Raw genomic sequence first — 57,671 nt, 5'->3', positions numbered from 1 at the left:
GAGACGTGTGTAAAGCCTCCTATGCCGCACGCCGCCGCGGCCCGCGGGCCCTCGGGGCCGCTGGGAGTTCAGCCGGTGCGCAGCTGCGCGGCCCGGGCGGCGTAGACCTCGAGGACCTTCCGACGGACGCCGTCCGGGTCCCGGAGCACGTCCGCGTAGGTGAAGCGCAGCACGACCCAACCCAGAGCAGCGAGCTCTCTGTCGCGCGCCAGGTCGCGCTGACGGTCCTCCGGTGACGTGTGATACCGAGCGCCGTCCAGTTCGACCGCGAGCTTCACCTCGGGCCACGCTCGGTCGAGCTTGACCGTGCCGTCGGCGTGGGCCAGCCGGTACTGCCCGACGCTCCTCGGCAGGGAGCGGTGCCGGAAGACGTTGAGCACGCCATGGGCTTCGAGCTCGCTCTGGCAGCCGTCCTCGATGAGGTCGATCGTCTGCGCCAGAGCGCGGTGGCCTCCCACGTTGGGTCGCTCCGCCAGGGCGTCACGCAGGTCCTTCGTGACGACGAGGCCGCGCCGCGCCGTGTCCAGCAGCAGGGGTCGCCGTTCGGGCAGATCGAGCAGTGGCCACGAATCGACGAGGCTGCGGGCGAGGACGGTGACTCGCAATCCCCTCCGGACGACGCACTGTGGCGCCTCGGGACTGAACCTCAGCCGGCGGTGGACGACGACGTCCAGGGAGCCGGCGCGGCGGACCGACTGGTCGACGGTCAGGTGCAGCGGGCGGCGGAGGGGAACGACCCCCCACACGGCCAGGGCGCTCGTGTGGCTCAGTGCAGCCATCGGCCCGGCGTGGCAGAGGGCAGCGTGGAGGAGGAGGTCGTCGGTCACGGGTGCCCCCGCACGGCAGTAGACGTGGGGCAGTATCCGCGAGAGCGTGCGGCGGCCGATGTACCCATCGAGGACGCTGGTCGGGACGCGGTCGAGCAGGTCCTGCCGAGTCGCGAGCCCGTCGTGTGCCGCCAGGACCTCCTGGATGACGCTGCGCCAGAGCATTCGGCGAGCCTGCACGCCACCACCAGGGCGCGGACGCCGGCGCGTGGCCCTGTGGAAAGCCGGTCACCGGCCGAATCGGTGCGGGACCCAGGAGGCAAAGGAAGCTAAACGCACGTTTCCGGCGTCTAAGCGTGGGTTTAGCTTCCTATGCCTGACCGCAGCCGCGGACCTACAGCCAGCCGTTGCGCTTGAAGCCGCGGTACAGCAGCACGCAGGACAGCGCGATCACCAGCAGCACGAGCGGGTAGCCGAAACGCCAGTGCAGCTCCGGCATGTGGTCGAAGTTCATCCCGTAGATCCCGGCGATCGCCGTGGGGACGGCGATGATGCCCGCCCACGCCGAGATCTTGCGCATGTCCTGGTTGTCGGCCATCTGCGTCCGCGCCAGCGACGCCTGCAGGATCGACGACAGCAGCTCGTCGAGCCCGGCCACCGCGTCGCGCACCCGGATCGCGTGGTCCAGCACGTCGCGGAAGTAGGAGCGCATCGCCTGCGGGACGACGTCGACGTGCCGCTCGGACAGCTTCTGCAGCGGCAGCTCCAGCGGCGCCACCGCCCGCCGCAGCGACATCAGCTCGCGCTTGAGCTGGTACAGCCGGCCGATGTCGTCGGTGCGCTGGGGACTGAAGACCGACGCCTCGAGCTCGTCGACGTCGTCCTGCACGGCCTCGGCGACCTCGACGAACGTGTCGACCACCAGGTCGGCGACCGCGTAGAGGACCGCGGCGGGGCCGAGGCACAGCAGCTCCCGCTCGTCCTCCAGCCGGCGGCGCAGGTCGGCCAGGTCGCCGTGCCGGCCGTGCCGGACGGTGATCACGTAGTGGGCGCCGAGGAAGACCATGACCTCGCCGGTGTCGACCACCTCGCTGGTCGCGGTCAGCCGGTCGTGCTCCACGTAGGTCGCCGTCTTCAGCACCATGAACAGGTCGTCGTCGTACTGCTCGAGCTTGGGCCGCTGGTGGGCGTAGACGGCGTCCTCGACGGCGAGCGGGTGCAGCCCGTAGCCCGCCGCGATCGAGTCGAGCTCCTGGGCGCTGGGCTCGTACAGCCCCAGCCAGACGAACCCGCCCTGCTCGACGGCGGCGGCCAGCGCCTCGCCCGGCTGCACCGGCGCCTGGCGCCGGCCGTCGACGTAGACGGCGCAGTCGACCACGGCGTCCTGCCCCGGCTGCCGGCTCGGGGCGGCCCCCGGGGCCCCGGCCGGCCGCGGGCGGGTGGTGGGCACCGACGGCGCCGGCCGGTCGGCGGCGGACGACGACGCCGGCGCCGACGGTGGGTCGTCGGGGCGGGCGTCGCCCAGCGGGTCGGTCGCGGTCACGGCACGTCTCCACGCTCGCGGTCAGGGGCGGTGGCCAGCGTAGGCATGCGGCCCGCGGGCACCCGTGCCACGCTGCCGGGCAGGACCGGCGAGCCCTCGCCGGCAGCCGGGGGAGGCGTCTCGTGGCCAGCTACACGGACCGACCGAACACCGCGCGCGTCAAGTCCGTCGAGGACTCCATCCGCGACACCGAGGAGCCCGAGCACCGGCTCCGGAGGAACCTCTCGGGACTGGACCTCACGGTCTTCGGGGTCGGCGTGATCATCGGCACCGGCATCTTCGTGCTCACCGGAGTGGTGGCGCGGGACAACGCCGGGCCCGCCGTGGCGATCTCGTTCGTCATCGCCGGCGTGGTCTGCGCCCTGGCCGCCATCTGCTACGCCGAGTTCGCCTCGACGGTCCCGGTGGCGGGCTCGGCCTACACCTTCAGCTACGCCACGCTCGGCGAGTTCGTCGCGTGGATCATCGGCTGGGACCTCGTGCTGGAGCTGGCGCTGGGTGCGGCGACGGTGGCCGTGGGCTGGTCGGGCTACCTCAACCAGCTGCTGGACGACATCGGGATCCCGCTGCCCGAGTCGATCGCCGGGGAGACCGCGACCTTCAACATCCCCGCGGTCGTCATCGTCGCGCTGATGACCGCCGTCCTCGTGCTCGGCATCAAGCTCTCCTCCCGCGTCACCTCCGTGATCGTGGTGATCAAGGTGGCGATCGTCCTGCTCGTCATCGCCGTCGGCCTCTTCTACATCGAGGCCGCGAACTACACGCCGTTCGTGCCGCCCGCCGAGCCCGCGGCGCCGGACGCGAGTGGCCTGGACGCCCCGCTCGTGCAGACCCTCTTCGGGTACAGCGAGGGCTCCTTCGGCTGGGGCGGCGTCATCGCCGGCGCCTCCATCGTGTTCTTCGCCTTCATCGGCTTCGACATCGTCGCCACCGCTGCCGAGGAGACGCGTGACCCCAAGCGGGACCTGCCCCGGGGGATCCTCGGCTCCCTGGCCATCTGCACGTTGCTCTACGTCGCCGTCTCGCTGGTCGTCGTCGGGATGCAGAACTACGCGGATCTGTCGGCCGAGGCTCCCCTCGCCGAGGCGTTCGACAGCGTCGGACTGTCCTTCTTCTCCAGCGTCATCTCGGTGGGCGCGCTGGCCGGTCTGACGTCCGTGGTCATGATCCTGATGCTCGGGCAGTCCCGGGTGCTGTTCGCGATGAGCCGGGACCACCTGCTCCCGCCCGCGCTGGCCCGGGTCCACCCGCGCTTCGGCACGCCGTACAAGATCACCATCGGCGTGGGCGTCTTCGTCGCGGTGCTCGCCGCCGTGGTGCCTCTCGAGGAGCTGGCCTCGCTGGTGAACATCGGCACCCTGTTCGCCTTCGCGCTGGTCTCGGTCGCCGTCATCGTGCTGCGCCGCACCCGGCCGGACCTGCCCCGCTCGTTCCGCGTGCCGCTGGTCCCGCTCCTGCCGATCGTCTCGGTGCTGGCCTCGGGCTGGTTGATGCTGAACCTGCCGGGAGAGACCTGGTTGCGGTTCGCCATCTGGATGGCCCTGGGCTTCGTCCTCTACTTCGCCTACGGACGACGGCACAGCCGGCTGGCCGGGCAGCAGGGCCTGGCCGCCGCCGACCGTGCCGCGGCCGACCGCGCGGCCCGGGACCGCTCCGACCGCCGCTGACCCCATGGGGTGAGCCCCCGCCCGCAGCCGTACAGCGCGGGCCCGCGGCGGACGACCTGACCGGAGACCGACCGTCCCCGGCCAGGGAGCACCCCCGTGGCGAGCACCACCCTCGACGCCCGCGCCGTCGCCGGACCCGGCGCGCGCTCCGGCGCCGTCCCGCGCCGCCGTCTGCCGGCCGCCGTGCTGGCGGCCGCGGTGATCGCGGTCGTCGAGGCCATCGCCGTCGTCGCCGCCGCGCTGACCTCCCTGGACGGCCTGCTGACCGCGCCGTCGCGCCCCTCCGGAGCGGTGGTGGCGCTGGTGCTGCTCGGCCTCGCGGCCTGGGCGGTGTTCGGCGCCGGCGGCGGGCTCGTGCTCGCCGACGGCTCCGGCGCCCGGCTGCTCGTCGTCGTCTCCGTCGCCGAGACCGGCGCGCTCGCCGTCGTCCTGCTGCTCGGCCTGACGACGTCGGCCGTTGACGGGCTGGCGCCTGGGCTGCCGGTGCCCGCCCTGGCGCTGAGCGCGGTCGCGGTGCCGGTCGGCAAGCTGCTGCTGGCCACGGCGCCGTCGACCGCGGCGTGGCTGAAGGCCGGCCCCCGGCCGCGGGTCCGCGCGCCCCAGCTGTCCGAGGGGCAGCGGGCACTGCGCGCCGCCACCGTCACCGTGATCGGCCTGGCGCTGCTGTCGGTGACCCTGCTGGACCCGGGCGACGGCGCCGCCGACGTCCCCTCGCCGGCCTCGACCGCCCAGCGCTGAGCGGCCCGCGCGCGCCGCTCACTACTCTCGTGCCGTGAGTGATCGGCACATCCTGACCGCGGTGGCCTGGCCGTACGCCAACGGCCCCCGGCACATCGGCCACGTCTCCGGCTTCGGCGTCCCCTCCGACGTCTTCAGCCGCTACCACCGGATGGTGGGGGACCGGGTGCTGATGGTCAGCGGCACCGACGAGCACGGGACGCCGATCACCGTCGCCGCCGACGCCGAGGGTGTGACGCCCCGCGAGATCGCCGACCGGAACAACCGCATCATCGTCGGCGACCTGCAGTCGCTCGGGCTGAGCTACGACCTGTTCACCCGGACGACGACGGCCAACCACGCCCGGGTCAGCCAGGAGATCTTCCTCGGGCTGCTGAAGAACGGGTACGTCTTCCCGCAGACGACGCTCGGCGCGATCAGCCCCTCGACCGGGCGCACGCTGCCCGACCGCTACATCGAGGGCACCTGCCCGATCTGCGGCTACGACGGCGCCCGCGGCGACCAGTGCGACAACTGCGGCAACCAGCTCGACCCGACCGACCTGATCAACCCGGTCAGCCGCATCAACGGCGAGACGCCGCGGTTCGTGGAGAGCGAGCACTACTTCCTCGACCTGCCGGCCTTCACCCGGGCGCTCGGCGACTGGCTGGCCAGCCGCAACAGCTGGCGGCCCAACGTCCTGAACTTCAGCCGGAACCTGCTCGACGACCTCAAGCCGCGCAGCTACACCCGCGACATCGACTGGGGCGTGCCCGTGCCCCTCGACGGCTGGCGCGACCGCACCGACAAGCGCATCTACGTGTGGTTCGACGCCGTCGTCGGCTACCTGTCGGCGTCGATCGAGTGGGCCCGCCGCTCCGGCGACCCCGACGCGTGGCGCCAGTGGTGGCAGACGCCGGACTCCGACGCCTACTACTTCATGGGCAAGGACAACATCGTCTTCCACGCCGAGATCTGGCCGGCCCAGCTGCTCGGCTACAACGGCGAGGGGGACAGGGGCGGCAGCCCCGGCTCGCTCGGCCGGCTGAACCTGCCGACCGAGGTGGTCTCCAGCGAGTTCCTCACCATGGAGGGGCGCAAGTTCTCCTCCTCGCGCCAGGTCGTCATCTACGTGCGCGACTTCCTGGCCCGCTACGACGCCGACGCGCTGCGCTACTTCATCGCCGCCGCCGGCCCGGAGACCCAGGACACCGACTTCACCTGGTCGGAGTTCCGCCGGCGCAACAACGACGAGCTCGTCGCCGGCTGGGGCAACCTGGTCAACCGGTCGGTGTCGATGGCGGCCAAGAACGTCGGCGCGGTGCCCACGCCCGGCGAGCTGACCGACGCCGACCGCGCGCTGCTGGCCACGACCGGCGGCGCCTTCGGGCCGATCGGCGACCTGCTGGCCCGCAACCGGCAGAAGGCCGCGGCGGCCGAGGCGATGCGGGTGGTCGGCGAGGCGAACAAGTACCTGTCGGACCAGGCGCCGTGGAAGCTCAAGGAGGACCCGGCCCGCCGGGACACCGTGCTGCACACCGCGCTGCAGGCCGTCAGCGACTGCAACGCGCTGCTCACGCCGTTCCTCCCGCACTCCGCGCAGCGGATCCACGAGCTGCTCGGCGGCACCGGCGTGTGGTCGCCGGCCCCGCGGATCGACGAGGTCACCGACCTCGACGACGACTCGCCCTACCCGGTGATCACCGGTGACTACGACGCCGCGCAGGCGGTGTGGGCCTCCCGGCCACTGCAGCCGGGCACGCCGCTCGCCCCGCCGACGCCGGTGTTCAAGAAGCTCGACGAGTCGATCGTCGAGGAGGAACTGGCCCGCCTGGAGGAGGGCGGCCGGTCGTGAGCCGGTCGGCCTCCTCCCGGGCCAACCGGCGCGGGGAGCTGCCGCCCGACCCCGAGCCGCTGCCCGCCCCGGTGGTGGACAGCCACACCCACCTCGACATCACCCTCGGCGACTTCGACCGGACGCCCGACGACGCGGAGGTCGACGCGCAGATCGCCGCCGCCGTGGCGGTCGGGGTGCCGCGGCTGGTGCAGGTCGGCGTCGACGTCCCCTCCTCGCGGTGGGCGGCGGAGCTGGCGGCGCGCGACCCGCACGTGCTGGCGGCCGTCGCGATCCACCCCAACGAGGCCGGCACGGCCGACGACGACGCCCTGGCCGAGATCGACCGGCTGGCGGCGCTGCCGCGGGTGCGGGCGGTGGGGGAGACCGGGCTCGACCGCTTCCGCACCGGCCCGGAGGGCTGGGCGGCGCAGGAGGCGTCGTTCCGGGCGCACATCCGCATCGCGAAGGAGCGCGGCAGGGCGCTGGTCATCCACGACCGCGAGGCGCACGACGAGATCCTGCGGGTGCTCGACGACGAGGGCGCGCCGGAGCACACGGTGTTCCACTGCTTCTCCGGCGACGCCGCCTTCGCCCGCGCCTGCGTGGAGCGCGGGCACGTGCTGTCCTTCGCCGGCACCGTGACCTTCTCCAGCTCGGCCGCCCTGCGCGAGGCCGCTGCACTGACGCCCCTGGACCAGCTCCTGGTGGAGACCGACGCCCCCTTCCTCACGCCGGTGCCGCACCGCGGCCGGCCCAACGCCTCCCGGCTGGTCCCGCTCACGGTGCGCGCCCTGGCCGAGGTCACCGGCACCGAGGTCGAGCAGCTGTGCGGGGCGCTGACCGCCACCGCCGAGCGCGTCTTCGGCCCCTGGGGCGACTGAGCGCGGTTCCCCGCTCCTCTCCGCCGGAGAACCGGGGCACACTGGCACCGTGGGTCGCCTCATCGCCGTCGTGCTCTTCATCGCCGTGCTGGTGCCGGGTGTCCTCCTCGCCCGGGGCTGGGCCCTGGCCGCCGGCCGGCGGGCCGTCGCCGTCGCCGCGGTCGGCTTCGCGTCGCCGACCGAGGAGGGCCGGCGGACGCTGCAGCGCCAGGCCGTCCACGGGCGCCGGGTGCGCCGGGTCGGGCTGCTGCTCGGGCTGCTGGCGGTGGTCGGCAGCGTCGTCGTCTTCGCCGAGGCCTCGGTCTTCCTGTGGGCGCCGGCCGTGGCCGTCGGGCTGCTGCTGGGCGTCGTGCTGGCCGAGGCGACCCGCCCGCGGCCACGCTGGCAGCTGAGCGAGCCCGCCCGCCGCCCGCGGCGGGGCGAGCAGATCTCGCTGTGGCTGCTGTGGACGATGCGCGCCGTCGTCGCCGCCGAGGTGCTCACCGCCGCGCTGATGTGGCAGCGCGACCAGTTCGACGACCGGGTCGCGTGGCTGGCCCTGGGCATCCCGCTCGCCACCTGGCTGCTCGCCGAGGTCGCGCTGCTGCGGTCGCTGCTGCGGCCGCTGCCCGCCGAGGGCGCCGACGTCCCGGTGGACGAGGCCCTGCGCACCTGGACGGCGCACCTGGTGAGCGCGGCCACCAGCGTGCTGGCGCTGCTGCCGCTGGGCTCCCTGCTCCTGGTCGCCGGGGTGCGGCTGGGCGACCGGGTCACCGACGGGGTCGACCTCTCCCCGGTGGCCCTCGTCGCCGGCGGGTTCTCCGCGCTCGCCGCCGGCCTCGCGGTCGCGGCGTTCCTGGTGACCTGGCTGCGGCCGGTGCGGCTGTCGGAGCGGGCGCTCGCCGGCTGAGCGGACCGCCCGGACGGCACGCGATCGGCAGTCCTGCCCGCCTCCGGGACGCGTCACACGGTGACGTCGGTCACCTCGCAGGACTCACCCTGCGCAGTCGTCACACCCGTCCCATGCGGCGCGTCCGTCACCGAACGTGTCGGCGCGGCGACGAGTCGACGTGTCGTCCCCCTGGAACACTCGCGCACGCACCGTTGCCACCCGTACCACGCCCGTTATCGTGTCGTGACCAGCCGGGGTGGGGACCGACCCCGGGCGGCGTCGCAGGCAGCCATGGACGGCGCCGCGGGCCGTCCGGTGCGGAGCCGCCCGGCGGGCCGCCAGCCGGCGGCACGCCGGCGAGGCAGCCCCCTGCCCGGTCCCGTGACCCCGTGGAAGTGTCGTGCCTCGACCCCTGAAGCTCTCCCTGTTCGTCCTGGTCCTGCTCGGGCTGGTGGGCGGCGCCGTGGCGTTCTACGCCGCGCAGAAGTCGCTCACCCTGACCGTCGACGGTCAGGCGCAGGAGGTGCGCACCTACGCGGACACCGTCGCCGAGGTCCTCGAGGAGGAGGGTCTGGAGCCGCAGGAGCACGACGTCGTCCTGCCCGAGCCCGACGCCTCGGTCGCCGACGGCGACACCGTCGTGCTCAACCGGGCCCGCCCGTTGCAGCTGACCGTCGACGGGCGCAGCAGCGAGGTCTACGTCACCGCCCTGTCCGTGGACGAGGCGCTCGACCAGCTCGGCTTCCGCGCCGACGGCCTGGTCCTGTCCGCCAGCCGCAGCGAGCGGCTGCCCCTGGACGGCATGGCCCTGTCCATCACCACCCCGAAGGACGTCACCCTGGTGGCCGACGGCCAGCAGCGCGTGGTGACGACGACGGCCGCCACCGTGGCCGACCTGCTCACGGAGCAGGGCGTCGCGCTCGGCCCGACCGACCGCACGAACATGTACCCGACCCAGCCGCTGCTCGGCCGGATGCGGGTGCAGGTCTACCGCGTGCAGATCTCCGACGTCGTCGAGACGACGCCGATCCCGTACCGGACCGTGGAGACCGAGGACCCCGAGGCCTTCGAGGGCGACGAGACCGTCACCCAGGCCGGCGTCGAAGGCCAGCAGGCGACCACCTGGCGGATCACCGTGATCGACGGCGTGGAGGCCGGCCGCGAGCAGGTCGGCACCGCCGTCGCCGTCCCGCCGGTCGACGAGCTGGTCACCGTGGGCACCAAGGAGCGCCCGGCGCCCTCCGGCGCGGTGCCGGCCACCGCGGACGGCCTCAACTGGGCGGCGCTGGCGGCGTGCGAGTCCGGCGGGCGGCCCAACGCGGTGAGCGCGAGCGGGACCTACCGCGGCATGTACCAGTTCTCCCGGTCCACCTGGGCCTCGGTCGGCGGCACCGGCGACCCGGCCGCCGCCTCGGCCGAGGAGCAGACGATGCGGGCCCAGATGCTCTACGCCCGCTCCGGCGCCGGGCAGTGGCCGCACTGCGGCTCCCGCCTGTTCAGCTGATGCAGGACCCCGCTGCCCCCCACCGTTCGCACGCTCACGGCGGGCCCCTGCAGCGGGGCCGTCGCTGAGCACCACCCCGGACCAGCCCGACGGGCTGCTGGGCCCGGCCGCCATCCGCGACCTGGCCCAGCAGCTCGAGCTGCGTCCGACGAAGACGCTGGGCCAGAACTTCCTGCACGACGCCAACACGATCCGGCGGATCGTGCGCACGGCGGAGCTGCGCCCCGACGACGTCGTCCTCGAGGTCGGCCCCGGCCTGGGGTCGCTGACCCTCGGCCTGCTGCCGGCCGCGGCCGCGGTGACGGCCGTCGAGATCGACCCGCGGCTGGCCGCCCGCCTGCCGCGCACCGTGGCCGAGCGGGCCCCGGCGCTGGCCGACCGGCTGACCGTGGTGGAGGCCGACGCGCTGCGGGTCCGGGAACTCCCGGGACCGCCTCCCACGGCGCTGGTGGCGAATCTGCCGTACAACGTGGCGGTGCCCGTGCTGCTGCACCTGCTGGAGCTGCTGCCGACGCTGCGCCGCGCCCTGGTCCTGGTGCAGGCCGAGGTGGCCGAGCGGCTGGCCGCCGCGCCGGGCTCGCCCGCCTACGGCGTGCCGTCGGTGAAGGCCGCCTGGTACGGGGAGGTGCGCCGGGCCGGCAACGTCGGCCGGCGGGTGTTCTGGCCCGAGCCCAACGTCGACTCCGGCCTGGTCGCGCTGGACCGCCGTCCGCCCCCGCCCGGCGACCGGCGGGCCACGTTCGCCGTCGTCGACGCCGCCTTCGCCACCCGCCGCAAGGGGCTGCGCGCCGCCCTGGCCGGCTGGGCCGGCAGCCCCGCCGCGGCCGAGGCCCGGTTGCGGGCGGCGGGCATCGACCCGGCCACCCGCGGCGAGCGGCTGTCGGTCGGCGACTTCGCCCGCCTGGCCGCCACCCCGGCGGAGCCGGCGTGACCCGAGCGACGCACGGCGGCCCCGGGCGGATCACCGGCGACGGGGCCGTCGTCGCGCGGGCGCCGGCCAAGGTGAACGTGCACCTGGCCGTCGCGCCGCTGGGCGCCGACGGCTACCACGAGCTGCAGACGGTGTTCCTCGCCGTCTCGCTGTTCGACACCCTGACGGTGCGCCCGGCCGGTGAGCTGTCGATCGAGCTCACCGGGGAGTTCGCCGGCGGCCGCACCGGGCCCGACCGCGTGCCCACCGACCGCCGCAACATCGTCTGGCAGGCCGCCGAGCTGCTCGCCGACCGGGCCGGGGTGCCCGCCGAGGCGGCCATCACGATCGACAAGTCCATCCCGGCCGCGGGCGGCCTGGCCGGCGGCAGCGCGGACGCCGCGGCGGCGCTCGTCGCGCTCGACGCCCTCTGGGGCACCCACGCCACCCGCGGCGACCTCGCCGAGCTGGCCGCGCAACTGGGCAGCGACGTGCCGTTCAGCCTGCTCGGCGGGGTGGCCCTCGGGTCCGGCCGGGGGGAGCGGCTGAGCCCGGTGCTCGCCCGCCGGCCGTGGCACTGGGTGCTGGGGATCGCGGGGGAGGGGCTGTCGACCCCCGCCGTCTACGCCGAGCTCGACCGGCTGCGCGAGGAGGGCGAGCTGCCGTCCGGCGAGGAGCTGGCCTCGCCCGACCCGGTGGTCGGCGCCCTGCGCAGCGGCCCGGTCGGCGCGCTGGCGTCGGCGCTGCACAACGACCTGCAGCCGGCCGCCATCCGGCTGCGCCCGGCGCTGCGGCTGGCGCTGGACGCCGCCACCGGCGCGGGCGCCGCGGGCGCGCTGATCAGCGGCTCCGGCCCGACGGTCGCGGCGCTGGCGCGCGACGAGGACGACGCGGCGTCGCTGGCCGCCGAGCTGGCCGACAGCGGCCTGTTCCGGACGGTGCGCGCGGTGCACGGCCCGGTGCCCGGCGCCCGCCTGGTGGGCTGAGCGCCCGTCGAGATCTGCACACTCGTCGCCGTCAGCCGCTGATGGCGACGAGTGTGCAGATCTCGTCGACCGGGGGAGGGGGTTCAGGCGTCGCCGCTGAGCCGCGGGTGCTGCTCGAGGTGGCCCATGCCGTTCCAGGCCAGGTTCACCAGGTGCGCGGCGACCTCCCGCTTGCCCGGCGTCCGGTCCTCCAGCCACCAGGCGCCGACCAGCGCGACCATGCCGACCAGCGCCTGGCCGTAGAGCCCGGCCAGCCGCGGGTCGTAGCCGTTCTGCCGGAACTGCGAGGCCAGCAGGTGCTCCACCTCGTGGGCGGCCTCGCCCAGCAGCGAGGAGTAGTGCCCCGCGGCGTCGCTGATCGGGGAGTCGCGGGAGAGCACCCGGAACCCGTCGGTGTCCTCCTCGATGTAGTCGAGCAGGACCAGGGCCGCGCGCTCGAGCAGCTCGCGGGGGTGCCCCCCGGCCGAGAGGGCCGCGGCGAACCGGTCGAGCAGGCGGCGCATCTCCTGCTCGACGACGGCGGCGTAGAGCCCCTCCTTGCCGCCGAAGTGGCCGTACACGACCGGCTTGCTGACCGAGGCGCGGGCCGCCAGCTCCTCGATCGAGGTGGCCTCGTACCCGCGCCGGCCGAACAGCTCCCGGCCGATGTCGATGAGCTGCTGCCGGCGCTGGGCGCCGGTCATCCGCACCCGGGGACGGGCGCCGACCGGCGCCCCCTCGGGACGGCGGCGCCCGGGCGCGCGCGGGGAGGCGGGCCGCCCGGGCGGCGGGACGTTCGCCGGCGGACTCAGCCGGCTGACCCGACGGCGACCCGGCGCTTGGCCGCCAGCCGCGCGGGGTCGGGCCACTTGACGCCGTGCGCCCAGCCCAGCTTCTCGAACGCCCAGATGATCCGGGCGCTCATGTCCAGCTGGCCGCGGAGCACGCCGTGCCGGGCGCTGGTCGGGTCGACGTGGTGCAGGTTGTGCCAGGATTCGCCGCCGCTGAGGATGGCCAGCGGCCAGACGTTGGTCGCGCGGTCGCGGGAGGCGAACGGCCGGGTGCCGATCACGTGGCAGATCGAGTTGACCGACCAGGTCACGTGGTGCAGCAGGGCCGTGCGCACCAGGCCCGCCCAGAAGAACGCCGACCAGGCACCGGCCCACGAGCCGGTGACCAGGCCGCCGATCGCGGCGGGCAGCGCGAGGCTGAGGAACGCCCAGACGACGAACAGGCGGCTGACCACGCGCAGCCCCCGGTCCTTGAGCAGGTCCGGGGCGTAGCGCTCGGGGTTGGTCTGCCGGCGGTCGAACAGCCACCCGAGGTGCGCGTGCCACATGCCCCTGACCAGCGAGCGGGTGTCGGTGCCGTAGCGCCACGGGGAGTGCGGGTCGCCCTCGCGGTCGGAGAACGCGTGGTGCCGCCGGTGGTCGGCGACCCACTGCACGACCGGGCCCTGGATGGCCATGCAGCCGACGATCGCCATCGCGTAGCGCAGCGGCTTGCCCGTCTTGAAGGACCCGTGGGTGAAGTACCGGTGGTAGCCGACGGTCACCCCGAGCAGCGGGACGAAGTAGAAGGCGACCAGCAGGCCGAGGTCCAGCCAGGACAGCCCCCAGCCCCAGACGAACGGGACGACCGCCGCCAGGGCGAGGAACGGGACGATCACGAACAGGTAGAGCGTGATCTGCTCGACCGCGCCCTTCTCCTTGCCGTAGGCGTTGGCCGGCAGTCCGGCGTCCGGGTCAGCCGGCCGCATCGGGACCGAGGGCCGGGTGAGGGCGGGAGCGGACAGGACGGCCTCCGTGGGGCGGTGTCGTGGGGTGGTGTCGTGGGGTGGTCGATCGCCGCAGCGTCCCCGACCGTGGTTACGGCTCCGTAACCTACGTCGCCGTAGCCGGCCCCGCCCGGCGGGGGCGGCGCCGCGGGAGACCGTGCAGGTCAGCGCCGCGGGGGGCCGCCGCGGCGCGACGGGCCGGTGCCCGGGCCGGGCGGGCACCCTAGGCTGCCCGTGGCGCCTCCGGCGTCCCGCGTGCCGGCAGCGGCGCCCGGATGGGGGATGGGGTAATCGGCAGCCCGCCGGCCTTTGGAGCCGGGAAGTCTCGGTTCGAGTCCGAGTCCCCCAGCAGCACCGCGCCCGTCAGCCGAGCGCGCACCGACCGCCCCGCCGTCCGAGGAGACCCGTGAGCGAGCACCAGCCGGGAACCGACCGCACCGAGGCCCGGACGGGGGCGGGCGACGTCGCCGGCGCCGTCGCCGGCGTCGTCGTCCTGGCCGCCGGGCAGGGCACGCGGATGCGCTCGGCGACACCCAAGGTGCTGCACCCCCTCGGCGGGCGCAGCATGCTCGGCCACGTGCTGGCGGCCACCGGGCCGCTGGGTGCGCCGGAGACCCTCGTCGTCGTGGGCGCGGGCCGGGAGGCCGTCGTCGAGCACCTGGCCGCCGTCGCCCCCGCGGCCCGGCCGGTGGTGCAGGAGGAGCAGCGCGGCTCCGGGCACGCCGCCGCGGTGGCCCTGGCCGCCGTCCCGGATCTCGAGGGGCGGGTGCTGATCGTCAACGGCGACGCCCCGCTGCTGCGCGCCGCCACCGTCGCCGCGCTCGTCGAGGCGCACCGGGCGTCGGGCGCCGTCCTCACCGTGCTCACCGCCGCCGTCGACGACCCGGCCGGGCTCGGCCGCATCGTCCGGGACGGCGAGGGCGCCGTGCGGGCGATCGTGGAGGAGCGCGACGCCGACGCCGCCCAGCGGGCCATCCGCGAGGTCAACGCCGGCGTGTACGTGGGCGACGCCGCGGCGCTGCGCCGCTCGCTGGAGCGGGTGGACGCCGACAACGACCAGGGCGAGGTCTACCTCACCGACGTCGTCGGCCTGCTGGTGGCCGAGGGCGCGGTGGTGGGCGGCGCCCGCGCCGAGGACCCGGTCGACGTGCTCGGCTGCAACGACCGCCGGGAGCTCGCCGCCCGCCGGCGGGTGCTCAACGACCGGGTGCTCGACGAGCTGATGGTCGCCGGGGTGACCGTCGTCGACCCGGCCACCACCTGGGTGGACGTGACCGCCGGCGTCGGCCCCGACGCCGTCCTGCAGCCGGGCACCCAGCTGCTCGGGACGACGCGGGTCGCCGGCGGGGCGGTCGTCGGCCCGGACACCACGCTCACCGACTGCGAGGTGGGGGAGGGCGCCTCCGTCGTCCGGTCGCACGCCAGCGGGGCGGTGATCGGGCCGGCGGCCACCGTCGGGCCGTTCAGCTACCTCCGGCCGGGCACCCGGCTGGCGCGGGGCGCGAAGGTGGGCGCGTTCGTGGAGACCAAGAACGTGACCGTCGGCGAGGACTCGAAGGTGCCGCACCTGTCCTACGTCGGCGACGCCACCATCGGCACGGGCTCCAACATCGGCGCGGCCACGGTGTTCGTGAACTACGACGGCATCGCCAAGCACCACACCACCGTCGGCGACCACGTGCGCATCGGGTCGGACACGATGCTCGTGGCGCCGGTGACGGTGGGCGACGGGGCCTACACCGCCGCGGGGTCGGTGATCACCACCGACGTCCCGCCGGGTGCGATGGGCGTCGCACGGGCGAAGCAGCGGAATGTGGGAGGCTGGGTGGGCCGTCGCCGGCCGGGCACCGCCGCCGCGCGCGCCGCAGCGGCCGCCGGGGATGCACCGGCCGCGGGCGCGGCCGACACTCGACCCGGGGGCGACGAGGGCCGGCCTCCGGCCACCGGCACGCAGACCGACCAGTAGGGGTACGCGAACTCATGAGCGCCATCCGGCAGACCACCAGCAAGAGCCTGATGCTCTTCTCCGGCCGGGCCTTCCCCGAGCTGGCCGAGGAGATCGCCGGTCATCTCGGGGTCACGCCGACGCCCACCGCCGCGTACGAGTTCGCCAACGGCGAGCTGTTCGTGCGGTTCGAGGAGTCGGTACGCGGCTGCGACGCGTTCGTCGTGCAGAGCCACACCGCGCCGCTGAACACCTGGCTCATGGAGCAGCTGATCATGGTCGACGCGCTCAAGCGCGCCTCGGCCAAGCGGATCACCGTGGTCGCGCCGTTCTTCCCCTACGCCCGGCAGGACAAGAAGCACCGCGGCCGCGAGCCGATCTCCGCCCGCCTGGTCGCCGACATGTTCAAGACCGCCGGCGCCGACCGGCTGATGACCGTCGACCTGCACACGGCGCAGATCCAGGGCTTCTTCGACGGCCCGGTGGACCACCTGTTCGCTCTCGACCTGCTCGTCGACCACGTGCGCGAGCGGTGGGGCGACCGCGACATCACCGTCGTCTCGCCCGACGCCGGCCGGGTCCGCGTCTCCGAGCGCTGGAGCGACAAGCTGGGCGGCGTCCCGCTGGCCTTCATCCACAAGACCCGCGACCCGATGCGGCCCAACGAGGTCGTCGCCAACCGCGTGGTCGGCGAGGTCGAGGGCCGGGTCTGCATCATCGTCGACGACATGATCGACACCGGCGGCACGATCGTGAAGGCCGCCGAGACGCTGTTCGAGGCCGGCGCGGCCGACGTGATCGTCACCGCCACCCACGGCGTCCTCTCCGGCCCGGCGGTCGACCGGCTGAAGAACAGCCGGATCAGCGAGGTCGTCGTCACCAACACGCTGCCGATCGAGGCCGAGCGCCAGTTCGACAAGCTGACCGTCCTGTCCATCGCCCCGCTGCTCGCGCGGGCGATCAAGGAGGTCTTCGAGGACGGCTCGGTGACGAGCCTGTTCGGCGGCGCCAGCTGAGCACTCCTGCGGTCCTCCTCGCGCTCTCGCGGTGCTGCAGCGCCGCAGGAGCACGAGGAACACCGCAGGAGCAGGCGTCGAGCCGCGTGGGGTAACCTCGTGCACTGCCCGGCGAGGGAGAGCCACCGTTCTCCGTGATCGACGTGCGTGTGCTCCTGAGGGTGCGCCCGTGCGCGTGCGCCGGCCCGCAGACCCCAGAGCTAGGAGCACACCACCGTGGCTGACCACCGCCTCGACGCCGAGCCCCGCACCGAGTTCGGCAAGGGCAGCGCCCGCCGGACCCGCCGGGCCGGCCGCATCCCCGCCGTCCTCTACGGGCACGGCCAGGACGTCGTCCACCTGTCGCTGCCGGCCCGCGAGTTCGCCGCCGTGCTGCGCAACGGCGGCTCGAACGCGCTGATCACCGTCGTCCTCGACGGCCAGGAGCACCTGGCGCTGACCAAGGCCGTGCAGCGCGACCCGCTGACCCGCGTGCACGAGCACGTCGACCTGCTCGCCGTCCGCCGCGGCGAGAAGGTGACCGTCGACGTCCCGGTCGTGACCGTCGGCGACACCGCCCCCGACACCCTGGTCAGCATCGAGCTGAACACCGTGTCGGTCGAGGCGTCGGCCACCGCGATCCCGGAGAGCATCGAGGTCGACCTCACCGGCCGCACGGCCGGCCAGGGCGTCACCGCCGGCGAGCTGTCGCTGCCCGGCGACGCGACCGTGCTCACCGACGCCGACGCGCTGGTGGTCAACGTCATGGCCGCCCCGAGCGCCGACGCCCTCGAGGCCGAGCTGGAGGCCGCCGAGGCCGAGGCCGGCATCGAGCGCGAGGAGTCCGCGCCGGCCGAGGAGGGCACCGGCGAGGGCGACGTCGTCCCCGAGCCGCTGGACCAGGGCAGCGGCGAGTCCATGGACGCCACCGAGAACAGCTGAGGCACGCGCTGACCGAGAGCACGAACCACAGGGGCGCCGGCACCGCCGGCGCCCCTGCGGCGTCCGTCCCCTCCGAGGGCCCCTTCCTGGTGGTCGGCCTCGGCAACCCCGGCCCGGCCTACGCCGGCAACCGGCACAACGTCGGCGCGATGGTGCTCGACGAGCTCGCCGCCCGCGCCGGGATCAAGCTCTCCCCGGGGAAGGGTGCCCGCTCGCGCGCCCTCGTCGGCGAGGGCCGGCTGGCCGGCCGGCGCGTGGTCCTCGCCCGCCCCACCTGCTACATGAACGAGTCCGGCGGGCCCGTGCGCGGGCTGCTGGACTGGTCGAAGATCCCCGTGACCGACCTCGTCGTCGTCCACGACGAGCTCGACATCCCCTTCGCCGCCGTGCGGCTCAAGCGCGGCGGGGGCGAGGGCGGACACAACGGGCTGCGCTCGATCAGCCGCTCCACCGGCACCCGGGACTACCTGCGGGTGCGCGTCGGCATCGGCCGCCCGCCGGGCCGCCAGGACCCGGCCGACTTCGTGCTCAAGGACTTCTCGGCGACCGAGCGCAAGGAGCTCGACCTGCTGCTCGCCGAGGCGGCCGACGCCACCGAGGAGCTCCTCACCCGTGGGCTGGAGCCGGCGCAGAACGTGGTCCACCCCCGCAGCTGACACCCGCTTGTCACGGAGCGTGGTCGCCGAGTGACCGCTTCGCACCCTCCAAAGGGTGAACGGTCACCGTGCGTGTTGACGCCTCGGTGACCGACTGTGAGTGTCCTCTGTGCCGCCGAGGCGCAACCGAGCGAGAACCCGCACGTCAGGCCCGCGTTCGACCGTGCCCCCGGCCACACAGTGTCACATCGGTGTCCGGGGGGAACCGTGCTGCTCGACCACGAACGAGTTCGGCTGGGATCGGCGTCCGTGCAGGCCGCGGTCCCGGGGGTGCGGATCGCCCCACGGAGCGCCGTCCGCCGCACGCCGCAGGCCTGGGCCCGCCGGTACACCCTCGCGCTGGTCGTCCTCGAGGCCCTGGCGGCCGCCGTCGCCGCCGGCGCCGTCCTCGCCGCGCACCGCGAGGCGCTCGCCGTCGAGTCGCCCCTGCTCTGGGCCGCCGCCGCGCTGGTCGTGGCCTGGCCGCTGCTGCTCGCCGCCACCGGCGCCCACTCCGCCCGGACGTTCGGCACCGGCAGCGACGAGTACCGCCGCGTGCTGCGGGCCGGCCTCCTGCTCCTCGCCGCGCTGGGCCTGGTCTCCTACGCCGCCGCGCTGGACCTGTCCCGCGGCCTGGTCGTCGTCGCCGTCCCGGCGCTGACGCTGGCCACCCTGCTGATCCGGCTCGCCGCCCGCTGCTGGCTGCGCCGGCTGCGCGCCCGCGGCTCCTGCACGACCCGGGTCATGGTGGTCGGCCGGGGCGGCGCGGTGCTGGAGCTGGTGGAGCGGGTCCGGCGGGAGCGCTTCGCCGGCATGGACGTCGTCGCTGCCTGCGTCACCCCCGGCGACCGGGACCGCGTCGCCGGCGCGCTCGGCCTGCCGGTCGGCGGGCTGGACGACGTCGTCGCGATGGCCGGCCGCCTCGGCGCCGAGACGATCGCGGTGACCTCGGCCAGCGAGACCGCCGCCCAGTACCTGCGGCAGCTGTCCTGGCAGCTGGAGGGCACCGGCATCGAGCTGCTCGTCGCCCCCGGCCTGATCGAGGTCGCCGGCCCCCGGCTGCACATCCGCCCGTTCGAGGGCCTGCCGCTGCTCGCGGTCGAGCAGCCGCGTTTCGAGGGCTGGCACCGGGTGCTCAAGGGCGGCCTGGACCGCACCGTCGCCGCCGTGGCGCTGCTGCTGCTCGCGCCGGTGATGCTCGCCATCGCGCTCGCCGTCCGGCTCGGCAGCCCCGGCCCGGTGCTGTACCGCCAGGAGCGGGTGGGCGTGAACGGCCGCACCTTCACGATGCTGAAGTTCCGCAGCATGGTCGTCGACGCCGACCGGCAGGTCGCGGCGCTGAGCGCGGAGAACATCTCCGACGGGCTGCTGTTCAAGATGCGGGTCGACCCGCGGGTCACCCCCGTCGGCCGCTGGCTGCGCAGGCTCTCCCTCGACGAGCTGCCCCAGCTGCTCAACGTGCTCGGCGGGTCCATGTCGCTGGTCGGCCCGCGGCCGCCGCTGCCGGGCGAGGTCGCCCGCTACGACACCCAGGTCAGCCGCCGGCTGCTGGTGAAGCCGGGCCTCACCGGCCTGTGGCAGATCTCCGGGCGCAGCAACCTGCCGTGGGAGGAGGCCGTGCGCCTGGACCTCCGCTACGTCGAGAACTGGTCGATGGCGATGGACCTCATGATCCTGGCCAAGACCTTCCGCGCCGTGCTGGGCCGGTCCGGAGCCTACTGACCGTGACGGTCGCGGCGGTCATCCTCACCCTCCGGGGGGACGACCGCCGCGACCTGCGTCTTCAGGATGGGAGAGCTCCCGCCGATCAAGGGCGGGACAGGTCGCCGACGAACGGACTCCGATGGACCGCATGAGCATCGCCATGGTGGGGACGCGCGGCGTCCCCGCGCGATACGGCGGCTTCGAGACCGCCGTGGAGGAGATCGGCCGCAGGTTGGTCGACCGGGGGCACCGGGTGGTCGTGTACTGCCGCACGGCGCCCGGGGCGACCGAGCCGCCGCCGGACGGGCACCTGGGCATGGAGCTGGTGCACCTGCCGGCCGCGCGCAAGCGGTCCCTGGAGACCCTGAGCCACACCGCGCTGTCCGTGCGCCACCTGGTCACGCACCGCACCGACGCCGCCTTCGTGTTCAACGCGGCGAACTCGCCGCTGCTGCCGGCGCTGCGCGCCGCCCGGATCCCGGTCGCCACGCACGTGGACGGCCTGGAGTGGAAGCGCGCCAAGTGGGGCGGCACCGGCCGGCGCTACTACCGGGTCGCCGAGAGCCTCGCCGTCCGCTGGTCCGACGCGCTCATCGCCGACGCCCAGGGGATCGCCGACTACTACACCGACGCCTTCGCCGCCCCGACCCGGCTGCTCACCTACGGCGCCCCGATCATCGAGCCGGGGACGGACAAGCTCGCCGAGCTCGGCCTCGAGCCGGGTGGCTACCACCTGGTGGTGGCCCGCTTCGAGCCGGAGAACCACGTCGACCTCATCGTCGAGGGCTACGTGCTCGGCGAGGCGACCAAGCCGCTGGTCGTCGTGGGCTCGGCGCCCTACGCCGACGAGTACACCCGGCGGGTGCACGCCCTGGCCGACGACCGGGTGCGCTTCCTCGGCGGCGTCTGGGACCAGGAGCTGCTCGACCAGCTCTACGCCCACAGCGCCACCTACCTGCACGGCCACTCCGTGGGCGGGACCAACCCCTCGCTGCTGCGCGCCATCGGCGCCGGCGCGGCGGTCACGGCGTTCGACTGCTCCTTCAACCGGGAGGTCGTCGCCGACGCGGGGCGCTTCTTCCGGACCCGGGAGGACGTCGCCCGCGAGATCGCCGGCGTGGAGGCCGACCCCGCCCGCGCCGCCCGCGACGGCCGGCGCTCCCGGGAGCTGGCCCGCGGCTACGACTGGGACCAGGTCGCCGCCGGCTACGAGGAGCTGGCGGCCGACCTGGTGGCCCGCCGGTTCCCGCGGCGGCGCCCGAGCGGCCGCCGCCGCCCCACCGACGCCGACCTGCCGCCGGCCCGGCCCCGCGGGCCGGTGCTGCGGGACAACGTCGTGCAGCTGCCCACGCCGGCCGAGCCGGCGCCGTGGGAGCACCTGCCGGCGGCCCAGCAGTGAGCGGCCGGCGCACCGAGGACGAGTCGCTCCCGCGGGGGCGGGGAGGGGGGAAGGCAGTGGACGTCGAGGAGCGCACGGCACCGGCCGGTGACGCGGAGGCGGCACCGCGCCGCCGACGGCTGGCCGCCGCCGGCGCGGCGGTGCTGGTCGCGCTGGCCGCGCTCGTGCTCGTGCTGGTCACCGGCGGCGGGGACGGCGACGGCTCCTCGGCCGCGGCCGCCACCACGGCGTCGCCGACGCCGGGGGCCCCGGTGGACGAGACCGTCGTGCCGATGCCGCCGACCCCGACACCGACCGGGCCGACCGAGGACGTCGACGAGCCGCCGCCCGCGCTGCCCGAGGTGCCGCTGGACGCCCCGGCGGCGGTCGGCAACGGCATCGTGGCCACCATCGCCTCGGTCGAGGCCATCGACGGCACGGCCGTCGGCCCCGGCAACATCGCCGGCCCCGCGCTGCGGCTGACCGTGCGCATCGAGAACGGCACCAGCGAGGCCGTCTCCCTGGACGGTGTGGCGGTCAACCTCTCCCACGGTCCCGACCGGACGCCGGCCTCCCCGCTCGACGACCCCTCCCGGGCGCCGTTCACCGGGATGGTCGAGCCGGGCGCCACCGGCGAGGGCGTGTACGTCTTCAGCGTGCCGACGGGGGTCCGCGACCTGGTCACGGTCGAGGTCGGCTACCAGGCCGGCGCCCCGCTCCTGCTGTTCACCGGACCGGTGGGCTGACGCACCTCCCCGCACCCCCGACGACCCGTTCCCGCACCGCGGGAGCGGGTCGTCGCGCGTTCCGGGGCCCCGCGCCCGAGCACCGCCCGGGCGCCCGCCGTCCCCCGCCCGGAGCACGCGCCCGAACACGGACAGTGACCGAGACTCCCTCCTCCGGGTGGAGAACCGCAGGTCGTCACCGTATCGGGTGGCCGATTCACCCTGCCGGGCCGGCGATCGTCACGCTTAGTATCCGGTCGTCGTCCTCACGGACGACCTGGTACCGGTACTCGAGCGGGGGCTCACATGGGGGCAGTGGGAACGGGCGTGCGCACGCGCGCCGCGGCGGCGATGGCCGCACTGGCGGTCGCGGTCGCCAGCTGGGCGACGGTGCTGCCGGGGACGGCACAGGCCGACTCGCACCCGGCGCCGCCGACGGCGGCCAACCCGACGACGGTCACCGCCGACCCCCTGCCCACGGTGCAGGTCAACGGCGTCGTCTGGGCCCAGGTCGTCCTGGGCAACACCGTCTACGCCGCCGGGTCGTTCACCCGCGCCCGCCCGGCCGGCTCGGCCCCGGGCGTGAACGAGGTCGTGCGCAACAACCTGCTCGCGTACGACATCCGCACCGGCCAGCTGATCACCAGCTTCGCGCCCAGCCTGAACGGGCAGGCGCTGGCGATCGCGGCCTCCCCGGACGGCTCCCGGCTCTACGTCGGCGGCGACTTCACCGCGGTCGACGGGCAGGTGCGCAACCGCGTCGCGGCCCTGACCCCGGCCGGGGCGCTGATCGGCAACTGGCGGCCCAGCGTCTCCGGGCAGGTCGGCGCGATCGCGGCGTCCAACGCGTTCGTCTACCTCGGCGGCTCCTTCAGCGCGGTCGGCGGCGTGAGCCGCACCCGGCTGGCGGCCGTCACCTCGGTCGACGGGGGGCTCACCGGCTGGGCCCCCGTGCCCGGGTACGGCTCGACGGCGGGCAACACCAACGGCAACCGGGCCCTGAGCAACGAGGTCCTGTCGATGGTCCTGACCACCAACGGGACCCAGCTCGTCGCCTCCGGCCGGTTCGACTCGATGAACGGCGTGCGCGCCACCGGCGTGGCCGCCATCGACGCCTTCTCCAGCCAGAACCGGCCCTTCGAGGTCAACCAGGTGCTGACCAACCAGGGCGTCAACTCGGCCATCTGGAGCGTCTCCACCGACGGGACCAACGTCTACGGCACGGGCTACAACTACTACGGCCCCGGCAACCTCGAGGGCACCTTCGCCGCCGACGTCAACGGCGGCAGGGTCCGCTGGACCAACGAGTGCCGTGGCGACAGCTACTCGACCTACGCCACCGGCGGCGTCGTCTACCAGGCCAACCACGCGCACGACTGCACGCACATCGGCGACTTCCCGCAGCAGGTGCCCGACGTGTGGAAGCGCGCCACCGCCGTCACCGTCGCCCCGGTCGGGACCGTCGGCAACGGCATGTGGAAGGCGTGGCCGGCCCCGAACATGCTCAACTGGTTCCCGACCATGGCCGCCGGCTCCTACACCGGTCAGTTCCAGGCCGGCTGGTCGGTCGCCGGCAACGGCCAGTACGTCGTCTACGGCGGCGAGTTCCCGTCCGTGAACGGCGCCGGCCAGCAGGGCCTGGTCCGCTTCGCGCTGCCGTCCATCGCGCCGAACAAGGTGGGCCCGGAGGCCGGCGACGTCTCCGTCACCGCCACGGTCCTCGGGGCCGGCACGGTGCGCCTGGCGTGGCGGGCGGCGTCCGACATGGACAACGAGAACCTGACCTACCGGGTCTACCGGGACGACGACACCGTCACGCCGATCGGTACGACGACCCGCGCCTCGCGCTGGTGGAACCGGCCGATGGTCGGCTGGACCGACACCGGGGTCTCCGCGGGCACGCACACCTACCGGGTCACCGTCACCGACCCGGCCGGCAACACCGTCGCGCTGCCCGCGGTGTCGGTGGGCGTCGGCACCGGCGGCGGCTCGCTGCGCCCGTACAGCGCCGCGGTGCGGGCCGACGGGGCGATCGACTACTGGCCGCTGGGTGAGGCCTCGGGCGGCACCGCCCACGACCGCACCGGCGGCGACGACGCCACGATGTACCCGCGGGTGACCACCGGCGTCCCCGGCGCGATCGCCGGCGACGGCGACTCGGCGGTGTCGCTGGACGGCTCGTCCAGCAGCTACCTGGCCAGCAGCACCAAGCTGGTCGCCCCGCAGGCGTTCAGCCTCGAGTTCTGGTTCTCCACGACCTCGCGGGCCGGCGGCCGGTTCATCGGCTTCGGCGACGCCCGCACCGGCTCCAGCGCCAACCACGACCGCCTCGTCTACATGGACACCGCGGGCCGGGTGAACTTCGGCGTCTGGCCGCTGGAGGTCCGGCTGGTCACCTCGCCGGCGAGCTACAACGACGGCCGCTGGCACCACGTCGTCGCCACGCTGGACGGCTCCGGCCAGCGGCTCTACGTGGACGGCCGCCAGGTCGCCGCGCTGACCGGGTCGACCCGCGGCCAGATCAACTACGGCTACTGGCGGATCGGCGGCGACACCACCTGGTCGGGCGCCCAGTACGTCAACGCCCGCATGGACGAGGTCGCGATCTACCCGGCCGCGCTGCCGGCCGACGCCGTGGCCGGGCACCACGCCCTGGGCACGACCGGCTCGCGCGCCAACACCGCGCCGACGGCCGCCTTCACCGCGACCAGCCGGGTGTCGGCCGTCTCGGTCGACGGCTCGACGTCGACGGACGCGACCGGCTCGATCCGCTCCTACAGCTGGAACTGGGGCGACGGGACGGCGCCCGGCACGGGCGTCACCGCGAGCCACGCGTACGCCGCGGCCGGCACCTACACGGTGACCCTGACCGTGACCGACGACGGCGGGCTCACCGGCACCACGACCCGCTCGGTGACGGTGGCGGCCAACCAGCCGCCGACGGCGTCCTTCACCGCGACCGCCAGCGGCGCGACCGTGGGCGTGAACGCGACCGGGTCCACCGACGCCGACGGCACGGTCACCGGGTACTCGTGGGCCTGGGGCGACGGGACGGCGGCCGGAAGCGGGGCGACCGCGTCGCACACCTACGCGGCGGCCGGCACCTACACCGTCACGCTCACCGTCACCGACGACCTCGGGGCGACCCGGACGGCGACCCGCAGCGTGACCGTCACCGCGCCGACCGGCACGCCGGTGCTCGCCGGCGACGCCTTCGAGCGGACGGTGAGCGGCGGCCTGGGCACCGCGGAGATCGGCGGCGCCTGGACCGCGGCGGTCGGCGCCTCCCGGCTGTCGGTCAGCGGCGGGGCGGCGGTGTTCAACCTGCCCGCCGCCGGCAACGAGACCGGCGCCTACCTGGGCTCGGTCCGCGCCGGCGCCACCGACCTGCGGACGGCGTTCACGCTGTCGGCCGCGCCGACCGGCACCAGCGGCACGATCGTCACCCTGACCGGGCGGCGCGTCTCCGGTGCCGAGGAGTACTCGGTGCGGGTGCGGGTCGCCCCGGACGGCGCGGTGTGGCTCGCGCTGTCCCGGGTCACCGGGGGCGTGGAGACCTTCCCGGGTGGTGAGGTGCGGGTCGCCGGGCTGACCTGGACCCCGGGCACCTCGCTCGAGGTGCGCGTGCGGGTCACCGGCAGCGGCACCAGCACGATCACCGGGACGGTGTGGGCGACCGGCCAGGCCGAGCCCGCCGCGCCGCAGCTGACGCGGACGGACACCACCGCGGCGCTGCAGGCCCCGGGCGGCGTGGCCCTGGCCGCCTACCGGCCGGGCAGCAACACGGCGGCCACCGCGGTGCGCTTCACCGAGCTGCAGGTCACCGCGGCGCAGTGACCGCCGGCCGGGCCGGCCCCGCACGGGGCCGGCCCGGCCACCAGCCGGTCGCCACCCGCTCACCGTCGGTGATCGGCCTCACCCCCGTGAGGGAGGAAACCGCAGGTCGTCACCGGATCAGGTGATCGTCACGGCCGTCACCGAGTGTCATCGTCACCCTCGGTACCCGACGACGGCCTCCAGGGGGAGGCAGCCGGCCTCGGGTCCTGTCCACTGGGGGAACACGCATGACCTCGCCGTCCTCGGCCGCGCCCTGGCGCGCGCCCATCCGCGGTGTCGCCGGGGGCCTGAGCCTCCTGCTGGCCGCCGGCACCCTCGCGCTGCTGCCCGGCACGGCGCGCGCCGACTCCGCGCCGCTGCTGCCGTCGGCGGCGACGCCGACGACGGTGACCGCCGACGCGCTGCCCACCGTGCAGATCGACGGCGTCGCGTGGGCACAGGCCGTGGTCGGCACCACGGTCTACGTCGGCGGCTCGTTCACCAGCGCCCGCCCCGCCGGCGCCCCGCTGGGCACGAACGAGACCCCGCGGGCCAACCTGCTCGCCTACGACATCCGCACCGGCGAGCTCATCACCTCCTTCGCCCACGACCTCAACGGCCAGGTGCTCGCCGTCGCGGCCTCCCCCGACGGCTCGCGGGTCTACGTGGCCGGCGACTTCACCGCCGTCGACGGCCAGACCCGCCGCCGCGTGGCCGCCTTCGACACCGCCACCGGCGCCCTGGTGCAGAACTGGGCCCCGGCCGTGCAGAGCCAGGTCGCCGCGCTCGCGGTCACCGACGACACCGTCTACCTGGGCGGCAGCATCACCGCGGTCGGCAGCGTCAGCCGCAGCCGGCTGGCCGCGGTCAGCGCCGCCGACGGCAGCCTGCTGCCCTGGGCCCCGGTCCCGGGCGTCGGCTCGACCGCCGGCAACACCAACGGCGCCAAGGGCACCAGCGACGCCGTCCTCGCGCTGACCGTCGCGAGCACCGGCCAGGTCATCGCCGGCGGGCGCTTCGACAGCATGAACGGCGTCAAGGCCACCGGCGTCGCCGCGCTCGACCCGGTCTCCGGCGCCACCAAGCCGTTCGCCGTCAACCAGCGGCTGACCAACCAGGGCGTCAACTCGGCTGTCTACAGCCTGTCGACCTCCGGTGACCTGGTCATCGGCACCGCCTACGACTTCTACGGCCCCGGCAACCTCGAGGGCTCCTTCGTGGTGAACGCCGACGGCGGCTCGATCGTCGAGATCAACGACTGCCGCGGCGACTCCTACTCCAACTACGTGACCGGCGGCGTCGTCTACGTGGCCAGCCACACCCACGACTGCGGCAACATCGGCGGCTTCCCCGAGCAGCCCGAGCGGGTGCACAAGTTCGGCGTCGCCTTCACCCTCGCCCCCACGGGCACCGTCGGCAGCCGCACGATCACCAACGCCAACTTCCGCGGCCAGCCCGCCGGCTCGCTGCTGCCGTGGTTCCCGACCATGACCCCCGGCACCTACACCGGCCAGGCCCAGGCCGGCTGGTCGGTCGCCGGCAACGGCCAGTACGTCGTCTACGGCGGCGAGTTCCCGCGGGTCAACGGCGTCGGCCAGCAGGGCCTGGTGCGCTACGCGCTGCCCGGCGCCGCGCCGAACCGGGTCGGCCCGTCGGCCGAGGGCTTCACCGCCACCGCGACGTCGCCCGCCCCGGGCCGGGTGACCGTCTCCTGGACGGCGACCTCGGACCAGGACAACGCCAACCTCGTCTACCGCGTCGAGCGCGAGGGGCAGGCCCTGCCCGTCGCCGAGACCGTGCAGGCCTCCACCTGGTGGAACCGGCCGGCTCTGTCCGCCGGTGACGCCGGCGTCAGCGGCGACCTGCGCTACCGCGTCACCGCCACCGACCCGTTCGGCAACACGGTCGCCACCGACTGGGTGGCCGTCTCGGTCGCCGTCGCCACCGGCGGGCAGACCCGCCCCTACGCCGACACCGTCCGCGCCGACGGCGCGTCCAACCACTGGCGGCTTGGCGAGACCTCCGGCAACGCCGCCGACGCGATCGGCAGCCGGCCGATGACCGTCGGCGCCGGCGTCAGCCGCAACCAGGCCGGCGCCGTGGCGGGCAACACCGCCTACGCCTTCAACGGCAGCTCCACCGCCACCCTCGCGACCACCGGCACCCAGGCCGCGCCGAACACCTTCACCCAGGAGGCGTGGTTCTCCACCACGTCCACCGCGGGCGGGCGGCTCATGGGCTTCGGCAACAAGAACAGCGGCCAGAGCACGACGTTCGACCGGCAGGTGTACCTCGAGACCAACGGCCGCATCTCGTTCAGCGTGAAGGTGCCGACCTTCTTCGGGCTCTCCCACACCACGCGCACGGTGACCAGCAGCGCCGCCGTCAACGACGGCCGGTGGCACCACGTGGCCGCCACCATGAGCCCCTCCGGCATCGCGCTCTACGTGGACGGCGTCCTGGTCGGCTCGCGCACCGACGCCACCAGCGGCCAGTCGTACAACGGCTACTTCCGCGTGGGCGCCGACAAGGCCGTCGCCGGCGCCGGCACCTTCACCGGCAAGGTCGACGAGGTCGCGCTCTACCCGACCGCGCTGACCGCGCAGCAGATCGCCGCGCACGCCGCCGGCGGCGGCGCCCTGCCGGCGGCCAACATGCCGCCGACCGCGCGCGTCACCGCCACCACCACCGGCCTGGCCGCGTCGTTCGACGCCCGCGGCTCGGCCGACAGCGACGGCACCGTCGCCTCCTACGCCTGGGACTTCGGCAACGGCCAGCGCGGCACCGGCGCCACGGCGTCGCACACCTACGCCACCGCCGGCAGCTACGTCGTCACGCTCACCGTGACCGACGACAAGGGCGCCGCCACGACCGCGAAGACGCTGGTCACCGTGGCCCCGGTCCGGGTCAACCAGGCCCCCACGGCCGCCTTCGCCGCGAGCGGGCGCGACCTCGACGTCAGCGTCGACGGCTCCGCCAGCGACGACGCCGACGGCACCGTCACGGCCTACGCCTGGAACTGGGGCGACGGCTCCGCGGCCGGCACCGGCCGCACCGCCGCGCACACCTACGCCGCGGCCGGCACGTACACGGTCACGCTGACGGTCACCGACAGCGACGGCGCGACGGAGGCGACCTCCCAGCAGGTCACCGTCACCGCGCCGGTCCCGACCGCCCCGATCGCCAAGGACACCTTCGGCCGCACCGTCACCGGCGGCCTGGGCACCGCGGACGTCGGCGGCGCGTGGACCGTGCTCGCCGGCGGCCCGCGCCAGTCGGTCACCGACGGCGTCGCGGAGCTGGGCCTGCCCGGCGCCGGCAACAACACCGGCTCCCACCTAGCCGGCGTGAGCACGGCCGCCGCCGACATCCGCAGCTCCTTCACCCTCGGCTCCGTGCCCACCGGCAGCGGGACGTCGGTCTACGTCGTCGCCCGCCGCACCGCGGCCGGGGACGAGTACCGGGTGCGGATCCGGGTCGACGCCGACGGCGCCGTCTGGCTGGCGCTCTACCGGCTCGCCGGCGGGGTCGAGGCCTTCCCCGGCGGCGAGGTGAAGGTGGCGGGCCTGACCTGGACGCCGGGCACCACGCTGGCCACCCGGGTGCAGATCTCGGGCACCGGCACCACCGCGGTCACCGCGTCGGTGTGGGCGGCCGGCTCCGCCGAGCCGACGACGGCGCAGCTGTCGCGGACCGACACCACCGCTGCCCTGCAGGCGCCGGGCTCCGTCGGCCTGGCCGCCTACCGGCCCAGCAGCGCCACCGCCGCCACCGCGGTCCGGTTCACCGCCTTCCGGGTGGGCCTGGTCGGCGCCGGCCCGCACACCAACGTCGCGCCGACGGCGGCCTTCACCGCGCAGGCAACCGACCTCGCGGTCACCGTCGACGCGGCCGGCTCGGCCGACGGCGACGGCCGGGTCGCCCGGGCGGACTGGGCCTTCGGCGACGGCACCACGGCGACCGGCGCGACCGCCGCGCACACCTACGCGGCGGCCGGCACCTACACCGTCCGGCTCACCGTGACCGACGACGAGGGCGCCACGGCGACCACGACCCGCTCGGTCACCGTCACGGCCCCGGTCGTGGTCGCCCCGGCCGCGCAGATCGCCGCCGACGCCTTCGACCGCACGGTCACCGGCACCCTCGGCACCGCCGACCTCGGTGGCGCCTGGGCGTCCCTGGCGGGTGCCTCCCGCCAGTCGGTCGCCGACGGCGGCGCCGTCCTGCTGGTCAACCCGGCCAACACCACCGGCGCGCACCTGAGCGGGGTCGCGGCCACCGCCGTCGACGTCCGCACCACGGTGTCGTTCTCGGCGGTGCCGGCCGCCGGCACCGGCGCCTACGCCTTCGTCACCGGGCGCCGGGTCGGCACCGCGCAGTACAACGCGCGGCTGCGGGTCCTGCCCGACGGCAGCGTCGGCGTGGCGGTGCTGCGCGAGGTCAACGGCGTCGAGACCGTCCTCGGCCCGGTGACCACGCTGGGCGGCGGGGCCTACGTCCCCGGCACCCCGCTGGAGGTGCGGTTCCGGGTGACCGGCACCGGGACGACGGACCTCGCGCTCACCGTGTGGCAGGCCGGCACGGCCGAGCCGGCCACGCCGACGCTGGTCCGCTCCGACGGCACCGCCGAGCTGCAGGCCCCCGGCTCGATCGGGATCTCGGCCTACCTGTCGGGCAGCGCGACCGGCCCGGTCGCCGTCCGGTTCGAGGGGATCACGGTCGCCGAGGCGCGCTGACCCTCCCGCACGACAGCCCGGTGCCGGGCCGGCCTCGCGCCGGTCCGGCACCGGGCCGTTCGCGCACCGCCTCGCCGTGACGCACGGTGAGGGCGGAGTGCGCTGACGCCCGCCCGACCAGGGGAGATGTACCGCAACGGGTGATCCACGGGGTGTACGGAACGTGACATCGTGCAGGGCAACTGCGCTCACCATCCGTGGGTCGCGACGGGAGACGCACGACTTCGGGGGAGACGACGCGATGAGCGCACCCACCACTGCGGTCCGCCGGCGGGTGCTCGCCGGCACCGTCGGCCTGCTCCTGGCGGCGGGCACCCTGGCGCTGGTGCCGGCGCCCGCGCGCGCCGACTCCGCGCCGGTGCTGCCGAGCCCGGCCAACCCGGTCACGGTCACCGCCGACGCCCTGCCCACCACGCAGATCGACGGCGTCGGCTGGGCGCAGGCGATCGTCGGCGACACCGTCTACGTCGGCGGGGCGTTCACCTCCGCCCGCCCCGCCGGCGCGCCGGCCGGCACGGGGGAGACGCCGCGCAGCAACCTGCTCGCCTACGACGTCCGCACCGGCGAGCTGATCTCCTCCTTCGCCCCGGTCGTCAACGGCCAGGTGCTCGCCGTCGCCGCCTCGCCGGACGGCTCGCGGCTACACATCGGCGGCGACTTCACCGCCGTCGACGGGCAGACCCGCAACCGCGTCGCCGCCTTCGACACCGCCACCGGCGCCCTGGTCGCGGGCTGGAGCCCGTCGGTGAGCAGCCAGGTCCGCGCGATCGCGGCCACGAACGGCACCGTCTACCTCGGCGGCTCGATCACCGCGGTCGGCGGCGTGAGCCGCACCCGGCTGGCGGCCGTCCGCGCCTCCGACGGCGGCCTCCTGCCGTGGGCGCCCGTGCCCGGCACCGGCCCCACCACCGGCAACCGCAACCCCGACCCGGCCCTCAACAGCCGGACCAGCAACGACGTGATGGCGCTGGTCGTGACCGGCGGCGGCGACCAGGTGGTGGCCGGCGGCCGGTTCGACACCATGAACGGCACCAAGGCCACCGGCGTCGCCGCCCTGGACGGCGTCACCGGCGCCACCCGCCCGTTCGCCGTCAACCAGCTGATCACCAACCAGGGCGCCTTCTCCGCGGTGCACAGCCTCTCCACCGACGGCAGCACCGTCTACGGCACCGCCTACGACTACAACGGCCCCGGCAACATGGAGGGCAGCTTCGCCGCCACCGCCGAGGGCGGGCAGGTCGTCGCGATCAACGACTGCCACGGCGACACCTACTCCAGCCACGCCATGGGCGGCGCGCTGTACCTGGCCGGCCACTCCCACGACTGCGAGCAGATCGGCGGCTACCCGGAGCAGAACCCGCGCGTGCACCGGTACGCCGTGGCCCTCACCACCGGCGCCACCGGCGGCACCAACGGCCCGGGCACGCTGCGCAGCGGGAACTTCTACGGCCAGCCGGCGCCCTCGCTGCTCGACTGGTTCCCGACGATGACCCCGGGCGAGGTCACCGGCCAGTTCCAGGCCGGGTGGAGCGTCACCGGCAACGGCCGCTACCTCGTCTACGCCGGCGAGTTCCCCCGCGTGAACGGCGTCGGCCAGGCCGGGCTGGTCCGCTACGCGCTGCCCGACACCGCGCCCAACCGGGTCGGCCCCAACGCCGACGGGTTCACCGCCGGCGCCGCGCTCACCGCGCCCGGGACGGCGCAGGTGAGCTTCCGCGCCACGTCCGACCAGGACAACGAGTGGCTGACCTACCGGGTCTACCGCGACAGCGAGACCGCCGCGAACCTGGTCGCCGAGCTCACCCGCGCCTCCACCTGGTGGAGCCGGCCGCTGGTGTCGGTGACCGACCCCGCGGCCACCGCGACCTCGCGCTACCGCGTGGTCGCCACCGACCCGTTCGGCAACCGGGCGGTCACGCCGTGGACCGCCGTCGACCCGGCCGGGGTGCCGGCGACGCCGTCCTACCGGGACGCCGTCGCCGCCGACGGCGCGCTCGAGCACTGGCGGCTGGGCGAGACGCCCGCGCAGCTGGCCGCCGCCGGGAACCTGGCCCCCGGCGCGATGGGGCTGGCGCCGCTGATGGCGATGCCCGGCGTGACCGCCGGCGTCCCCGGGGCGCTCACCGGTGACGCCGACACCGCCTACTCCCTGGACGGCACGCCGGCCGGGTACCTGGTCCTGCCCGCGCAGTTCCCGCCGCTGGACACCGTCACGGTCGAGGCCTGGTTCCGCACCGACTCCGCCGCCGGCGGCCTCATCGCCGGCTTCGGCGACGCCATGACCGGCACCAGCACCGTGGTCGACCGGCTGACCTGGCTCGACGCCGACGGCCGGGTGAACTTCGGCGTCAGCCCCGAGGCGGGCGTGCGCCGGACGGTCACCAGCGAGGAGTCCTACGCCGACGGCGAGTGGCACCTGGTCGCCTCCACGCTGAGCCCGGCGGGGATGTTCCTCTACGTCGACGGCGAGCTGGCCGGCTCCCGCACCGACACCACCCGCGGCCTGACCCGGAACAGCTACTTCCGGGTCGGCGGCGACGCCACCTGGACCGAGGGGGTCGGCTACCTCGACGGCGACCTGGACGAGGTCGCGGTCTACCTGTCGCCGACCACCTCGGCGCGCGCCGAGGAGCACTTCCTCGTCGGCACCACCGGCGCCGAGCCGAACCTGGCCCCGCGGGCGGCGTTCACCACCGCCACCGCCGGGCTGGCGCTCACCGTCGACGGCCGCTTCTCCCGCGACCCCGACGGCGACACCGTCACCGCGTCGTGGAACTGGGGCGACGGCTCCCCGGCCGGCAGCGGGGCCACGGCCTCGCACACCTACTCGGCGCCGGGCACCTACACCGTCGTCCTCACCGCCACCGACGCCGGCGGCGCGACGTCCACGGCCCGCCAGCAGGTCACGGTCACCCGCGCCAACCAGCCGCCGACGGCGGCGTTCACGGCCACGCCCGCCGGGCTGACCGTGTCGGTCGACGCCGCCGGGTCGGCCGACGCCGACGGCACGGTCGCCGCCCACGCCTGGGACTGGGGCGACGGCACCGCGGCGGGCTCGGGCGCGACCGCGTCGCACGACTACGCCGCGGCGGGCACGTACACCGTGACGCTCACGGTCACCGACGACGACGGCGCGACGGCGCAGACGACCCGCGTGGTGACGGTGAGCGCGCCGGCGGGGCCGCAGGTGCTCGCCGCCGACGCCTTCGGCCGGTCGGTCACCGGCGGCCTGGGCACCGCCGACGTCGGCGGCGCCTGGACGCCGCTGGTCGGCGCCTCCCGGCAGTCGGTCGCCGGCGGGACCGCCGTGCTCACCCTGGCCAAGGGCAACAACGCCGGATCCCACCTGGGCGGGGTGTCGGCGACCGACGTCGACCTGCGCACCACGGTGTCGCTGTCCGCGGTGCCCAACGGGGGCTCCGGGGCGCTGGCGTTCGTGACCGGCCGGCGGGTCGGGACCGCGCAGTACAACGCGCGGCTGCAGGTGTCGCCCACCGGCGCGATCACCGTCGCGCTGCTGCGCGAGGTCGGCGGCGTCGAGTCCCAGCTCGGCGCGGCGGTGACCCTCGCCGGGCCGGCCTACACGGCGGGCACGCCGCTGCAGGTGCACCTCGAGGTGACCGGCACCGCGCCGACGGCCCTGGAGCTCACGGTGTGGCGGGGCGGCAGCGCCGAGCCCGCGACCCCGACGCTGACCCGCACCGACGCCACCGCCGGGCTCCAGGCGCCCGGCTCCGTCGGCCTCGCCGGCTACCTCTCCGGCAGCGCCACCGCGCCGGTCGCCGTCCGGTTCGACGACCTGCGGGTCACCGCCCCGGGCACGGCGCAGCCGCCGGCCAACGCGGCCCCGGTCGCGGCGTTCACCGCGCAGGCCACCGGCCTGTCGGTGGCGGTGGACGGCGCCGGGTCGGCCGACGCCGACGGCACGGTCGCCTCGTACGCGTGGGCCTGGGGCGACGGCACCCCCGCCGGCTCCGGGGCCACCGCGACCCACGCCTACGCCGCGGCGGGCACGTATCCCGTCACGCTGACGGTGACCGACGACGACGGCGCCACGGCCACCACCACCCGGTCGGTGACCGTGACTGCGCCCGAGGGTCCGCAGCAGCCGCAGGTGCTGGCCGCCGACGCCTTCGGCCGCACGGTGAGCGGCGGGCTGGGCACCGCCGACGTCGGCGGGGCCTGGACCGCGACGGCCGGCGCGAGCCGGCTGTCGGTGGCCGGCGGCACCGCCGTGCTGAACCTGCCCGGCGCCGGCAACGAGACCGCCGCGCACCTCGGCGCGGTCCGCACGAGCACCGCCGACGTGCGGGCGACCGTCACCCTGGCGTCGACGCCGACCGGCAACGGCACGTACGCGTTCGTCACCGGCCGGCGGGTCGCCGCCGGCGAGGAGTACACGGTCCGCGTGCGGGTCGCCGCCGACGGCGGGGTGTGGCTGGCCCTGTCCCGGACGACCGGCAACGTGGAGACCTTCCCCGGCGGGGAGGTCCGCGCGACCGGCCTCACCTGGACGCCGGGCACGCCGCTGGCCGTCCGGGTGCAGGTGTCGGGCACCGGCACCACGACGATCACCGGGTCGGTGTGGGCCGCGGGGTCCGCCGAGCCGGCCGCGCCGCAGCTGTCGCGGACCGACACCACCGCCGCGCTGCAGCAGCCCGGGTCGGTCGGGGTCGGCGCCTACCGCCCCGGCGGCGCGACCGCGGCGACGTCGGTGCGCGTCGACGACCTGACGGTGACCGCGGTGGGTGCGACCCCGCCGCCGCCGAACGCGGCGCCGGTCGCGGCGTTCACCGCGCAGCCCACCGGCCTGGCGGTGGCCGTGGACGGCACCGGGTCCACCGACGCCGACGGCACGGTCGCCGTGCACGCCTGGAGCTGGGGCGACGGCACCGCGGCGGGCTCGGGCGCCACGGCGTCGCACACCTACGCCGCGGCGGGCACGTACACCGTCACGCTGACGGTGACCGACGACGACGGCGCCACGGCGAGCACCACCCGCTCGGTCACCGTCACGGCACCGGAGGGGCCGGCGCAGCCGCAGGTGCTGGCCGCCGACGCGTTCGGCCGCACGGTGAGCGGCGGGCTGGGCACCGCCGACGTCGGCGGCGCCTGGACCGCCTCCTCCGGGGCCGGCCGGCTGTCGGTCGACGGCGGCGCGGCGGTGCTGGGGCTGCCCGGCGCGGGCAACGTCACCGGGGCCCACCTGCCCGGGGTCGCCTCGACCGCGGTCGACCTGCGCACGGCGTTCACCCTGTCGGCGGCACCGACCGGCGCCACCGGCACCGTCGTCACGCTGACCGGCCGGCGGGTCGGCGCGGGCCAGGAGTACTCGGTCCGCGTCCGCGTCGCCGCCGACGGCGGGGTGTGGCTGGCGCTGTCCCGGGTGACCGGCGGCGTCGAGTCCTTCCCCGGCGGGGAGGTGCGGGTGGCCGGGCTGACCTGGACGCCGGGCACCGCGCTGGCCGTGCAGGTCCGGGTCACCGGCACCGGCACCACCACGGTCACCGGGAAGGTCTGGGCGCTCGGCGCGGCCGAGCCGACGGCGCCGCAGCTGACGCGGACGGACACGACCGCGGCCCTGCAGGCCCCGGGCGGCGTGGGGCTGGCGGCCTGGCGGCCGAGCACCAACACCGCCGCGACGGCGGTGCGCGTCGACGACCTGACGGTCACCGCGGCGCAGTGACGGGCGGTCACCGGCGGCCGGGCCCCTCCTCCTCGTGGGGGAGGCCCGGCCCGACCGGGTGACCCGTGCGGGTGAGGCCGTCCGGCCAGGCCTCCCCGGGGCCCGGGTGCGCGTCGATGCTGGTCGGGACCGACGACGCCCGCCGTGTGGCGCCGCGTCGTCCGACGCACGGACAGCACCTCAGGGGGAGGCCACAGTGGACGGCTCGCGGAACGCCCGTGCCGGTGACCGGCCGGCGGTCCGGCGATGACCGCGGTCGCCGAGCGCCGTCCGGGGGACGCCGCGCCCGAGGGCCTGCGCGCGACCCTGCACCGGCTCGCCGCCGCCCAGAAGGGCTCGGCCGGTGCACCGCTGTACTCCCGCTTCGTCAACCGGCCGCTGGGACGGCTGTTCGCCGCGCTCGCCCACACCGCCGGGCTGACGCCCAACGCGGTGACCGCGGTGAGCGCCGCGTTCACCGGCACCGGCATCGCGCTGCTGGCGCTGGTGTCGCCGTCGGTGCCGATGGGGCTGGCCGTGGCCGGCTGCCTGGTGCTCGGCTACGGCCTGGACGCCGCCGACGGCCAGCTCGCCCGGCTGCGCGGCGGCGGCTCGCCGGCGGGGGAGTGGCTCGACCACATGGTCGACGCCGCCAAGGTCGCCGGCCTGCACCTGGCCGTGGCGATCGGCCTGTACCGCTTCGCCGACGTCGACCCCGCCGTCCTGCTGATCCCGCTCGGCTTCTGCTTCGTCGACGTCGTGATCTTCTTCGCGATGATGCTGAACGAGGCGCTGCGCGCCCAGCACGGCGTCGCCACCCGCGCCCAGGGGCCCACCCGCCAGGTCGGCATCGTCCGGTCGCTGCTGGCGCTGCCCACCGACTACGGCGTGCTCGCGCTCACCTTCGCCCTGTTCGGCGCCACCTCGGTGTTCGTCCCGGTCTACGCCGCGCTCGGCCTCGCCGAGGGGCTGTTCCTCGCCCTGGCCCTGGTCAAGTGGTTCCGGGAGATGGACCGGCTGCCCCGATGACCCGCCCCCCGCTGCTGGTCGTGCACCCCGGGGCGGAGCTGTACGGCGCCGACCGGATGCTGCTGGAGTCGGCGATCGCCCTGGCCGGCCACTACGACGTGACGGTCGCGCTGCCCGGCCCCGGCCCGCTGGCCGGCGAGCTGGAGGCGCGCGGCCTGCGGGTCGAGACCTGCCCGATGCCGGTGCTGCGCAACTCCGCGCTGCGCCCGCGCGGCGCGCTGCGGCTGCTGGCCGACGCCGCCCGCGGCGTGCTGCCGGCGCTGCGGCTGCTGCGCCGCTCCCGCGGCGTCTACGTCAGCACCCTGACCCTGCCCTCGTGGCCGCTGCTCGCCCGGCTGGCCGGCCGGTGGTCGGTCTGCCACGTGCACGAGGCCGAGCAGTCCGCGCCCCGGCTGCTGCGCCGCGGGATGGCGCTGTGCCCGGCACTGGCCGACCGCGTCGTCGCCAACAGCCGGTTCACGCTCGAGGTGCTCACCGAGGTCGCCCCGCGGCTGCGCCGCCGCGCGACCGTGGTGCACAACGCGGTCCGCGGGCCGGCCGAGGCGACGCCGGCCCGCACCCGGGTCGACGGCCCGCTGCGCCTGCTGTTCGTCGGCCGGCTCAACCCGCGCAAGGGCCCGCAGGTGGCGATCGCCGTGCTGCGGGAGCTGCTCGACCGCGGCGTCGACGCCCGGCTGACCGTCGTCGGCTCGGTGTTCCCCGGCTACGAGTGGTTCGCCGACGAGCTGCACGCCGCCGTCGCCGGGGCCGGACTGACCGGCCGGGTCGAGTTCCCCGGCTTCTCCGCCGACGTCTGGCCGCTGCTGGCCGACGCCGACGTCGTCCTCGTGCCCGCGCTGGGCGACGAGTCCTTCGGCAACACCGCCGTCGAGGCGGTCCTGGCCGCGCGGCCGCTGGTGGTCAGCGACCACAGCGGCCTGCGCGAGGCCGCCGCCGGCTACGCCTCCGCGCAGGCCGTCGCCGCCGGCGACGTGCCGGCGTGGGCCGACGCGATCGCCCGGGTGGCCGCCGACTGGCCGCGGTTCCGCGCGGCCGCCCTGGCCGACGCGGCCGAGGCCCGCCGCCGGTCGGCGCCGGAGCGGTACGCCGCCGAGCTGGTCGCCGCGGTGGCCGGTCCGGGCGCGCCGGCGCCGGTGCACGAGCTGGGGGCCGGCCCGGCCGTGGACACGGAGGCCGCGGCGTGAGCGGCCCCCTCGCCGCGCCGGCGATCCTCATGTACCACTCGATCAGCGCCTCGACCGAGCCCGACCCGCACCGCATCCGGGTGCACCCCGACCGGCTGGACCGGCACCTGCGGCTGCTGCGCCGGCTGGGCCTGCGCGGCGTCTCGCAGACCGAGCTGGTCCGCGCCGTCGACCGCGGGGAGGCGGCCGGCCTGGTGGGGCTCACCTTCGACGACGGGTACGCCGACTTCCTGACCACCGCCGTCCCGGTGCTGGCCCGGCACGGCATGACGGCGACGGTCTACGTCGTCGCCGGGCACATGGGCGCCACCAACTCGTGGGACACCGGCCCGCAGTTCCCGATCATGACCGCCGACCAGGTGCGCGCGGTCGCCGCCGCCGGGCACGAGGTGGGCAGCCACACGACCAGCCACGCGCGCCTGGCCGGCGCCGACCCGGCCGTGCTCGCCGCCGAGCTCGCCGACAGCCGCCGGCTGCTCGAGGACGTCGTCCAGGCCGAGGTGCCCGGCTTCTGCTACCCCTACGGCTCCTACGACGCGGCCGCGGCCGACGCCGTGCGCGCCGTGGGCTACGACAACGCCTGCGTCACCGGCGACTACGACCCGGGCGACCGGCACACGCTGCCGCGCTGCTACGTCAGCCCCCGCGACACCGGCGCGCACATCGCGGCGCGGCTGGCCCGGCACGCCCTGCGGGTGCGCCGCGGTGCCGCCGCGGCGCCGGCCGGGAGCCGCTGAGCCGTGAGATCCCCGCTGCTGGGCCTGCTGCGCCGGCGCGCCACGGTCGCCGTCGTCGGGCAGGCGACGATGGCGCTGGCCGGGCTCGCGCTGCAGGTGACCGCCGCCCGGCTGCTCGGCGCCGGCGGGCTGGCGGTGTTCTCGCTGGTCTACGGCGCGCTGGTGCTGGTCACGGCGGTGTGCAGCGGGATGGTCGGCGACTCGCTGACCGTGCTGGACCGGCACGAGCGGTCGGTGCGCGCCGGGCTGCACGTGTGGACGGCGATCGTGTCGGCGGCCGCGGGGCTCGCCGGCGCGCTCGCCGCGCTGGTCAGCGGCGCGGTGCCGGTGTGGGCCGGGCTGCTGCTGGCCCCGGCGTGCGCGGCGTTCGTCGTCGAGGACACGCTGCGCCGGCTGCTCATGGCGTGCGGCCGCTACGCCGCGCTGCCCGTAGTCGACGGCACCAGCCTGGTCGGCGCCCTGGCCACGCTCGGGCTGGCCGGGCTCGCCGGCGAGGTGACGCTGGCCTCCTTCGTCGTCGCGCTGCTCGTCGGCCAGGCGTCCGCGGCCGTCGTCGCCTGGTGGCTGGTGCCCGCCGGGGAGCGGCCGGCCGGCCCGTGGCGCCGTCCCGGGCTGCGCGCGGTCGCCGGCTTCGGCGTGTGGCGGGCCGTGGCGCAGACCTTCCGGCCGGGGTCGCTCACCCTCCTGCGGCTGCTGGTCATCGGCATGGCCGGCGCCGCCGCCTACGGCCCGCTGGAGGCCGCCCGCGTCTACACCGCGCCGATGCTCACGCTGATCGCCGGCACCGCCTCCTTCCTGCTGCCGCACTTCGTCGGCCTGCGTGGCCGGCCGCTGGCCGGCAGCCTGCGGGTCGCCGACCGGGCGGCGCTGGGCCTGGTGGCCGGCGTCTGCGGGCTCGGCCTCGGCGCGCTGGCGCTGCTGCCGTGGCTGGGGCCGGCGCTGAGCGGCGGGGACTACGCCGTGCCCGTGACCGCCGTCGCCGGCTGGACGGTGTACGCCGCGGGCGCCGCGCTGCTGCTGCCCTACGCCTCGCTGTCGTCCGTGCACGGCGCCCAGCGGCGGGTCGTCGCCCTGCGGACGGTGGAGTTCGCCTCGCTGGCGGCGGTGGCCGCGCTGATGCTGCTCGCCCCGGACGCGGTGGCGTGGGCCCCGTTCGCGCTGGCCACCGGGCCCGCGCTGACGGCGCTGGCCGTGCGGCAGTCGGTCGTCGTCCCGCTGGTGCGCGCCGACGTCCGCCGCCCGGTCCCCGAGGTGGTGCCGGCATGACGCGGTCGACCTCGGTGCCGGCCCGGCTGCTGTTCTGCATGCTGCTGCTGGTCCTCACGACCGTCGGCTGGCGGCGCGGCACCTACTTCACCGGCTCGCTGGACCCGGTGGTCGCGGCGAAGGGGGCGCTGAGCGTCGTCGCCCTGGCGGTGGCGTTCTTCGGCACACGCCGGTACCGGTTGGGCACCGGCACCCTGTGGGCGCTGGGCGTCCTGCTCTCGGCCACGGTCCTCGGGGCGCTGACCCACGGGCCGCTGGTCGCCGGCGGGGTGATCGCCGTCCGGGTGTCGATCATCGCGCTCACCGTCGTCCTGCTGCTGCGCGGCCACACGACGACGCAGTTCTTCGCCGCGCTGGCCCGCGCGTGCGCCGTCATCGGCGGCGTCGCCGCGGTCACCGGCGTCTCGACGCTGTCCAGCGGCCGGCTCTCGGGCGGCTTCCCCGAGCTGGCGCCCAACGAGCTGGCGCTGCTGGCGTGCCTGGTCGTGCTGTTCGCCGGCTGGCGGATCGCGGTCGGCGGGGCGGGCCTGGGCGCCGCGGCGGTGGCCGTCGTCGCGCTCGGCGTCCTCTGGTCCACCGGCTCCCGCACGGCGCTGCTCATGCTGCTGCCCGCGCTGCTGGTCATGGCGCTGCACGTGCGGCGCGCCCGGGTGGGCCTGGTGGTCAGCGGGCTGCTCGCCGGGGTCGCGGCGGTGGTCGCGGTGTTCGGCACCGACGCCATCTCGGCGTTCCTCGAGCGCGACGGCGAGGGCACCAGCACGGTCGAGTCCCGGTTCGTCGCGTGGGAGGCCGCCACCGTCTGGGCCGACGACCGCTGGCAGCTCGCGTTCGGCGGCGGGCTCTCGGTGAAGATCATCCGGGTCAAGGGGCAGTTCTGGGACACCCAGCCGCTGGACAGCAGCTGGTTCTCCCTGCTCGTGCAGGCCGGGCTGGTCGGGCTGCTCGTGGCCGGGGTCTGGGCGCTGTGGGCGCTGCGCGGCGCCCTGCTCGCGCCGCGGGCGCACCGCGCGCTGTTCCTCGGCGCGCTCGTCTTCCTGCTCGGCCGCAGCGTGCTGGAGAGCGGGCTGTTCGACGCGACGCCGGACTTCCTCGCCTTCCTCGCGGTCTCGCTGCTCGCCGAGGGCGGGTCCCGCCGGCGGCTGGCCGCGGAGGACCCGCCGGACGACGACGGTGCCGGCGTGCCGCCTCCCGGAGCTGCCCGGCCCGCGCCCGCGCTCGCCGGCTGACCGCCCCGGGCCGTCCTTCTCCCCTCACCGCCGTCCGGTCCGCAGGCCCGGGACCCGCTGGGGGAACGGGGCGTCAGCTCCCGCGCGCGGCGAGCTCGACCAGCGCCTCGGCGACGCGGTCGACGTCCTCGGTGTCGGTGGCCCAGTCGGACACCGAGATGCGCATGAGGCGCTCGCCGCGGTAGGTGGTCCCGCTGAAGAAGGCGAGTCCCTGGGCCCGGATGCCGGCCATCACCGCGTCGGCTCGCCGGCCGTGGTCGCCGTCCGGGGACGGCCAGCGGACGAGCACCTGGTTCGACACGACGTCGTTGACGATCTGCGCACGGCCGCTCGCCGCCAGCACCTGCGCGAACCGCTGGGCGTGGCCGACGGTGCGGTCGACGAGCGCGGCGACGCCCGACCGCCCGAGGGAACGGAGCGTGGCGTAGACGCCGACACCGCGGGCGCGGCGGGAGAACTCGGGGTTCCAGTCCATCGGGTCGCGGGCGCCGGTGCCCTGCTCCAGGTAGCTGGCCTGCACGCTCGTCGCGGCCATGTGCGCGGCGGGGTTCCGGCAGATCGCCACGCCGCAGTCGTAGGCGACGTTGAGCAGCTTGTGGCCGTCGGTGGACCAGGAGTCCAGCCGGTCGAGACCCCGCACGTGCCGGGCCATGCTCGGCGCCGCGGCGGCGAGCAGCATCACGGCGCCGTCGACGTGCACCCACGTCGGGTTGCCCCTCGCCCGGTGCCGGGCCGCGAGATCGGCGACCGCGTCGAAGTCGTCGAACGCGCCGGTGTTCACGTTCCCGCACTCCACGGCGATGATCGTGGGCCCCGACACCGCCTGCAGGGTGCGCTCGAGCGCCTCGGGCAGGACCCGGTCCTGCGCGTCGCAGGGCACCAGGACGGCCGACCGTTCGCCGAGCCCGAGGAAGCGCAGGGCCCGCAGCACGGTGGAGTGCACGCCCTCCTTGAGGACGACGGTGACTGCCGGCGCACCGATCAGGCCGTCGGCCTCGACGTCCCACCCGGCCTGGCGCAGCACCTCGTGGCGGGCCGCCGCCAGGCAGGTGAAGTTCGCCATCTGCCCGCCCGTGACGAAGCCGACCGAGCTCTCCGCGGGGAGGTGCAGCAGGTCCACCAGCCAGCGTGCCGCCAGTTCCTCCGCGACCGCGACGCCCGGCGTGGGCGGGAACAGCCCGGCGTTCTGGTCCCAGGTCGAGACCAGGAGCTCTGCACCCCACGATGCCGGGTGCAGCCCGCCGATGACGAACCCGAAGAACCGACCACTGGCATGGGCGGTGACGAAGGGCGTGAGGTCACGTGCGAGCTCGGACACGACCTGCACGGGGTCGACGCCGTCGTCCGTGAGCGGGTGGTCGAGCGCGGCCCTGACCTCCGGATACCCCTTCTCGGGGTAGACCCGCCGGGTCGGGAGCGAGTGCAGGTATCCCAGCGCCGCCGGGGCGACCACGCCCAGGACGCTCTCCCAGTCCGAGCGGTGCATGGGGCTCCCTCGTCGTCGACGAGCGCCATGCTGTCACGGCGACGCGCCGCCCGAGGGCGCATTCCTGCGGGGACGGGACGCTCGTCCGCGCCCGGCGGACCACCGGCAGGTCCGCCGTCCGCGCGGCGATCGGGTCAGCGGCGCGCGGAGCCGTTCATCGCCGGCTGCTTGCCCTTGCCGGGGGCCTTCGGCGGGGCCTCCGACCCGGCCGCCGGCTGCTCGGCCGCCGGCTCGGCGACGGTCCTCGCCCGGCGGCGGCGCACCAGCGCCACGGCCAGCGGCGTGATCCCGGACGACGCCAGGATGCGGCGCATCTCGCGCAGCTCCTCGCCGTGGACGCGGCCGTCGGCGACGACGAGGACGACGCCGTCGTGCCGCTCCGCGACCTGCTTCCAGACCCCCAGCGACGCCAGCGGGTCGCCGATCTCCAGCCGGACCCGCGGGCCCTCGGCGCTGACCGCGCCGGCCACGAAGTCCGAACCGGTCACGCTCGCGGTCACCCCGCGGCCGCGCAGCACCGCCGCGACCTCCTCGGCGAAGCCCCGGGTGGTCCGGGCCTCCGACGGCGAGGGGGAGAGCAGCACCACGCGCACGGGCCGCTCCTCGGCGCGGGACTCCAGCCGGCGGGCGAGCACGGCCGCCGACCGGCCGGTCAGCCCGCTGCGCTGCGCCCGGCCGGAGCGCTGGACGAGCAGCTCCGTGCCGCCGGCCTCGCCCCAGACGCGGCGCAGGTCGTCCTCGGTGTGCAGGGTGGTGTCCATGCGGCTGCGCACGACGGCGGCGGCCAGGCCGAGCAGCAGGCCGGCGAGCACACCCAGCGCCAGCAGGTGGAGCAGGACCGGGGAGGCGGGGGAGGTCGGCGCCACCGCGGGGTCGGCGACGGTCAGGTGCACCGGCTCGTCGCCGGACGACGGCGTCTCCAGGGTCTCCACGACGTCGGCGAACCGGTCGGCGACCGCGTTGGCGATCGCCGCCGCCTCGTCGGGGTCGGGCCCGCTCACGGTCACGTGCAGCTGGGTGGTGTCGGCGGGGTTGGACGCCGAGACCCGCGAGCGCAGGTCGGCCAGGGAGTCGTCGAGCGCCAGGTCGCTGCGGACCGGGGCCAGCACCGCCTCGCTGGTGACGATCTCCGGGTAGCTCTTCACCCGCTGCTGGACGAACGAGGCGCTGTTGGGGATGGACGGCGACACCGAGACGAAGACGGTCGAGGTGGCCTCGTAGGTCTTCGGCGTCTGCGCGAAGACGGCGAGCGCGGCCAGCGCGCCCACCAGCGTCGTGCCGGCCCAGATCAGCCAGTGGCGCCGCAGCGCCGCCAGGTAGTCCCGCAGCTCCATGCCGTTCGCTCCCTGCCGTGCGTCCCCCGGGCGGCCGGTCCGGCCACCCCCGCGGGAGACGTCCCCCAGTCGGAGCGGCGAAGATAACCCGCAGGTCAGCGGGTCGGACCCGCTCCGGCCGGTCGCCTCACCCGTCCGGGGGTCCCCGCGGCCGGGGTCCGGCCGCCCGCCCCCGCCGGCCGCCGCCCGATGGGGTGAAGATCGCCGCCGAGGTCACCTTGAGTGACCGGATCTGCCGTAACTTCCAGGCCGTTCGCGCAACGCAGCGCCCTGCGGGTCATCGGATGTGACCCACAGTCACAGGGGACGGCGTCCGCCCCCGGTGGGCCTGCGACGCAGACGATCGGGGGATCGCAATGACGGTGATCGGCTACGCGCCCGGCGCGTACGACCTGTTCCACATCGGGCACCTGAACATCCTCAGGCACGCCGCCGAGCACTGTGACCACCTGATCGCCGGCGTCGTCTCCGACGAGATGCTGCTGCAGACCAAGGGCCGGCTGCCGGTCGTGCCGCTCGCCGAGCGGATGGAGATCGTCCGCGCGCTGCGGTTCGTCGACGACGTCCACGCCGAGGTCGTCCCGGACAAGATCGACACCTGGCGCCAGGTGCGCTTCGACGTGATCTTCAAGGGCGACGACTGGCGGGGGACGCCGAAGGGCGTGAAGTTGGAGAGCGACTTCGCCGCCGTGGGCGTCGAGGTGCGCTACTTCCCGTACACGATGCACACCTCCAGCACGGCCCTGCGCAAGGCGCTCGCCGCGCTGGAGACCGCGGTCCCGGCCCCCCGGTCGTCCCGCGCGCTGACCTCCTGACGCGGGCGGCGCCCGTTCCCGGGCGCGACTAACCTCGGGGGTCGGCCCCGCCGCACTCGGCGGCACCGTCGTGGGGCCGGCGATCCTGTGGGAGTCCGATCCTCGTGTCCCTGCGCGGCGTGCTCGACGTCGTCCTCACCGACCCCGGCCTGGCCCGGGTGGTGGCCGCGGCCGGCCAGGCCGAGCTCACCGTCACCGCGCCGCCGCCGGTGCAGCCGCTGGTCGCGGCCGCGCTGGCCGCCCAGCAGCCGGGCGCCGGCGTCCCCGTCCTCGTCGTCACCGCGGGGGAGCGCGACGCCGACGTCACCGCCGACCTGCTCCGCTGCTTCGTCCCCGGCCGGCGGGTCGAGGTGTTCCCGGCCTGGGAGACGCTCCCGCACGAGCGGCTGAGCCCGCGCGCCGACACGGTCGGCCGCCGCCTCGCCGTCCTCCGCGACCTCACCCACCCGGCCGACCGCCCGCCGGTCGACGTCCTCGTCGCGCCGGTGCGCAGCGTGCTGCAGCCGCTGGCCCCCGGGCTCGGCGACCTGACCCCCGTGGAGCTGCGCCCCGGCCAGGAGGCCGAGCTGGACGACGTCGCCCGCGCCCTGGTCGACGCCGCCTACACCCGCGTCGAGCTGGTCGAGAAGCGCGGCGAGTTCGCCGTCCGCGGCGGCCTGCTCGACGTCTTCCCGCCGACCGAGCCGCACCCCGTCCGCGTGGAGTTCTGGGGCGACGAGGTCGACGAGCTGCGCTACTTCTCCGCCGCCGACCAGCGCTCCCTCGACGACCGCCCCGAGCGGCTGTGGGCGCCGCCGTGCCGCGAGCTGCTGCTCACCGACGCCGTCCGCGCCCGCGCCGCCGAGCTCGCCGCCGAGCACCCCGGCCTCGGGGACGTGCTGGGCAAGCTGGCCGAGGGCATCGCCGTGGAGGGGATGGAGTCGCTGACCCCGGCGCTGCTGGGTGAGCAGCCCATGCAGCTGCTCACCGACCTCGTCCCGCGCGGCACGCACGTGCTCGTCTGCGACCCCGAGCGGGTCCGCACCCGCGCCGCCGACCTGGTCCGCACCGCCGAGGAGTTCCTCGCCGCCTCGTGGGCGACCGCCGCGGAGTCCGGCGAGGCGCCGCTGGACCTGGGGGCGTCGTCCTTCCGCGACCTCGCCGACGTCGAGGCCGCCGCCCGCGGCCGCGGCCTGCCCTGGTGGACGACGGGCGCCTTCACCCTGCAGGCCGAGGACGACGACACGCAGGTCACCCTCGACGCGGCCACCGTCGACCGGTTCGCCGGCGACGTGCCGCAGGCGATCGAGACCATGCGCGGCTGGCACCGCGAGGGCTGGCGGGTCGTGGTGACCTTCGCGGGCCCCGGGCCTGCCCAGCGCGCCGCCGACCAGTTCGCCGAGGCCGAGCTCGGCGCCACGCTCGTGCCGGGCATCGAGTCCGCGCCCGACCCGCAGCTGACCACGGTCACCCAGGGCAACCTCGAGGCCGGGTTCGCCTTCCCCGGCGTGGGCCTGGCCCTGCTCACCGAGCACGACCTGACCGGCTCCCGCGGCACCACCATGCGCGACGCGGTGAAGATGCCGGCCCGCCGCCGCAACGCCGTCGACCTGGTCCAGCTGCAGCCCGGCGACCTCGTCGTCCACGAGCACCACGGCATCGGCCGCTACATCGAGATGATCAGCCGCACCGTCAACGGCGGGCAGCGCGACTACCTGATCGTCGAGTACGCGCCGGGCAAGCGGAACCAGCCGCCGGACCGGCTGTTCGTCCCCACCGACTCCCTGGACCAGCTGACCCGCTACGTCGGCGGCGAGGCGCCGGCGCTGTCCAAGCTCGGCGGCGCCGACTGGCAGAAGACCAAGGGCCAGGCGCGCCGGGCGGTCAAGCAGATCGCCGCCGAGCTGATCCGGCTGTACTCCGCGCGGATGGCGACCCAGGGCCACACCTACGGCCCGGACACCGTCTGGCAGCGGGAGCTGGAGGACGCCTTCCCGTTCCAGGAGACCCCCGACCAGCTGGCCGCCATCGACGAGGTCAAGCGGGACATGGAGAACCCGGTCCCGATGGACCGGATCATCTGCGGCGACGTCGGCTACGGGAAGACGGAGATCGCCGTCCGCGCGGCGTTCAAGGCGGTGCAGGACGGCAAGCAGGTCGCGGTCCTCGTGCCGACGACGCTGCTGGCCAACCAGCACTTCAAGACCTTCTCCGAGCGGTTCGCGCAGTTCCCGGTGACGGTGAAGGTGCTGTCCCGGTTCCAGTCCGACGCCGAGACGCGGCAGATCCTCGCCGAGCTGGCCGACGGGCAGGTCGACGTCCTGGTCGGCACCCACCGGCTGCTGCAGCCCACCACGAGGTGGAAGGACCTCGGGCTGGTCGTCGTCGACGAGGAGCAGCGCTTCGGCGTCGAGCACAAGGAGTACCTGAAGACGATGCGGACGGCGGTCGACGTCCTGTCGATGTCGGCCACCCCGATCCCGCGCACGCTGGAGATGAGCCTGACCGGCATCCGCGAGATGTCGACGATCCTCACCCCGCCCGAGGAGCGGCACCCGGTGCTGACCTACGTCGGCGCGTGGGAGGACAAGCAGATGGCCGCGGCGATCCGCCGCGAGCTGCTGCGCGACGGCCAGGTCTTCGTGATCCACAACCGGGTGCAGTCGATCGACAAGGCCGCGGCGAAGATCCGCCACCTGGTGCCGGAGGCCCGCGTGGCCGTCGGCCACGGCCAGATGAAGGAGCACGAGCTCGAGCGGATCATGGTCGGCTTCTGGGAGAAGGAGTACGACGTCCTCGTCTCGACGACGATCGTCGAGTCCGGCCTGGACATCCCCAACGCCAACACCCTGATCGTCGACCGGGCCGACACCTTCGGCCTCTCCCAGCTGCACCAGATCCGCGGGCGGGTCGGCCGCGGCCGGGAGCGGGCCTACGCCTACTTCACCTACGACCCGACCCGGCCGCTGACCGAGACCTCGGTCGACCGGCTGACCACCATCGCCAACAACACCGACCTCGGCGCCGGCATGGCCGTGGCGATGAAGGACCTGGAGATCCGCGGCTCGGGCAACCTGCTCGGCGGCGAGCAGTCCGGGCACATCGCCGGCGTCGGCTTCGACCTCTACGTGCGGCTGGTCGGCGAGGCCGTGGCCGACTACCGCGCCCAGGTCACCGGTGAGGAGGCGCCCGCCGAGCCGGTCGAGGTCCGGGTCGACCTGCCGGTCGACGCGCACCTGCCGCACGACTACGTGCCCGGCGAGCGGCTGCGGATGGAGGCCTACCGCAAGGTCGCCTCGGTCCAGGACGACGACCAGGCGCAGGCCGTGCTCGACGAGCTCACCGACCGGTACGGCGCCCCGCCGGCGCCGGTGCTCAACCTGCTCGCGGTCGCCCGGTTCCGGGTGGCGATGCGGGCGCTGGGCGTCACCGAGGTGTCGCTGCAGGGCCGGGTCATCCGGATCGGCCCGGTCGACCTGCCCGAGTCCAAGCAGATGCGCCTGGCGCGGCTGGCCGAGGGGGCCACCTACAAGGCCGCCGCGTCGACCATCTCGCTCAAGGTGCCCGTCGGCCCCGACCGCCGCACCCCGCTGCGCGACGTCGCGCTGCTGGAGAACCTCCACGCGACGCTGCGGGCGGTCCTCGAGCAGCCGGCCGCCGCCTGACAGCCGCGGGAGCGTCGCAGCGAGCGAGGAGCGGACCGCGGCGCGGAAGGCGGCCCGTGTCATCGCCAGAGCTTCGTGAGCGGAGTCGCTCGAGTGCAGGAACCGCACTCGGGCGACTCCACCTGCGAGGCCCGTCACACCCGGTGTGGGAGTCTCGCCGGGTGCGCACGCGTCGACCGGCCGCCGTCCTCACCCTCGGCCTGATCGCCGGGCTGGCCCTCACCGGCTGCCGGACCTCACCCACCGTCGCCGCCTACGTCGGGGACGAGACGATCACCGTCGACGAGCTGCAGACCGCGGTCGACGACCGCCGCGCCGACCCCGCGGTGACCGCCGGTGACGAGCCGGAGTACACCCGTACGGTGCTCACCGAGCTGGTGAACAGCGCGGTCCTCACCTCCGCCGCCGAGCACTTCGGCGTCGACCCCGACCCCGAGGGGCTGCCCGAGCTGCTCGAGCTGCTGCTGGAGGGCCAGGACCCGGAGCTCTTCTACGAGCAGGCCGCGGCCCAGGGCCTCACCCGGGCCGACGCGCTCGAGCGCGTCCGGCAGGTCGCCGTGCTCGCGTCCATCGCGGTCGCCGAGGGCGCGGTCGACGAGACGACGGAGGCCTCGCTACGAGCGACCTTCGAGGAGGGGCTGGCCGGGCAGGCGGGGCAGGTGTCGCTCGGTTTCGTCAACGTCCCGGACCAGGCCGCGGCCGACGCCGCGGTCGCCGCCCTGCAGGCCGACCCCGGCAGCTACACCACGGTGGCCGCGCCCTACCTGAACGGGACGACGCTGCCCGAGCCGCAGAACGTCACCGTCGACGCCCTCGCGTCCTCCCAGCTGCCGCCCGACCTGGTCGCCCAGATCGCCGCCACCCCGCCGGGCACCGCCTTCGCCACCGCGGTCGAGGGCGTGCCCGGGCTGGTCGTCGTCTGGGTCGGGCAGCCGCAGCTGCCGACCTTCGAGGAGTCGCGGGAACAGCTCGAGCTCGCCGCGGTCAACGAGGCCGCCGAGGCCGGCGACGCGATCGTGGCCGAGTACCAGGCCGGCCTGGACATCGACGTGAACCCCCGCTACGGCTCGCTGGAGGACGGGTCGGTGGTCCCGGCCGCCGGCGGCGCCGTCGAGCTGCTCGGCACGGGGGACTGACACCGGTGCCGGTCGCGCTCGTCGTCACCACCAGCCCGCGCCTGCCGGGGCTGCTCGGCCCGGCCGGGTGGCGCGCGGTCGCCGCCGGCCGCCCGCTGGCCGCCGTCCCCGGTGCCGCGGCGACGGCCGCCGCGCTGCGCGCCGAGGGGTTCGCGGTCACCGACGTCGCGGACCTGGCGGCGGCCGCCGGCCTGCCCGGCGAGGTGGTCTGCCTCGTCCCGGCGGGGGAGCCGACCGGGGGCGCGCCCGTGGTGGCCGGCGCCCCGGAGCCCACGGGCGCGCGGCTGCTCGACGTCGTCACCGTGATGGACCGGTTGCGCTCGCCCGGCGGCTGCCCGTGGGACGCCGAGCAGACCCACTCCTCGCTGCGCGGCTACCTGCTCGAGGAGGCGCACGAGGCCTACGACGCGATCGTCGACGACGACCACCCCGCCATGCGCGAGGAGCTCGGCGACGTCCTGCTGCAGGTCGTCTTCCACGCCCGGGTCGCCGCCGAGGCCGACCCCGGCCGCCGGTTCGACGTCGACGACGTGGCCGGCGAGCTGGTCGCCAAGCTGGTCCGCCGGCACCCGCACGTGTTCGGCGACGCGGGCCCGCGCGACGTCGAGCAGGTCGAGGCGGGCTGGGAGGAGATCAAGAAGGCGGAGAAGCAGCGCCGCTCGCCGACCGAGGGCGTCTCCCGCTCGCAGCCGGCCGCCGCGTGGGGGGCCGCGCTGGTCCGCCGGGCGGGCCGGGCGGGCCTGCCGACGCCGGAGCCGGCCGAGCTGGCCGCGACCAGCCCGGAGGAGTTCGGCGAGCGCCTGCTGGCCGTCGTCGCGGGCGCGACCGCCCGCGGGTGGGACGCCGAGGACGCGCTGCGCGAGGCGGTCCGCCGCTACGCCGGGGAGCTCGACGCCGCGGCGGAGGAGCGCTCCCGGGGCTGACCGGCCGGCCCGGTCCACCGTCCCGCGTCGCCCCGCAGACCCTCACCTCCCAGCGCTCCGGTCACCTCCCGGCGCGACGGGAGCGCTGCGAGCCGACAGCGAGCGCGCGGCCGACCGGCGAGGGGGGCGAGCGCCGCGCCGGCGGCTCGTTACGCTGCCCCTCGTGGCCAGCATCGACGCCGTCGGCGCGCGGGAGATCCTCGACTCGCGCGGAAACCCCACCGTGGAGGTCGAGGTCGCCCTCGACGACGGGACGATCGCCCGCGCGGCGGTCCCCAGCGGCGCCTCCACGGGTGCCTTCGAGGCGGTGGAGCTGCGCGACGGCGGGGAGCGCTACGGCGGCAAGGGCGTGACGCAGGCCGTCGACGGCGTCCTGGACGTCATCGGCCCCGAGCTGGTCGGCTACGAGGCCAGCGAGCAGCGGCTGGTCGACCAGCGGCTGCTGGACCTCGACGGGACGCCGGACAAGTCCCGGCTGGGTGCCAACGCGATCCTCGGCGTCAGCCTCGCGGTCGCCCGGGCCGCGGCCGACTCGGCGAACCTGCCGCTGTTCCGCTACGTCGGCGGCCCGTCGGCGCACCTGCTGCCCGTGCCGATGATGAACATCCTCAACGGCGGCGCCCACGCCGACAGCAACGTCGACGTGCAGGAGTTCATGATCGCCCCGATCGGCGCCGCGACCTTCGCCGAGGCGCTGGCCGTGGGCACCGAGACCTACCACGCGCTCAAGTCGGTGCTGAAGGGCCGCGGCCTGTCCACCGGCCTGGGCGACGAGGGCGGGTTCGCCCCCGACCTGCCGAACAACCGGGCCGCGCTGGACCTGATCGCCGAGGCCGTCGAGAAGGCCGGCTACACCGTGGGCACCGACATCGCGTTCGCGCTGGACGTGGCCGCCACCGAGTTCCACTCCGACGGCGGCTACGCCTTCGAGGGCCAGACCCGCAGCGCGGAGTTCCTCACCGACTACTACCGCGAGCTGGTCGACGCCTACCCGATCGTCTCCATCGAGGACCCGCTGTCCGAGGAGGACTGGGACGGCTGGATCGCCCTGACCGCCGCCCTGGGCGACCGCGTGCAGCTGGTCGGCGACGACCTGTTCGTCACCAACCCCACCCGCCTCGCCGACGGCATCGAGCGGGACGCGGCCAACGCGCTGCTGGTGAAGGTCAACCAGATCGGCACGCTCACCGAGACGCTGGACGCGGTGAACCTGGCCCACCGCAGCGGCTACCGCTGCATGATGAGCCACCGCTCGGGCGAGACCGAGGACACCACGATCGCCGACCTGGCCGTCGCCACCGACTGCGGGCAGATCAAGACCGGTGCCCCCGCCCGCAGCGAGCGCGTCGCCAAGTACAACCAGCTGCTGCGCATCGAGGAGGAACTCGACGACGCCGCCCGCTACGCCGGCGCGTCGGCCTTCCCGCGGCTGGCCGCTCGCGGCTGACCGAGCGACCGTCGTGGCAGGTCGCGGGGACCGGCGAGGCGACCGGCGGGGACCGCGCCGGGCGAGCACCGGGCGGCCGCTGGCGCACGCGGCGTCCCGGCCGCTGCCGACCGGGCGGGTGTCCGGCGCCGGCAGCCGGCCGGAGCAGCGGCGTCCCGGCCGCCGGACGCCGCGGGCGTCGGCGGCGACCGCCCGGCCGCGCAGCCCGCTGTTCACCGGCCGCGCCGTCCTGCTGGTCGGGCTGGTGCTGCTGCTCGCGCTGACCCTCGCCGGGCCGGTGCAGCAGTACCTGGCCGGGCGCGCCGAGATCGCCCGGCTGGCCGCCGAGGGCGCCGCGCTCGACGAGCGGATCGCCGAGCGGGAGGCCCGGCTCGTCGAGCTCCGCGACCCCGCGGTGCTCGCCCGCGAGGCCCGGGAGCGGTTCTTCTACGTGGCCGAGGGCGACCGGCTGGTCCGCGTGGTCGACGAGGAGGACGCCGCCGGCGACGCCGGCACCGTCCCCGAGGCGCCCGGCACCGAGCCGCGCACCTGGTACGACGCGCTGCTGGGGTCGGTGGCGACGGCCGACGACGTGGGGGCGCCGTGAGCTGGCCCGGGGACCCGGTCCGCGAGCCGGTGACCGCCGCCGACCGCGAGGTCGTGGCCCGGCAGCTGGGCCGCCCGCCGCGCGCGCTCGCCGCGGTGGCGCACCGCTGCCCGTGCGGCCAGCCCGACGTCGTCGAGACCTCGCCGCGGCTGGAGGACGGCACGCCGTTCCCGACGCTGTACTACCTGACCTGCCCCCGGGCGAACGCCGCCGCGAGCCGGCTGGAGTCCGGCGGCCGGATGCGCGAGTGGCAGGAGGACCTGGGCACCGACCCCGAGCTCGCCGCCGGCTACCGCGCCGCGCACGAGGCCTACCTGGCCACCCGGGACGCCGCCGCCCGGCCGGGCGAGCCGGTGCTGGAGACCCGCAACACCGCCGGCGGCATGCCCGACCGGGTCAAGTGCCTGCACGCGCTGGCCGGGCACAGCCTGGCCGCCGGCCCCGGGGTCAACCCGATCGGCGACCGTGCGGTGGCCGAGATGGGGGAGTGGTGGGCGAAGGGCCCCTGCGCGCTCCCCGAGGAGGACGCATGAGCCGTGTCGCGGCGATCGACTGCGGCACCAACTCCATCCGCCTGCTCGTCGCCGACGTGCCCGCCGAGGGCCCGCACACCGACCTGCTGCGTCGCATGGAGGTGGTGCGGCTCGGGGAGGGCGTGGACGCCACCGGCCGGCTGTCCGAGGCCGCGATCGAGCGCACCCGGCGGGTGCTCGCCGAGTACGCCGCCCAGGCCCGCGACCTGGGGGCGGAGGCGGTGCGGATGGTCGCCACCAGCGCCAGCCGGGACGCCGCCAACCGCGCCGACTTCGAGCAGATGGTGCTGACGACGCTGGGCCGGCTGCCCGACGTCGTCCCCGGGTCGGAGGAGGCGCACCTGTCCTTCCTCGGCGCCACCGCCTCCCTCGACGCGGCCGTGGCCGCGCACGGCGGGCCGGCCCCGGAGGCGCCCTACCTGGTCGTCGACATCGGCGGCGGCTCGACCGAGTTCGTGCTCGGCGACGCCACCGGCGTGCGGGCGGCCCGGTCGGTGGACGTCGGCTGCGTCCGGCTGACCGAGCGGCACCTGCACGGCGACCCGCCGACCGCCGACGAGATCCAGCGGACCGAGGCCGACGTCCGCGCCGCGCTGGCGCAGGTCCAGGCCGACGTGCCGGTCGGCGAGGCCCGGACGCTGGTCGGGCTGGCCGGCTCGGTGACCACCGTCGCCGCGCTGGCGCTCGGCCTGCCGGAGTACGACGCCGAGGCGATCCACGGCTCGCGCATCCCGGTGTCCGCCGTCCGCTCGGTGACCGCGGGGCTGCTCACCGCCAGCCGGGAGCGGCGCGCCGCCGAGGCCGTCATGCACCCGGGCCGGGTCGACGTGATCGGCGGCGGCGCGCTCGTGCTGCGCGTGATCATGGACGCGTTCGCCCTCGACGTCGTCGTCGTCAGCGAGCACGACATCCTCGACGGCATCGCGCTGCAGCTGGCGCGCAGCGCGCGGGTCTAGCGGGCGGCGCGGGCCTCCCGGACCCGGTGCATGACGGCCCGCGCCAGCTCGCGCGGGCGGCCGCTGAGCGCCCGCCGGGCGGTGGCCATCACGGCCGAGCCGACGGCGGTCGCGGGCAGGTAGCCGCCCGAGCCCAGCAGCCCCGGCCGGGCCAGCACGACCCGCTCGGCGGTCACGTGCTCCGGCCGCCAGCGGAGCTTGTAGTCCTCGTCGCCGCGGAGGAACGAGTACTCCGGCAGCCCGAGCCGCTCGGCCAGTGCCAGCGCGCCGCTGACGAGCAGCACCGAGGTGTCGATGTGCTCGCGCAGCGCCGGGTCGATGCCGGCCAGGTAGTACGCCAGCTGCCGCTGCCCGACGAGGTCGATCTCGGCGGCCATCACGCGCCCGTCCAGGCGGTACTCGACGAACACGGCCTGGCCGCGCTCGACCATCGCCGGAACCGCCTCGGCGAGGAAGCCGCGGAACCGCGCGGTGAGGTGCTCGGGGTTGCCGCGCCGGCCGGCCCACTGGGCCTCGTGCAGCCGGATCAGCTCGTCGACCGCGGCGTCGACGGCGGCGGGGGACAGCTCGGCCCGCTCGACGCCCAGCGCGCCGACCTTCTTGATCTTGCGGCGCAGCGTGCTGGCGGTCCGGGAGGGCAGCCGCGCGAGCAGCTCGGCCTGCGGCAGGACGGGCAGCTCGAGGTTGAGCGAGGACGGCGCGCGCCGGGCCCGCCCCGGCCACGCCCGGGACCACTCGCGGGCCGCGGCGCCGGGGAGCACCTCCGGCAGGTCGACCACGCGCCAGCCGGGCACGGCCAGCAGCGCCCGGACCAGCCGGTCGCCGGCGTCGGGCACCTGCGGGTCGAGCAGGACGTCGGTGGAGTCGCTGAGCGGCCCGCCCAGCGGGGCCAGCGCGCGCACCGGCCCGCGGCGCAGCCGGTGCAGCGGCGCGGCCGCGACGAGGGTGTCGCCGTCCCAGACGGTGACCGCGGCCAGCTGCCCGTCCGGGACGTACGCCCGCGCCCAGGCGCTGCACCACGCGTGGGACTGGAAGGCGGTCGCCCCCGGGCTGCGGCGCCAGAGGTCGTCCCAGGCCGCGGCGAGCGCGGCGAAGGAGGCGTGGTCGGCGACGACGGTCGCGCGGGGCGCCGGGGCCGGGGCGACCGTCAGGTCCAGCTCGTCGCCGGTCGTGCCCACCGCTGCGCTCACGCGTTCGTCCCCCTCGCCTGTTGCGGCGCTCCCGCCGTCCGGCCGGGTCGCTGACCGGTCCGAGCGTAGGGACCCCGCGGGCCCGCCACGACGCCCCAAAGGGGGAGATCCGCCGCCCGGACCCGCCCGGACCCGCCCGGCCGGCCGCGCCGGGGCGGGTGGTCCACTACGGCCGTGCTCTCCGACGCCGAGGCCGGCTTCCCGGTCACCCGCACGCCGGCCGGGGTGGCGCGCTCGGCCCGCGGGGCGCGCGAGCTCGCCGTCCTCGACGCGCGGGTGTCCGGCTGCCGGGCCTGCCCGCGGCTGGTCGCCTGGCGCGAGGAGGTGGCCCGGGTCAAGCGCGCCTCGTTCCGGGACGAGGACTACTGGGGCCGGCCCGTGCCCGGGCTGGGGCCGGCCGACGCGCGGATCGCCGTCGTGGGGCTCGCGCCGGCCGCCCACGGCGGCAACCGGACCGGCCGGGTGTTCACCGGCGACCGCAGCGGCGACTGGATCTTCGCCGCCCTGTGGCGGGCCGGGCTGGCCAACCAGCCGACGTCGACGCACATCGGGGACGGCCTGGAGCTGACCGACGTCCGGGTGGCCGCCGCCGTCCGCTGCGCCCCGCCGGCCAACGCCCCCACCCCCGAGGAGCGCGACACCTGCTCGCCCTGGCTGGCCCGCGAGCTGGCCCTGCTGCCGCGGCTGCGGGTCGTCGTCGTCCTCGGCGGCTTCGGCTGGACGGCGCTGTGGCCGGTGCTCGCCGCCGCGGGGTACGGGCTGCCCCGGCCGCGGCCGGCGTTCGGGCACGGCGTGGAGGTCGCCCTGCAGGGGCCGCGCGGCCCGCTGACCCTGCTCGGCAGCTACCACGTCAGCCAGCAGAACACCTTCACGGGCAAGCTGACCGAGCCGATGCTCGACGCGGTGCTGAGCCGGGCGACGGAGCTCGCGGCCGGCGCGGACGGCTAGCGTCTGCACCGCGCCCCCGTAGCCCAACCGGCAGAGGCAGGCCCCTTAAAAGGGTCCGAGTGTGGGTTCGAATCCCACCGGGGGCACGTCCGGCGGTCCCGCCGGGCACCCGCGCGGGGGAAGTCCGCCAGGTCAGGAACGCGGAGGGCCCGTCGGGCGTTGACCCTGCCGAGTGGGGTGCAGGACCGTTGACCCCACGACCGCCAGTCACCTCGAGGAGATGACGATGCCCAGCCACAACCCGGCCTTCGGTCGGGGCTTCGCCAACGCCACCAACGGCGCGGCGGGCCAGCAGTACGGGAACTGGGGCGCGCCCCAGCCGTACGGCGCCCCGACCCAGGACCCGTACGCCGCGCCGTCGCCGTACGCGCGCACCACCACCCGCTACATGACGATGGACGACGTCGTCCAGAAGACGGGTCTGTCCCTTCTCGTCACCGTCCTCTCGGCCGCCGTCACCTGGGTGCTCCTGCCGGAGGACGTCGCGTTCGGTCTGGCCCTGCCCGCGGTGCTCGTGGCCCTCGTGCTGGGCCTGGTGATCGCGTTCAAGCAGGTCGCCAACGCCGCGGCCACGCTGGCCTACGGCGCGCTGTACGGGATCGCGCTCGGCGCGATCAGCGAGGCGTTCAACCAGGTCTACCCCGGCATCGTCATGCAGGCGCTGATCGGCACCTTCGGTGTCTTCGCCGGCATGCTCGTCGTCTACAAGACCGGCGCGATCCGGGTCACCCCCAAGCTGACCCGCTGGATCGTCGGCGCGATGTTCGGCGTCCTGGCGCTGATCCTGGTCAACCTGGTCGCGAGCCTGTTCGTCGGCGGCGACGCCCTCGGCCTGCGGGACGGCGGCCCGGTCGCGATCCTGTTCAGCCTCGTCGTCATCGGCGTCGCGGCGTTCTCGCTGCTGCTCGACTTCGACATGGCCGACCAGGCGATCCGCCGTGGCGCCCCGGCGAAGTTCGCCTGGTACATCGCCTTCGGCCTGCTGGTCACGATCATCTGGCTGTACCTGGAGATCCTGCGCCTGCTGTCCTACCTGCAGGACAACTGACGCCGGTCGCCTGACCTGAGCACCACCTGACCGTGGCCCGGTCCCCGCGAGGGGGCCGGGCCACCGTCGTGTCCGGGGCCGCCCCCCGCCCGCCCCCCCCCCCCCCCCACCGCGCACCGGCGGTTGGCGGGACGGCGACCCGGCCGGGGACCGGCTGTTCCTCGACCTGGACACGGTCCTGGAGGGGCCGCTCGCCCTGGAGC

The 57,671-nt window shown here is 75.8% G+C and carries 40 protein-coding genes and 2 tRNA genes; 35 read left to right on the top strand and 7 right to left on the bottom strand.

Features of this window, described 5'->3' with window-relative positions:
• Positions 1-68: 68 nt before the first annotated feature.
• Together ACI79F_RS14675 and corA are read right to left on the bottom strand one after the other, a co-directional pair.
• Positions 69-992 carry a DUF559 domain-containing protein gene (locus ACI79F_RS14675; RefSeq protein WP_456545595.1) on the bottom strand — a complete coding sequence of 308 codons (924 nt, stop codon included), beginning with the start codon at positions 990-992 and terminating at the stop codon, positions 69-71.
• Between the two features lie 169 nt (positions 993-1,161).
• Entirely contained in the window at positions 1,162-2,310 is a 1,149-nt protein-coding gene (gene corA / locus ACI79F_RS14670; protein ID WP_456545596.1) for a magnesium/cobalt transporter CorA, read from the bottom strand.
• 122 nt (positions 2,311-2,432) lie between these two features.
• Here corA and ACI79F_RS14665 point away from each other — a divergent pair, with 122 nt between their 5' ends.
• From ACI79F_RS14665 to ACI79F_RS14630, 8 genes are all read left to right on the top strand, one after another.
• The gene (locus ACI79F_RS14665; RefSeq protein ID WP_456545597.1) at positions 2,433-3,977 is read left to right on the top strand and encodes an amino acid permease; all 1,545 of its coding nucleotides are present in this window, start codon (positions 2,433-2,435) and stop codon (positions 3,975-3,977) included.
• Positions 3,978-4,073: 96 nt separating this feature from the next.
• Positions 4,074-4,715, top strand: a complete 642-nt coding sequence (locus ACI79F_RS14660) for a hypothetical protein (RefSeq protein WP_456545598.1) — start codon at positions 4,074-4,076, stop codon at positions 4,713-4,715.
• 34 nt (positions 4,716-4,749) lie between these two features.
• Entirely contained in the window at positions 4,750-6,549 is a 1,800-nt protein-coding gene (gene metG, locus ACI79F_RS14655; protein ID WP_456545599.1) for a methionine--tRNA ligase, read from the top strand.
• A complete protein-coding gene (locus tag ACI79F_RS14650) occupies positions 6,546-7,412 on the top strand; it encodes a TatD family hydrolase (protein ID WP_456545600.1) in 867 nt (288 codons plus the stop codon). The genes metG and ACI79F_RS14650 overlap by 4 nt, the downstream gene beginning before the upstream one ends.
• Before the next feature lie 49 nt (positions 7,413-7,461).
• Complete coding sequence (locus tag ACI79F_RS14645; protein ID WP_456545601.1) at positions 7,462-8,301, top strand: hypothetical protein; 840 nt, start codon at positions 7,462-7,464, stop codon at positions 8,299-8,301.
• Between the two features lie 382 nt (positions 8,302-8,683).
• Positions 8,684-9,787 carry a ubiquitin-like domain-containing protein gene (locus tag ACI79F_RS14640; RefSeq protein ID WP_456545602.1) on the top strand — a complete coding sequence of 368 codons (1,104 nt, stop codon included), beginning with the start codon at positions 8,684-8,686 and terminating at the stop codon, positions 9,785-9,787.
• A gap of 64 nt (positions 9,788-9,851) precedes the next feature.
• Positions 9,852-10,718: a 16S rRNA (adenine(1518)-N(6)/adenine(1519)-N(6))-dimethyltransferase RsmA gene (gene rsmA, locus ACI79F_RS14635; RefSeq protein WP_456578917.1), complete on the top strand. Its 867-nt coding sequence runs from the start codon at positions 9,852-9,854 to the stop codon at positions 10,716-10,718.
• Positions 10,715-11,683 (top strand): 4-(cytidine 5'-diphospho)-2-C-methyl-D-erythritol kinase, encoded by a 969-nt coding sequence (locus tag ACI79F_RS14630; RefSeq protein ID WP_456545603.1) that lies wholly within the window; start codon positions 10,715-10,717, stop codon positions 11,681-11,683. The genes rsmA and ACI79F_RS14630 overlap by 4 nt, the downstream gene beginning before the upstream one ends.
• Before the next feature lie 83 nt (positions 11,684-11,766).
• Here ACI79F_RS14630 and ACI79F_RS14625 read toward each other — a convergent pair whose 3' ends face one another.
• Entirely contained in the window at positions 11,767-12,366 is a 600-nt protein-coding gene (locus ACI79F_RS14625; protein ID WP_456545604.1) for a TetR/AcrR family transcriptional regulator, read from the bottom strand.
• A 104-nt stretch (positions 12,367-12,470) separates the two neighbouring features.
• A complete protein-coding gene (locus ACI79F_RS14620; protein WP_456545605.1) occupies positions 12,471-13,421 on the bottom strand; it encodes an acyl-CoA desaturase in 951 nt (316 codons plus the stop codon).
• A 294-nt stretch (positions 13,422-13,715) separates the two neighbouring features.
• Here ACI79F_RS14620 and ACI79F_RS14615 point away from each other — a divergent pair.
• The 16 genes from ACI79F_RS14615 to ACI79F_RS14540 all read left to right on the top strand — a co-directional run bounded on the left by ACI79F_RS14615 (position 13,716) and on the right by ACI79F_RS14540 (position 41,422).
• Positions 13,716-13,788 (top strand) — tRNA-Gln (locus ACI79F_RS14615).
• Between the two features lie 57 nt (positions 13,789-13,845).
• The gene (gene glmU / locus ACI79F_RS14610; protein ID WP_456545606.1) at positions 13,846-15,405 is read left to right on the top strand and encodes a bifunctional UDP-N-acetylglucosamine diphosphorylase/glucosamine-1-phosphate N-acetyltransferase GlmU; all 1,560 of its coding nucleotides are present in this window, start codon (positions 13,846-13,848) and stop codon (positions 15,403-15,405) included.
• A 14-nt stretch (positions 15,406-15,419) separates the two neighbouring features.
• Complete coding sequence (locus tag ACI79F_RS14605; RefSeq protein WP_456545607.1) at positions 15,420-16,400, top strand: ribose-phosphate diphosphokinase; 981 nt, start codon at positions 15,420-15,422, stop codon at positions 16,398-16,400.
• A 216-nt stretch (positions 16,401-16,616) separates the two neighbouring features.
• On the top strand, positions 16,617-17,321 hold the full coding sequence (locus ACI79F_RS14600) for a 50S ribosomal protein L25/general stress protein Ctc (protein WP_456545608.1): 705 nt from the start codon (positions 16,617-16,619) through the stop codon (positions 17,319-17,321).
• A gap of 89 nt (positions 17,322-17,410) precedes the next feature.
• On the top strand, positions 17,411-17,977 hold the full coding sequence (gene pth / locus ACI79F_RS14595) for an aminoacyl-tRNA hydrolase (protein WP_456545609.1): 567 nt from the start codon (positions 17,411-17,413) through the stop codon (positions 17,975-17,977).
• Positions 17,978-18,226: 249 nt separating this feature from the next.
• Positions 18,227-19,678, top strand: coding sequence for a sugar transferase (locus ACI79F_RS14590; RefSeq protein WP_456545610.1), 1,452 nt, complete (start codon positions 18,227-18,229; stop codon positions 19,676-19,678).
• A gap of 130 nt (positions 19,679-19,808) precedes the next feature.
• Positions 19,809-21,059, top strand: a complete 1,251-nt coding sequence (locus tag ACI79F_RS14585) for a DUF1972 domain-containing protein (RefSeq protein ID WP_456545611.1) — start codon at positions 19,809-19,811, stop codon at positions 21,057-21,059.
• 56 nt (positions 21,060-21,115) lie between these two features.
• Positions 21,116-21,784, top strand: a complete 669-nt coding sequence (locus tag ACI79F_RS14580) for a hypothetical protein (RefSeq protein WP_456545612.1) — start codon at positions 21,116-21,118, stop codon at positions 21,782-21,784.
• Between the two features lie 306 nt (positions 21,785-22,090).
• Positions 22,091-25,600 (top strand): PKD domain-containing protein, encoded by a 3,510-nt coding sequence (locus tag ACI79F_RS14575; protein WP_456545613.1) that lies wholly within the window; start codon positions 22,091-22,093, stop codon positions 25,598-25,600.
• Between the two features lie 227 nt (positions 25,601-25,827).
• On the top strand, positions 25,828-30,315 hold the full coding sequence (locus tag ACI79F_RS14570; RefSeq protein ID WP_456545614.1) for a PKD domain-containing protein: 4,488 nt from the start codon (positions 25,828-25,830) through the stop codon (positions 30,313-30,315).
• A gap of 241 nt (positions 30,316-30,556) precedes the next feature.
• The gene (locus tag ACI79F_RS14565; protein WP_456545615.1) at positions 30,557-36,001 is read left to right on the top strand and encodes a PKD domain-containing protein; all 5,445 of its coding nucleotides are present in this window, start codon (positions 30,557-30,559) and stop codon (positions 35,999-36,001) included.
• 246 nt (positions 36,002-36,247) lie between these two features.
• On the top strand, positions 36,248-37,009 hold the full coding sequence (locus ACI79F_RS14560) for a CDP-alcohol phosphatidyltransferase family protein (protein ID WP_456545616.1): 762 nt from the start codon (positions 36,248-36,250) through the stop codon (positions 37,007-37,009).
• A complete protein-coding gene (locus ACI79F_RS14555) occupies positions 37,006-38,193 on the top strand; it encodes a glycosyltransferase family 4 protein (RefSeq protein ID WP_456545617.1) in 1,188 nt (395 codons plus the stop codon). Before ACI79F_RS14560 ends, ACI79F_RS14555 begins: the two co-directional genes overlap by 4 nt.
• A complete protein-coding gene (locus ACI79F_RS14550; protein ID WP_456545618.1) occupies positions 38,190-38,930 on the top strand; it encodes a polysaccharide deacetylase family protein in 741 nt (246 codons plus the stop codon). Before ACI79F_RS14555 ends, ACI79F_RS14550 begins: the two co-directional genes overlap by 4 nt.
• 3 nt (positions 38,931-38,933) lie before the next feature.
• Positions 38,934-40,196, top strand: coding sequence for a hypothetical protein (locus tag ACI79F_RS14545; protein WP_456545619.1), 1,263 nt, complete (start codon positions 38,934-38,936; stop codon positions 40,194-40,196).
• On the top strand, positions 40,193-41,422 hold the full coding sequence (locus tag ACI79F_RS14540; protein ID WP_456545620.1) for an O-antigen ligase family protein: 1,230 nt from the start codon (positions 40,193-40,195) through the stop codon (positions 41,420-41,422). Before ACI79F_RS14545 ends, ACI79F_RS14540 begins: the two co-directional genes overlap by 4 nt.
• A gap of 73 nt (positions 41,423-41,495) precedes the next feature.
• Here ACI79F_RS14540 and ACI79F_RS14535 read toward each other — a convergent pair whose 3' ends face one another.
• Positions 41,496-42,908, bottom strand: a complete 1,413-nt coding sequence (locus ACI79F_RS14535; protein WP_456545621.1) for a pyridoxal phosphate-dependent decarboxylase family protein — start codon at positions 42,906-42,908, stop codon at positions 41,496-41,498.
• Positions 42,909-43,042: 134 nt separating this feature from the next.
• Positions 43,043-44,242, bottom strand: coding sequence for a YveK family protein (locus ACI79F_RS14530; RefSeq protein WP_456545622.1), 1,200 nt, complete (start codon positions 44,240-44,242; stop codon positions 43,043-43,045).
• A 356-nt stretch (positions 44,243-44,598) separates the two neighbouring features.
• Here ACI79F_RS14530 and ACI79F_RS14525 point away from each other — a divergent pair, with 356 nt between their 5' ends.
• The 8 genes from ACI79F_RS14525 to ACI79F_RS14490 all read left to right on the top strand — a co-directional run bounded on the left by ACI79F_RS14525 (position 44,599) and on the right by ACI79F_RS14490 (position 54,282).
• Positions 44,599-45,057 carry an adenylyltransferase/cytidyltransferase family protein gene (locus tag ACI79F_RS14525; protein ID WP_456545623.1) on the top strand — a complete coding sequence of 153 codons (459 nt, stop codon included), beginning with the start codon at positions 44,599-44,601 and terminating at the stop codon, positions 45,055-45,057.
• Between the two features lie 104 nt (positions 45,058-45,161).
• The gene (mfd, locus tag ACI79F_RS14520) at positions 45,162-48,701 is read left to right on the top strand and encodes a transcription-repair coupling factor (protein ID WP_456545624.1); all 3,540 of its coding nucleotides are present in this window, start codon (positions 45,162-45,164) and stop codon (positions 48,699-48,701) included.
• Positions 48,702-48,862: 161 nt separating this feature from the next.
• On the top strand, positions 48,863-49,837 hold the full coding sequence (locus tag ACI79F_RS14515) for a peptidyl-prolyl cis-trans isomerase (RefSeq protein WP_456545625.1): 975 nt from the start codon (positions 48,863-48,865) through the stop codon (positions 49,835-49,837).
• 5 nt (positions 49,838-49,842) lie between these two features.
• Positions 49,843-50,760, top strand: a complete 918-nt coding sequence (locus ACI79F_RS14510; RefSeq protein WP_456545626.1) for a MazG family protein — start codon at positions 49,843-49,845, stop codon at positions 50,758-50,760.
• Positions 50,761-50,923: 163 nt separating this feature from the next.
• Positions 50,924-52,207 (top strand): phosphopyruvate hydratase, encoded by a 1,284-nt coding sequence (gene eno / locus ACI79F_RS14505; protein ID WP_456545627.1) that lies wholly within the window; start codon positions 50,924-50,926, stop codon positions 52,205-52,207.
• A gap of 13 nt (positions 52,208-52,220) precedes the next feature.
• Positions 52,221-52,793, top strand: coding sequence for a septum formation initiator family protein (locus tag ACI79F_RS14500; protein ID WP_456545628.1), 573 nt, complete (start codon positions 52,221-52,223; stop codon positions 52,791-52,793).
• Positions 52,790-53,326, top strand: a complete 537-nt coding sequence (locus ACI79F_RS14495) for a DUF501 domain-containing protein (protein ID WP_456545629.1) — start codon at positions 52,790-52,792, stop codon at positions 53,324-53,326. Before ACI79F_RS14500 ends, ACI79F_RS14495 begins: the two co-directional genes overlap by 4 nt.
• Positions 53,323-54,282 (top strand): Ppx/GppA phosphatase family protein, encoded by a 960-nt coding sequence (locus ACI79F_RS14490; RefSeq protein WP_456545630.1) that lies wholly within the window; start codon positions 53,323-53,325, stop codon positions 54,280-54,282. Before ACI79F_RS14495 ends, ACI79F_RS14490 begins: the two co-directional genes overlap by 4 nt.
• Here the strand turns inward: ACI79F_RS14490 and ACI79F_RS14485 are convergent.
• Positions 54,279-55,472 carry a GNAT family N-acetyltransferase gene (locus tag ACI79F_RS14485; protein ID WP_456545631.1) on the bottom strand — a complete coding sequence of 398 codons (1,194 nt, stop codon included), beginning with the start codon at positions 55,470-55,472 and terminating at the stop codon, positions 54,279-54,281. The genes ACI79F_RS14490 and ACI79F_RS14485 overlap by 4 nt on opposite strands.
• 174 nt (positions 55,473-55,646) lie before the next feature.
• On the opposite strand from ACI79F_RS14485, the gene ACI79F_RS14480 reads away from it, so the two are divergent.
• The 3 genes from ACI79F_RS14480 (at position 55,647) to ACI79F_RS14470 (ending at position 57,468) form a co-directional block, all read left to right on the top strand.
• Entirely contained in the window at positions 55,647-56,420 is a 774-nt protein-coding gene (locus ACI79F_RS14480) for a uracil-DNA glycosylase (protein WP_456545632.1), read from the top strand.
• Positions 56,421-56,432: 12 nt separating this feature from the next.
• Positions 56,433-56,506 (top strand) — tRNA-Leu (locus tag ACI79F_RS14475).
• 140 nt (positions 56,507-56,646) lie between these two features.
• Positions 56,647-57,468, top strand: coding sequence for a Bax inhibitor-1/YccA family protein (locus ACI79F_RS14470; RefSeq protein WP_456545633.1), 822 nt, complete (start codon positions 56,647-56,649; stop codon positions 57,466-57,468).
• The last annotated feature ends 203 nt before the right edge of the window (positions 57,469-57,671 follow it).

This window comes from Blastococcus sp. SYSU D00868 (assembly GCF_054050575.1).
This window is presented reverse-complemented; position numbering and strand designations above follow the sequence as displayed.

Excerpts from the sequence above, each read along its gene's own strand:
- ACI79F_RS14675 (WP_456545595.1), bottom strand. The coding sequence starts at position 992 with ATGCTCTGGCGCAGCGTCATCCAGGAGGTCCTGGCGGCACACGACGGG.
- ACI79F_RS14625 (WP_456545604.1), bottom strand. The coding sequence starts at position 12,366 with ATGACCGGCGCCCAGCGCCGGCAGCAGCTCATCGACATCGGCCGGGAG.
- ACI79F_RS14620 (WP_456545605.1), bottom strand. The coding sequence starts at position 13,421 with ATGCGGCCGGCTGACCCGGACGCCGGACTGCCGGCCAACGCCTACGGC.
- ACI79F_RS14605 (WP_456545607.1), top strand. The coding sequence starts at position 15,420 with ATGAGCGCCATCCGGCAGACCACCAGCAAGAGCCTGATGCTCTTCTCC.
- ACI79F_RS14585 (WP_456545611.1), top strand. The coding sequence starts at position 19,809 with ATGAGCATCGCCATGGTGGGGACGCGCGGCGTCCCCGCGCGATACGGC.
- ACI79F_RS14570 (WP_456545614.1), top strand. The coding sequence starts at position 25,828 with ATGACCTCGCCGTCCTCGGCCGCGCCCTGGCGCGCGCCCATCCGCGGT.
- ACI79F_RS14565 (WP_456545615.1), top strand. The coding sequence starts at position 30,557 with ATGAGCGCACCCACCACTGCGGTCCGCCGGCGGGTGCTCGCCGGCACC.
- ACI79F_RS14560 (WP_456545616.1), top strand. The coding sequence starts at position 36,248 with ATGACCGCGGTCGCCGAGCGCCGTCCGGGGGACGCCGCGCCCGAGGGC.
- ACI79F_RS14555 (WP_456545617.1), top strand. The coding sequence starts at position 37,006 with ATGACCCGCCCCCCGCTGCTGGTCGTGCACCCCGGGGCGGAGCTGTAC.
- ACI79F_RS14540 (WP_456545620.1), top strand. The coding sequence starts at position 40,193 with ATGACGCGGTCGACCTCGGTGCCGGCCCGGCTGCTGTTCTGCATGCTG.
- ACI79F_RS14535 (WP_456545621.1), bottom strand. The coding sequence starts at position 42,908 with ATGCACCGCTCGGACTGGGAGAGCGTCCTGGGCGTGGTCGCCCCGGCG.
- ACI79F_RS14530 (WP_456545622.1), bottom strand. The coding sequence starts at position 44,242 with ATGGAGCTGCGGGACTACCTGGCGGCGCTGCGGCGCCACTGGCTGATC.
- ACI79F_RS14525 (WP_456545623.1), top strand. The coding sequence starts at position 44,599 with ATGACGGTGATCGGCTACGCGCCCGGCGCGTACGACCTGTTCCACATC.
- ACI79F_RS14490 (WP_456545630.1), top strand. The coding sequence starts at position 53,323 with ATGAGCCGTGTCGCGGCGATCGACTGCGGCACCAACTCCATCCGCCTG.
- ACI79F_RS14470 (WP_456545633.1), top strand. The coding sequence starts at position 56,647 with ATGCCCAGCCACAACCCGGCCTTCGGTCGGGGCTTCGCCAACGCCACC.